Annotated in this window: 49 protein-coding genes, 1 pseudogene and 1 riboswitch; of the genes and pseudogenes, 20 read left to right on the top strand and 30 right to left on the bottom strand. The window is 35.2% G+C overall.

Features of this window, described 5'->3' with window-relative positions:
• Positions 1 to 632 (bottom strand): TonB-dependent receptor (locus PHO43_RS05470; protein WP_288011561.1); only part of this gene is annotated, 632 nt, incomplete at its 3' end.
• 99 nt (positions 633 to 731) lie between these two features.
• A riboswitch (cobalamin riboswitch) is annotated at positions 732 to 941 on the bottom strand.
• A gap of 38 nt (positions 942 to 979) precedes the next feature.
• Complete coding sequence (locus tag PHO43_RS05465; protein WP_045089532.1) at positions 980 to 1801, bottom strand: outer membrane protein assembly factor BamD; 822 nt, start codon at positions 1799 to 1801, stop codon at positions 980 to 982.
• Between the two features lie 116 nt (positions 1802 to 1917).
• Between PHO43_RS05465 and PHO43_RS05460 the strand changes: the two genes are divergently transcribed.
• The 12 genes from PHO43_RS05460 to PHO43_RS05405 all read left to right on the top strand — a co-directional run bounded on the left by PHO43_RS05460 (position 1918) and on the right by PHO43_RS05405 (position 13085).
• Complete coding sequence (locus PHO43_RS05460) at positions 1918 to 3345, top strand: CCA tRNA nucleotidyltransferase (protein WP_288009009.1); 1428 nt, start codon at positions 1918 to 1920, stop codon at positions 3343 to 3345.
• 61 nt (positions 3346 to 3406) lie between these two features.
• A complete protein-coding gene (locus tag PHO43_RS05455) occupies positions 3407 to 4423 on the top strand; it encodes a TerC family protein (protein ID WP_045089534.1) in 1017 nt (338 codons plus the stop codon).
• A 115-nt stretch (positions 4424 to 4538) separates the two neighbouring features.
• Positions 4539 to 5417 carry a cell division protein FtsX gene (locus tag PHO43_RS05450; RefSeq protein ID WP_045089535.1) on the top strand — a complete coding sequence of 293 codons (879 nt, stop codon included), beginning with the start codon at positions 4539 to 4541 and terminating at the stop codon, positions 5415 to 5417.
• A 16-nt stretch (positions 5418 to 5433) separates the two neighbouring features.
• Entirely contained in the window at positions 5434 to 5691 is a 258-nt protein-coding gene (locus tag PHO43_RS05445) for a DUF3098 domain-containing protein (RefSeq protein WP_053826322.1), read from the top strand.
• Between the two features lie 31 nt (positions 5692 to 5722).
• A complete protein-coding gene (locus tag PHO43_RS05440; RefSeq protein WP_288011559.1) occupies positions 5723 to 6523 on the top strand; it encodes an undecaprenyl-diphosphate phosphatase in 801 nt (266 codons plus the stop codon).
• A gap of 11 nt (positions 6524 to 6534) precedes the next feature.
• Positions 6535 to 7227, top strand: coding sequence for a tRNA pseudouridine(55) synthase TruB (truB, locus tag PHO43_RS05435; RefSeq protein ID WP_045089538.1), 693 nt, complete (start codon positions 6535 to 6537; stop codon positions 7225 to 7227).
• A 24-nt stretch (positions 7228 to 7251) separates the two neighbouring features.
• On the top strand, positions 7252 to 8304 hold the full coding sequence (gene queA / locus PHO43_RS05430) for a tRNA preQ1(34) S-adenosylmethionine ribosyltransferase-isomerase QueA (RefSeq protein ID WP_045089539.1): 1053 nt from the start codon (positions 7252 to 7254) through the stop codon (positions 8302 to 8304).
• Between the two features lie 8 nt (positions 8305 to 8312).
• The gene (folK, locus tag PHO43_RS05425) at positions 8313 to 8813 is read left to right on the top strand and encodes a 2-amino-4-hydroxy-6-hydroxymethyldihydropteridine diphosphokinase (RefSeq protein WP_288011557.1); all 501 of its coding nucleotides are present in this window, start codon (positions 8313 to 8315) and stop codon (positions 8811 to 8813) included.
• A gap of 124 nt (positions 8814 to 8937) precedes the next feature.
• Entirely contained in the window at positions 8938 to 9807 is an 870-nt protein-coding gene (locus PHO43_RS05420; protein WP_053826320.1) for a patatin-like phospholipase family protein, read from the top strand.
• Positions 9803 to 11503, top strand: a complete 1701-nt coding sequence (locus tag PHO43_RS05415; RefSeq protein ID WP_502867179.1) for an alpha-amylase family protein — start codon at positions 9803 to 9805, stop codon at positions 11501 to 11503. The genes PHO43_RS05420 and PHO43_RS05415 overlap by 5 nt, the downstream gene beginning before the upstream one ends.
• A gap of 113 nt (positions 11504 to 11616) precedes the next feature.
• Positions 11617 to 12552 (top strand): ribose-phosphate pyrophosphokinase, encoded by a 936-nt coding sequence (locus PHO43_RS05410; RefSeq protein ID WP_045089543.1) that lies wholly within the window; start codon positions 11617 to 11619, stop codon positions 12550 to 12552.
• A 125-nt stretch (positions 12553 to 12677) separates the two neighbouring features.
• Positions 12678 to 13085 (top strand): DUF4332 domain-containing protein, encoded by a 408-nt coding sequence (locus tag PHO43_RS05405; RefSeq protein ID WP_288011553.1) that lies wholly within the window; start codon positions 12678 to 12680, stop codon positions 13083 to 13085.
• An 89-nt stretch (positions 13086 to 13174) separates the two neighbouring features.
• Here PHO43_RS05405 and PHO43_RS05400 read toward each other — a convergent pair whose 3' ends face one another.
• A complete protein-coding gene (locus PHO43_RS05400; protein WP_053826406.1) occupies positions 13175 to 13669 on the bottom strand; it encodes a low molecular weight protein-tyrosine-phosphatase in 495 nt (164 codons plus the stop codon).
• Between the two features lie 149 nt (positions 13670 to 13818).
• Between PHO43_RS05400 and PHO43_RS05395 the strand changes: the two genes are divergently transcribed.
• Positions 13819 to 14304 (top strand): YbaN family protein, encoded by a 486-nt coding sequence (locus PHO43_RS05395; RefSeq protein ID WP_052673140.1) that lies wholly within the window; start codon positions 13819 to 13821, stop codon positions 14302 to 14304.
• Between the two features lie 31 nt (positions 14305 to 14335).
• Here PHO43_RS05395 and PHO43_RS05390 read toward each other — a convergent pair whose 3' ends face one another.
• From PHO43_RS05390 to PHO43_RS05340, 11 genes are all read right to left on the bottom strand, one after another.
• Complete coding sequence (locus tag PHO43_RS05390; protein WP_053826318.1) at positions 14336 to 15553, bottom strand: HD domain-containing protein; 1218 nt, start codon at positions 15551 to 15553, stop codon at positions 14336 to 14338.
• 7 nt (positions 15554 to 15560) lie between these two features.
• On the bottom strand, positions 15561 to 15998 hold the full coding sequence (locus PHO43_RS05385) for a DUF4395 domain-containing protein (protein WP_288011549.1): 438 nt from the start codon (positions 15996 to 15998) through the stop codon (positions 15561 to 15563).
• Between the two features lie 86 nt (positions 15999 to 16084).
• A complete protein-coding gene (gene pyrF, locus PHO43_RS05380) occupies positions 16085 to 16909 on the bottom strand; it encodes an orotidine-5'-phosphate decarboxylase (protein ID WP_045089548.1) in 825 nt (274 codons plus the stop codon).
• Positions 16910 to 16963: 54 nt separating this feature from the next.
• Complete coding sequence (gene prfA / locus PHO43_RS05375) at positions 16964 to 18049, bottom strand: peptide chain release factor 1 (protein ID WP_053826316.1); 1086 nt, start codon at positions 18047 to 18049, stop codon at positions 16964 to 16966.
• A 1-nt stretch (position 18050) separates the two neighbouring features.
• Positions 18051 to 19226: an AIR synthase related protein gene (locus tag PHO43_RS05370; RefSeq protein ID WP_045089550.1), complete on the bottom strand. Its 1176-nt coding sequence runs from the start codon at positions 19224 to 19226 to the stop codon at positions 18051 to 18053.
• Between the two features lie 238 nt (positions 19227 to 19464).
• Positions 19465 to 20739: a tetratricopeptide repeat protein gene (locus tag PHO43_RS05365; protein WP_082057432.1), complete on the bottom strand. Its 1275-nt coding sequence runs from the start codon at positions 20737 to 20739 to the stop codon at positions 19465 to 19467.
• 117 nt (positions 20740 to 20856) lie between these two features.
• Positions 20857 to 23460, bottom strand: coding sequence for a DNA gyrase subunit A (gyrA, locus tag PHO43_RS05360; RefSeq protein ID WP_502867178.1), 2604 nt, complete (start codon positions 23458 to 23460; stop codon positions 20857 to 20859).
• Positions 23461 to 23641: 181 nt separating this feature from the next.
• Positions 23642 to 26947, bottom strand: coding sequence for a preprotein translocase subunit SecA (gene secA, locus PHO43_RS05355; protein ID WP_288011545.1), 3306 nt, complete (start codon positions 26945 to 26947; stop codon positions 23642 to 23644).
• A 51-nt stretch (positions 26948 to 26998) separates the two neighbouring features.
• The gene (locus tag PHO43_RS05350; protein WP_045089554.1) at positions 26999 to 28582 is read right to left on the bottom strand and encodes an alkaline phosphatase family protein; all 1584 of its coding nucleotides are present in this window, start codon (positions 28580 to 28582) and stop codon (positions 26999 to 27001) included.
• 29 nt (positions 28583 to 28611) lie between these two features.
• Positions 28612 to 29871 (bottom strand): lipoprotein N-acyltransferase Lnb domain-containing protein, encoded by a 1260-nt coding sequence (locus PHO43_RS05345; protein WP_045089555.1) that lies wholly within the window; start codon positions 29869 to 29871, stop codon positions 28612 to 28614.
• Positions 29872 to 30041: 170 nt separating this feature from the next.
• Positions 30042 to 30299, bottom strand: a complete 258-nt coding sequence (locus tag PHO43_RS05340; protein WP_045089556.1) for a type B 50S ribosomal protein L31 — start codon at positions 30297 to 30299, stop codon at positions 30042 to 30044.
• A 143-nt stretch (positions 30300 to 30442) separates the two neighbouring features.
• Here PHO43_RS05340 and PHO43_RS05335 point away from each other — a divergent pair, with 143 nt between their 5' ends.
• Entirely contained in the window at positions 30443 to 31672 is a 1230-nt protein-coding gene (locus tag PHO43_RS05335; RefSeq protein ID WP_045089557.1) for a CinA family nicotinamide mononucleotide deamidase-related protein, read from the top strand.
• Positions 31673 to 31703: 31 nt separating this feature from the next.
• Here PHO43_RS05335 and serS read toward each other — a convergent pair whose 3' ends face one another.
• From serS to tilS, 3 genes are all read right to left on the bottom strand, one after another.
• Positions 31704 to 32975, bottom strand: coding sequence for a serine--tRNA ligase (serS, locus tag PHO43_RS05330; protein WP_288011543.1), 1272 nt, complete (start codon positions 32973 to 32975; stop codon positions 31704 to 31706).
• A gap of 131 nt (positions 32976 to 33106) precedes the next feature.
• Positions 33107 to 33244 carry a hypothetical protein gene (locus tag PHO43_RS05325; RefSeq protein WP_288011541.1) on the bottom strand — a complete coding sequence of 46 codons (138 nt, stop codon included), beginning with the start codon at positions 33242 to 33244 and terminating at the stop codon, positions 33107 to 33109.
• A gap of 85 nt (positions 33245 to 33329) precedes the next feature.
• Complete coding sequence (tilS, locus tag PHO43_RS05320) at positions 33330 to 34646, bottom strand: tRNA lysidine(34) synthetase TilS (RefSeq protein ID WP_045089559.1); 1317 nt, start codon at positions 34644 to 34646, stop codon at positions 33330 to 33332.
• Between the two features lie 143 nt (positions 34647 to 34789).
• Between tilS and pheS the strand changes: the two genes are divergently transcribed.
• The 3 genes from pheS to PHO43_RS05305 all read left to right on the top strand — a co-directional run bounded on the left by pheS (position 34790) and on the right by PHO43_RS05305 (position 37848).
• Positions 34790 to 35809: a phenylalanine--tRNA ligase subunit alpha gene (pheS, locus tag PHO43_RS05315; protein ID WP_288008985.1), complete on the top strand. Its 1020-nt coding sequence runs from the start codon at positions 34790 to 34792 to the stop codon at positions 35807 to 35809.
• A gap of 76 nt (positions 35810 to 35885) precedes the next feature.
• Complete coding sequence (locus tag PHO43_RS05310; RefSeq protein WP_288011539.1) at positions 35886 to 36965, top strand: DUF4831 family protein; 1080 nt, start codon at positions 35886 to 35888, stop codon at positions 36963 to 36965.
• Between the two features lie 19 nt (positions 36966 to 36984).
• The gene (locus tag PHO43_RS05305) at positions 36985 to 37848 is read left to right on the top strand and encodes a DUF3298 and DUF4163 domain-containing protein (RefSeq protein WP_288011537.1); all 864 of its coding nucleotides are present in this window, start codon (positions 36985 to 36987) and stop codon (positions 37846 to 37848) included.
• 83 nt (positions 37849 to 37931) lie between these two features.
• Here the strand turns inward: PHO43_RS05305 and PHO43_RS05300 are convergent, their stop codons facing one another.
• The gene (locus PHO43_RS05300; protein ID WP_045089562.1) at positions 37932 to 38501 is read right to left on the bottom strand and encodes a YceI family protein; all 570 of its coding nucleotides are present in this window, start codon (positions 38499 to 38501) and stop codon (positions 37932 to 37934) included.
• Positions 38502 to 38707: 206 nt separating this feature from the next.
• Between PHO43_RS05300 and sufB the strand changes: the two genes are divergently transcribed.
• The gene (gene sufB, locus PHO43_RS05295) at positions 38708 to 40159 is read left to right on the top strand and encodes a Fe-S cluster assembly protein SufB (protein WP_053826310.1); all 1452 of its coding nucleotides are present in this window, start codon (positions 38708 to 38710) and stop codon (positions 40157 to 40159) included.
• Positions 40160 to 40217: 58 nt separating this feature from the next.
• Here sufB and ung read toward each other — a convergent pair whose 3' ends face one another.
• The 7 genes from ung to PHO43_RS05260 form a co-directional block, all read right to left on the bottom strand.
• Complete coding sequence (ung, locus tag PHO43_RS05290; protein ID WP_288008981.1) at positions 40218 to 40880, bottom strand: uracil-DNA glycosylase; 663 nt, start codon at positions 40878 to 40880, stop codon at positions 40218 to 40220.
• 14 nt (positions 40881 to 40894) lie between these two features.
• Entirely contained in the window at positions 40895 to 41932 is a 1038-nt protein-coding gene (gene asnA, locus PHO43_RS05285; RefSeq protein WP_045090879.1) for an aspartate--ammonia ligase, read from the bottom strand.
• 148 nt (positions 41933 to 42080) lie between these two features.
• Positions 42081 to 42992, bottom strand: a complete 912-nt coding sequence (locus PHO43_RS05280; RefSeq protein WP_288011535.1) for a dihydroorotate dehydrogenase — start codon at positions 42990 to 42992, stop codon at positions 42081 to 42083.
• On the bottom strand, positions 42980 to 43753 hold the full coding sequence (locus PHO43_RS05275) for a dihydroorotate dehydrogenase electron transfer subunit (protein WP_045089566.1): 774 nt from the start codon (positions 43751 to 43753) through the stop codon (positions 42980 to 42982). Before PHO43_RS05275 ends, PHO43_RS05280 begins: the two co-directional genes overlap by 13 nt.
• Before the next feature lie 296 nt (positions 43754 to 44049).
• Positions 44050 to 44583 carry an SAM-dependent methyltransferase gene (locus tag PHO43_RS05270; RefSeq protein ID WP_045089567.1) on the bottom strand — a complete coding sequence of 178 codons (534 nt, stop codon included), beginning with the start codon at positions 44581 to 44583 and terminating at the stop codon, positions 44050 to 44052.
• A 120-nt stretch (positions 44584 to 44703) separates the two neighbouring features.
• A complete protein-coding gene (locus PHO43_RS05265) occupies positions 44704 to 46044 on the bottom strand; it encodes an APC family permease (RefSeq protein ID WP_288011533.1) in 1341 nt (446 codons plus the stop codon).
• A gap of 141 nt (positions 46045 to 46185) precedes the next feature.
• Entirely contained in the window at positions 46186 to 46635 is a 450-nt protein-coding gene (locus PHO43_RS05260; RefSeq protein ID WP_074010706.1) for a helix-turn-helix domain-containing protein, read from the bottom strand.
• A gap of 861 nt (positions 46636 to 47496) precedes the next feature.
• Here PHO43_RS05260 and PHO43_RS05255 point away from each other — a divergent pair.
• Positions 47497 to 47988, top strand: a complete 492-nt coding sequence (locus tag PHO43_RS05255) for a glutathione peroxidase (RefSeq protein WP_045090880.1) — start codon at positions 47497 to 47499, stop codon at positions 47986 to 47988.
• Here PHO43_RS05255 and holA read toward each other — a convergent pair whose 3' ends face one another.
• On the bottom strand, positions 47989 to 49020 hold the full coding sequence (gene holA, locus PHO43_RS05250; protein WP_288011530.1) for a DNA polymerase III subunit delta: 1032 nt from the start codon (positions 49018 to 49020) through the stop codon (positions 47989 to 47991). It lies immediately after the preceding gene.
• A gap of 68 nt (positions 49021 to 49088) precedes the next feature.
• Positions 49089 to 49865, bottom strand: coding sequence for an AMP nucleosidase (locus PHO43_RS05245; protein ID WP_045089571.1), 777 nt, complete (start codon positions 49863 to 49865; stop codon positions 49089 to 49091).
• A 53-nt stretch (positions 49866 to 49918) separates the two neighbouring features.
• Between PHO43_RS05245 and PHO43_RS05240 the strand changes: the two genes are divergently transcribed.
• Positions 49919 to 50371 carry a type I restriction enzyme HsdR N-terminal domain-containing protein gene (locus PHO43_RS05240; RefSeq protein WP_288008972.1) on the top strand — a complete coding sequence of 151 codons (453 nt, stop codon included), beginning with the start codon at positions 49919 to 49921 and terminating at the stop codon, positions 50369 to 50371.
• Between the two features lie 68 nt (positions 50372 to 50439).
• Here PHO43_RS05240 and panB read toward each other — a convergent pair whose 3' ends face one another.
• From panB to PHO43_RS05225, 3 genes and pseudogenes are all read right to left on the bottom strand, one after another.
• On the bottom strand, positions 50440 to 51273 hold the full coding sequence (gene panB / locus PHO43_RS05235; RefSeq protein ID WP_288008971.1) for a 3-methyl-2-oxobutanoate hydroxymethyltransferase: 834 nt from the start codon (positions 51271 to 51273) through the stop codon (positions 50440 to 50442).
• Between the two features lie 123 nt (positions 51274 to 51396).
• A complete protein-coding gene (locus PHO43_RS05230) occupies positions 51397 to 52956 on the bottom strand; it encodes an OmpP1/FadL family transporter (protein WP_288008969.1) in 1560 nt (519 codons plus the stop codon).
• Between the two features lie 21 nt (positions 52957 to 52977).
• Positions 52978 to 53459, bottom strand: a pseudogene (locus PHO43_RS05225) (hypothetical protein); the annotation flags it as partial.

Below are 53459 nucleotides of genomic sequence, written 5' to 3'. Positions count from 1 at the left end.
CCTTTTGCCAATGTTAATTCACTGCTGAAGGTAGCTGCAATTTTATCTGAAAATTTAATGCTGCTATTCATTGCCGGGTTAAATAGACCGAAGGAGCCACCTTTTACTGAAAGACTACCATTTAATTTTTCTTTGTTTTTGAATTCCGGCGTTTTACTATTTATATTTATTCCCGAGGCTGATGCAAAAGCTTTAGCTGGTAGGAAGATATTGTCGTTTTGACCATTATTAAGTGTTACACTTTCTATATTATCTAGTGAAAAACGACCAATATCTATTTGCCCTGACTGTAAATCTGTTACTTCCAATCCATTGTAACTTATGCCTGTATGACTTGCTCCGAGTCCACGGACAGAGATAGTCTTCAATCCCCCTATTCCACCATAATCTTTCACAGTTACACCTGAAAAATGCTTTATTGCATCGGAAAGCTGTAAAGCATTCAGAGCTTGTAATCTATCATTGGATAGTATCTGAAATGGAGTAGTTGAGCGTATTTCTCTGTCTGCAGTTTTCTCTGTAATTACTATTTCAGGCAAATAGAGCGAGTCAGCAATATTCTGTGCAAATAAATTGTTGATTGACACAATTGCTGTAAATACAAATTGAAATGTCAGTTTTAGTAATTTCATCTATACCGAATTAATTTCGGTAAAGCATAATGAAAATGAATCACGTAATAAATAGAGTTTTCGTGTCGTTTTCATGCTTTATTCCCCGAAAGCCATGTAACTATTTTTAAATTATGGGCAGGTCTTCTGACTTACTCCGGTGTCTGAACGCCTTCCCGAACAGTATGTTCAGTGGCAAAAGGTGATATGTTCAGCACGTAAGCGGAGCTTACAGCAGCGGGTCTGTTCAGGATTTACACCTGATTCCCTTTTCATTACCGGTTTCGAAGCCATTTTGAAACAGGTAACACCAATAATTCGGAGGCAAAGTTAGTAATTTTATGACAGTTTACAAGAAAAGCCGATTTTTATTTTTTTTTGCTTTCCAGGTAGCGTATTAATACCTCACTTTTTTCTTTTTCAAGTTTTAGTTGCTCGATGCTTAACAGTAGATTTGATAATTCAAAAGATTGTGAAATTCCTTGCTTGGCATCATTTGGTAATGTAGTTGTTATGGTTCTATTTCCGATAAAGTTAACGGTAATTGGTTTATCCCGATTTGTATATATAAACTGTGCCAGGCCATTCTCGTCGTTTCCACTGTATCTAACTATTTCGTATGATTTATCTAATGTGTTAAAACGGTAGTTAAGTCCATCGGAAGTTACAACTCCTGTTTCTGCAAAGGTGTTATCGATAGATATTGCTCTAATTTGATTATGTTTAATAGTAGTTCCGGAAAGAATGCTTTCGATAAATAATAATCCCTTTTCACTTACACCAGATCGAAGGCCATTTCGGTTTAATGAAGCATTATGAGGATAAATCTTTGGATAATATTCTCCAAATTCCTGGTAGCGATCGTCACGTATAAAATCGAACATGGTCAGCATTTCGTTTAACTGCTTATAGTTTTCGCTTAGCATAGAATCGCAAAACTGAATATTCCTTTTATTCTCGGCCATACGTACTTCCTGCATTAAAGAAAACCCTGAATTTATCTCATCAAAAGATTTAGGAAATAGGATTTTTATGCTGTCTATCTTCAACTTAGCCAATTGATAATTACCCTCTTTATATGCTGTCTCAGCTTCTGAAAGATAATCTTTAGCACTTCTGTTACTTCCAAAACATGAAGGTAACATAACGGCTAATAGCATTAAAATTATGGTCTGAACAGAGTATCGCATTATTTATAACATTATACAATTACACAAACTTACGAAATTTATTTATCATAAAAAGCTGTTTTAAGGCTCAATTATTGTAATTTTGCAATTCGTAACAGTAAAATAATTTGTGAATTATGGATATATCTCAAGAAGAGATACGATCGAATTTAAATAAAGATATTTTTAGGTTAATATCACAGACCGCTGATGAAATGAACTTAGAGTGTTATCTCATTGGAGGATATGTTAGAGACTTTTTTCTTTACCGCCGTTCAAATGATATAGATGTTGTGACTGTAGGTAAGGGTATAGAGCTTGCTGAAGCTGTTGCAAAAAGATTGGGTAGAAACACACGAATCAATGTTTTTAAAACTTTTGGTACCGCACAGATTAAATATAAAAATTACGATATAGAGTTTGTAGGTGCAAGAAAAGAATCTTATAGATTTGATTCTCGCAAACCTGTTGTGGAGGATGGTACATTAGAAGATGATCAGAAAAGAAGAGATTTCACCATTAATGCAATGGCATTTTGCCTCAATAAAGAGAGATATGGTGAACTGATTGATCCATTCAATGGGATGCAGGATCTTAAAGATTTAATTATTAGAACTCCACTGGATCCGGATATAACTTTCAGTGATGATCCTTTGAGAATGATGAGAGCGATACGCTTTGCTTCTCAACTTGGATTTGACTTGTATCCCGATACTTTTGATGCTCTGGCACGCAATAAGGAGCGAATTAAGATAGTTTCGAGGGAGCGTATAGCTGATGAGCTTAACAAAATAATTATGTCTCCTAAGCCATCCATAGGGTTTAAATTGTTGGAAATTACCGGACTTCTTGAAATAATCTTTCCTGAGTTAACTGCTTTGAAAGGGGCTGAAACAAAAGATGGAGTAGGGCATAAAGATAATTTTTATCATACTCTTATTGTATTGGATAATATCTCCAAAGAAACTGATAATATCTGGTTGAGATGGTCAGCTCTTCTTCATGATATAGCAAAACCTGTTACTAAAAGATGGGACCCAAAATTGGGATGGACATTCTATAATCACAACTACATTGGTGAGAAAATGATACCTAAAATATTCCGAAGGATGAAACTTCCTCAGAATGAAAAAATGAAGTATGTGCAAAAAATGGTATCACTACATATGCGACCAATGCAGCTGGTGGAAGAGGAGGTTACCGATTCTGCAGTTCGCAGGCTTCTTTTTGATGCAGGTGATGATATTGAAGATCTGATGACTCTCTGTGAAGCAGATATAACTTCTAAGAATCCTGTAAAAGTAAGACGTTTCATTAATAACTTCGCTATTGTAAGAAGAAAACTTAAGGAAATAGAAGAGAAAGATCGTGTTCGGAATTTTCAACCACCGATTGATGGAAATGAAATTATGGAAATATTCGATCTTCCCCAGGGAAGAGAGGTGGGAATACTTAAAGCAGCTATTAAAGAGGCCATACTTGATGGTATTATTCCTAACGAACATGATGCCGCATATAAATTTATGCTTGAGAAAGCTAAGGAAATGAATCTAAAGACAAGATGAACTTTTCGTTCTTGGCTGTGTTAGATTTCTGTTTTTAATTTCAATAACTTAATATTTTATAATGGAAACTAGTTCCGTTTTTTGGATAGGATTCTTAATCCTAATTGTAGTACTATTAATTCTTGATATGTTTGTTTTTCATAAGAAAGGAGAAATAGTAAGTGTTAAAAAAGCTCTTTGGCTTAGTCTTTTCTGGATTTCTTTAGCATTGATATTCAATGTGATAGTCTATTTTATAATGGGAAAAGAGCTCGCTTTTGAATTCCTGACTGCATATGTGATTGAGAAATCATTGAGTGTAGATAATCTTTTTGTGTTTATCCTTATATTCTCATCATTTAAAATAGATCCAAAGTATCAACATGATGTTCTTTTCTGGGGTATACTTGGAGCTCTTGTGTTCAGAGCTATTTTTATTTTTGCTGGTATTGCCCTGATTGAGAGATTTGCATGGATAATGTATGTTTTTGGAGGTTTTCTTGTAATTACGGGGATTAAGATGGTACTCGATAATTTTAAGGAAAATAAACAGGAGGAGAATGAATCAGCAAAAGATTTAAATCAGAATTTCTTTGTCAGATTAATTAGAAAATATTTTCCAACTACAGATGATATGTCGGATGGAAAGTTTTTCAAAAAAATAAATGGCAGACACTTTGCAACTCCTCTTTTTATGTCATTAATAGTAATTGAACTTACTGACCTGGTTTTTGCTGTAGATTCAATTCCTGCAGTGCTGGCCATTTCTACTAATATGTTTATAGTGTATACATCTAATATATTTGCTATACTGGGACTAAGATCTCTTTACTTTGCTCTCAGGGGAGTAATGGACTATTTCCATTATTTGAAATATGCACTTAGCATAATCTTGGTTTTTATTGGAAGTAAAATGATGATTAACCATTTTGCACATACGCAAAACAGTGAATTTTATATTCCAACCTTAACTTCTTTATTTATCATAATTGCTTTGATAACTGTTTCTATAATAGCATCTGTAATAAGAAGTAAAAAGATGGAGAAAAAGGTGATTGCAGAGCCTATAATAAATACATCAGAGAGAAAAGAGATTTAGGAAAGAGGGAATTTAAGTTTTTTTCCTATAATTATTCACATTTAGCCTGTTTTTATGCAATAAATTTTATTACTTTGCAGATTGTTTGGAAATAGGCTTAGTTCACTTCAACTGTATGTCCGTAAAGAAAAAAGTATCCACCGCCAGGTTTTTAAATGCAAAGATTACATCTACTATCAGCATCTCATTGGTTTTGGTGTTGTTAGGATTAACAATTTTGATACTCTTCATGGGTAACGGTATGTCGAAGTATATCAAGGAGAATATGAGTTTTAGTGTTATGCTTTCTCCCGATATATCTGACACTGAAATTGCAAATATCAGAAAGGATTTGGATTCCAGACCATTTGTGAAATCCTCAAGGTTTATCAGCAAAATAGAAGCCAAGGAGCAGCTTATTAAAGACTTGGGAGAAGATCCTGAAGAGCTTTTAGGTTTTAATCCGGCTCAAGATTGTATCGAGATTTTTTTAAACTCCGATTATGCTAATAATGATAGTATTGCGGTAATAAGTAAACTAATCAGGAGTGATAATAATGTAACAGATTTACTATATCAGCAGGAAGCAATTGATCTGATAAATAATAACCTTTCGAAGGTAATGACTGTTTTGCTTATACTTGCTGTGGTGTTGATGTTTATATCATTCACTCTTATAAGAAATACAATAAGACTAAGTATATATTCTAAAAGGTTTATAATTAACACAATGAAGCTTGTTGGTGCTACTGGTGGTTTTATAAGAAGACCTTTTATTAGAAACAATATTTTTACTGGTGTGATTTCAGGTATATTGGCAAATGGGATAATATTTCTGATGCTTACTTATTTCAGCAGAGAATATGTTGAAATTAAGCCGCTGATTTCTACTACAGACATGATTATGATTTTTGCAATTGTGATCTTACTGGGGGTAGCAATTTCAACAGCTGCTACAGCATTTGCAGTTAACAGGTATGTTAAAATGAAATCGGATCAACTTTACTATGTATAAAAATTAATATTAAGATATGTCTCAAAAAAACATCGCTTTAAGCAAAACAAACTTGATAATTTGTAGTATTGCAGTTATTATTATCATCTTGGGGTTTTTATTAATGACAGGACCTTCAACTACATTTGAAAGTGGATTTGAACAGGATATATTCAGTGCCAGACGTATAAAACTTGCACCTATAGTTTGTTTAATCGGGTTTGTTTTAATGGTTTTTGGTATATTATACCCATCTAAAGAGAAAGAGATAAAAGAAGTAAAAGTAGAAAAATAGTGAAAAGGAATACTTTTAATAAAAATATAATATGAGTGTTCCTGAGGCTATTATACTTGGTATATTACAAGGACTGACAGAATATCTTCCTGTTAGCAGTAGTGGACATCTTACTATTGGATCAGCGCTTTTTGGGATTCACCCAGAAGATAATTTAGTGTTTACAGTGATGGTGCATGTTGCAACTGTGCTGAGTACTTTAGTTATCTTATGGAAAGAGATTGCATGGATTGTTAAGGGTTTGTTTAAATTTGAAATGAATGCCGAAACAAAGTACTCAATCAATATCCTAATTTCTATGATTCCAATAGCTATTATTGGGTTCTTTTTCAAGGATAGTGTAGAGTCAATCTTCAGTTCAGGCGTTCTGATTGTAGGTATTATGTTACTTATAACTGCAGCATTACTTACAATGACTCATTACTATAAACCAAGACAGAAAGAAAATATAAATCATAAGGATGCTTTCATTATTGGTTTGTCTCAAGCAGTAGCTGTAATACCGGGCTTATCTCGTTCAGGCACTACTATAGCAACAGGACTATTATTGGGAAATAAAAAAGCCAATTTAGCACAGTTCTCTTTTTTAATGGTTATTCCATCTATATTAGGAGAGGCTATGCTTGATATATTAAAGTTTAGTCAGGGAGTTGATGTCACTGGTACTATCTCTAATGTTGCTTTAATTTCAGGATTTATCGCCGCTTTTGTTTCTGGATGTATTGCCTGTAAGTGGATGATAAACATTGTTAGAAGAGGTAAATTAATTTATTTTGCAATATATTGTTCAATAGTTGGTTTAGCAACAATACTATTCACTTTATTAGCTTAAATATAATTTAAATGGATTTTATCGAAGGAGAGATATTGCATATCGATAAACCATTACATTGGACATCGTTCCGTGTAGTGAGTGTTGTTAGAGCAAAACTTTGTCGAAGATTGAAAATCAAGAAGCTTAAAGTGGGCCATGCGGGTACCTTAGATCCTTTGGCAACTGGAGTAATGACAATTTGTACTGGTAAAAAAACAAAATCTATTGAAGAGCTTCAATTGCAGACTAAAGAATATGTTGCAGATATAATGCTGGGTGCTACAACTCCATCATTTGACAAAGAAACAGAAATTAATGAGGTATTCCCCACAGAGCACATAACCAGAGAGTTGATAGAGGACAAATTAAAGCTTTTTGTGGGAGAAATTGATCAGGTGCCACCTGTTTATTCTGCTGTAATGGTAGATGGAAAAAGAGCTTATGAATATGCGCGAAAAAATGAAAATATTGAACTAAAACCAAAAAAATTGGTTATAGATAGTATTGAATTGATTTCTTGCAATATCCCGAACATAACAATTAGAGTGGTATGTAGCAAAGGTACATATATCAGAGCGCTTGCCAGAGATATTGGTGAAGCTTTGGGTTCGGGTGCACACTTAACAGGTTTGGTTCGTACAAGAGTAGGGGATATTACTCTTGCTGATTGCTTGAAAATGGATGAGATTGATCGGTTTATAGAAGATCACATAATAATATAATTGATACAGGAATTTTTTTAACGTATGAAACTTTCGCAATTTAAATTTAATTTGCCGGAAGAACTTATCGCGAAATACCCTTCACATCATCGCGATGAGTCACGGCTACTTGTTGTTCACAAAAAATCAAATGAACTGGAACATAAGGTGTTTAAAGATGTTTTGGATTATTTCAATCCAAAAGATTTTTTCATTTTTAATAACACTAAAGTATTTCCGGCTAAACTATTTGGTAATAAAGAGAAAACCGGTGCAAAGATTGAAGTTTTCCTGCTGAGAGAGCTAAACCCGGAACAGCATCTTTGGGATGTTCTTGTTAATCCAGCCAGAAAAATAAGAATAGGGAATAAGCTTTACTTTGGTGATAATGAGGAGTTAGTTGCTGAAGTTATTGACAATACAACATCCAGGGGACGTACATTACGCTTTCTGTATGACGGACCATATGATGAGTTTAAGAAACAGTTGTTTCAGATAGGTGAGACTCCAATACCGGAATATATGGAACGTGGAGCTGAGCCTGAAGATTTTGAAAGATATCAGAATATATTCGCAGAAAAAGAAGGAGCAGTTGTTGCTCCGGCAGCCGGGTTGCATTTTAGTCGTGAATTAATGAAAAGGATGCAGCTGAAAGATATAGAGTATGGTTTCCTTACTCTTCACAATGGCTTAGGCGCTTACCGTATGATTGATGTAGAAGACTTGTCTAAACATAAGATGGAGTCGGAGCAGATCATAATTACTGAAGAACTGTGTGAAAGAGTAAATAAAGCTTATGATGAAGGGCATAATATTTGTGCTGTTGGGACTTCAGTATTACGAACTATTGAAACTACCGTTAGTACTGATGGTCATCTGAAGCCAAGAGAGGGATGGACTAATAAGTTTATTTTCCCCCCATATGATTTTACTCTTACTAAGAGTCTTATAACTAATTTTCATTTGCCATATTCTACATTATTGATGATGACATGCGCATTCGGTGGATATGAAAAGATAATGGAAGTATACGATATTGCTGTAAAAGAAAAATATCGCTTTGGAGCATATGGTGATGCAATGCTTATAATTGACTAACTCTTTTCATGGAGGATAAAGAAAATAGGATTTTCTCTGTTTTTCTTTCTCTTGGATCAAATCTGGGTAACAAAGAAAGAAACATTGAATTTGCATACAAAAAAATAGAAGAGCAGATAGGAGATATAAAATCTTCTTCTGCTTTTTTTTATTCTTCACCTGTTGGTTTTATTTCGGAGAATAATTTTGTAAATTCTGTCTGCGAAGTGACATCATATTTAGATGTTGATTCTATATTCGCAACTTCTCAAAGGATTGAGAAAGAGATGGGTAGAGTGGGCAAGAGTCTTCATGGTGTTCACTCTGACAGAATCATCGATATTGATATATTGCTGATCAATGATTTGATTATAAATAGACCAGATCTTATTATTCCTCATCCAAGACTTCATGAGCGTAGCTTTGTCATAATTCCCTTAAGTGAAATTGCAGGTGATGTTTTACATCCGGTTCTTAAAAAAACAATCAGAGAGCTAAAAGAGGAGTTTTATAGAAAGTTTCAAATATAAAACTTTAAAAAGACATTAATCAAAGCAATTAAAAAGAATATAGATTCAAGAAGTAATAAATGAGATATATATAAAAAAAATGTCATATTTGTATTATTGAATCGGATAAATAAAAAAAATTGATATGGCACTCTTCGGAAAAAGTTATGACCATTATCTGGGCTATGCACTAAGCGGAGGTGGTGCTAAAGGTTTTGCACATTTAGGAGCACTTAAAGTATTGGATAAGTGTGGTCTTAAACCTGATGTAATAGCAGGTACAAGTGCCGGCTCTCTTGCTGGTGTATTTTACGCTGACGGTTATCACCCTGAAGAAATTGAGGAGCTATTTAGGAAGAGAGAATTTAAGGAGTTTATTGAGCTATCAATACCAAAAGCAGGACTACTTAAAAGTACAGGGTTGCATAGTTTTCTAAAAAAGAATCTTAGAGCAAAGAGTTTTGAGGAGCTGAAAATTCCATTCTACGCTATAGCAACAGATTGGAACAGAGCATGTACTGTAGCATTCTCAAATGGTGATGACTTGGTTGATGCAGTAGTTGCATCATGCTCAGTACCAGTAATTTTTAATCCACAGTACATTCATGGGAAACCATATGTAGACGGTGGTTTGTTAAAAAACTTTCCAGTATCTGTTATCAGGAAAAAGTGTAAATATGTAATAGGTTTGAATGTATCACTGATGATACCTCCTCCTGAAAAAAATAATATAAGAACTGTAATGGAAAGAACATTTAACCTGATGGCAAACTCTAACACTATCTTTGATAAAACATATTGTGATATATTGATTGAAGTCAAAGGTATTGAAAAGTATCACATGTTCGACTTAAATAACACGGATACTATCTCTAAGATTGGCTTTCATCATGCAGCAATTAAAATGAGTGAAATGGAATCATGGGATATTGTTGAAAAATGCCACAAACATTATGAGAGAATAAAGCAAATACAGGCTAAAATAGATAGTATCAGAAAAAAAATACATTATTGACGTGAAAAAAAAATACTTCATATATCAGTTGCTTCCAAGACTGTTTGGTAACAGCTCTTCTGCAAATGTTTTTAATGGAACTATTGAAGAAAATGGGTGTGGTAAATTCAATAATATTACGATAGACATTCTAAAGAAAATTAAAGATAACGGATATACTCATGTATGGTATATAGGGATACTTGCACACGCTTCAACAACTGATTACAGTGTATATGGTATACCAAAGGAGTTTCCTGAAATTATTAAAGGGAAAGCAGGTTCTCCATACGCAATTCGCGATTATTATGATGTAGACCCTGATTTAGCTGTTAATGTTCAAGAAAGAATGGCTGAATTCGAACAGTTAATTAAACGAACACATGAGATTGGACTGAAGGTTATAATTGACAATGTACCTAATCATGTGGCCAGAAATTATAAGTCGGTTAGCAAACCTTTAAATATATCAGATTTTGGGGAAAATGATGACGTAACTAAGGCATTCTCTCCCCAAAACAATTTTTATTATCTTCCGGGGCAGCATTTAGAGATAGTGCATCGTCATGGTAATATAAAAGAAAATAAATATGTTGAGTTTCCAGCAAAAGTAACAGGAAATGATAGTTTCACAAACAGACCATCACAAAATGACTGGTTTGATACTGTGAAGCTTAATTATGGTGTTGATTATTTAAATAATAATGAAGAGTGGTTTGACCCAATTCCAGATACCTGGTATAAGATGAAAGATATACTAATGTTTTGGGCTGATAAAGGAGTCGACGGCTTCAGATGTGATATGGCAGAAATGGTACCAGTTGCTTTCTGGAGATGGTCTATCCCCCAAATAAAAGCTAAGCACCCAGGTATAATTTTTATAGCAGAAATATATAATCCCTCGATGTACAGGGTATTTATTGATAAAAACTGTTTCGATTTCTTATATGATAAAGTAGGGCTATATGATGTACTTCGAGATGTATCATGTGGCTATAGACCTTCGTCAGATATCTCATTTACATTAAATAATGTTGGTGATATTCAAAAGAATATGCTTAATTTTATGGAGAATCATGATGAGCAGCGTATAGCTTCGGATTATTTTCTGAAAAATGGAACAAAGGGTAAAGCAGCTATGATTGTAACTTCATGCATAAATACTAACCCTGTAATGGTTTATGCAGGTCAGGAATTAGGTGAAAAGGGGATGGATGAAGAAGGGTTTAGTGGAAGAAATGGAAGAACAAGCATTTTTGATTATTGGTCTTTGAGCACTTTGAGGCGCTGGAACAACAACGGTTTGTGGAATGATAACTTATTAACTCAGGAAGAGAAAGATCTTGCCACATTTTATAAGAACTTGATTAATTTATGTAATGATGAAGATGCAATCTCTGGAGGACTTTTTTATGATTTAATGCCGGCTAATTACGAGAATAATGAATTTGACTCTACTCGTTTATTTGCATTTCTGAGAGGATATGAAAAAGATATTCTTTTAGTAGTAGCAAATTTCGATAGTTCAGAAAAAAAGTGTACAGTTGAAATCCCAATGCATGCATTTTCATTTATGCATTTTAATAATAAAAGCGAAGGCTTATTGATCCCTTTATTAAATAAAAGTAGCGAGGATATATCATTTAGAAACGATAAATCTTCAATACTGAAAATTGCTGCTCACTCAGGTGAGATTTACAGGATATCTTTCATGTAAAAAATTATTTATTGCAGTCGATATTTTGTACTTTTGCAAATGTTTTAGACACGTTTATCGATATAATATTAACATAAAACCCCAACTTGTTGGTTTTCACAAAATTACAAAGAATGCAGGATAGACCTTTTAAAATTTTTTCGGGTAACAAGTCACGTTACTTTGCCGAAAAGGTGTGTAATAGTTTAAATTGTCCCTTAGGAAATATGATTATTGAACATTTCGCTGATGGTGAATTTGCCGTTTCATATGAAGAGTCAATTAGAGGAAAACAGGTGTTTCTAATCCAATCTACATTTCCTAACTCTGACAATCTAATGGAATTATTACTGATGATTGATGCAGCAAAAAGAGCATCTGCAAAATCAATTGTTGCAGTAATTCCTTATTTTGGATGGGCTAGACAAGACAGAAAAGATAAGCCAAGAGTAAGCATCGGGGCAAAGCTTATTGCAGATATGCTTTCTGCTGCCGGAATCAATAGATTAATTACCATGGACTTGCATGCTGATCAGATTCAAGGATTTTTTAATGTTCCTGTCGATCATCTTTATGCTTCGGCTGTATTTTTAGAACACATTAAACAATTGGATTTGAGCAATATGGTAATCGCTACACCAGATGTGGGAGGAACAAAACGTGCTAGTGCTTACTCCAAATTCCTGGGATGTCCAATGGTGATTTGCTACAAACTGCGTAAGAAAGCAAATGAAATTTCTGATATGCAGATTATTGGTGATGTAGAAGGTATGGATGTGCTATTGATTGATGATATTGTTGATACAGCCGGCACAATCACTAAAGCATCTGACCTGATAATGGAACAAGGAGCAAATTCTGTAAGAGCAATTGCAAGTCATGCTGTAATGTCTGACCCGGCATCAACAAGGGTAGATAGCTCAGCATTAACAGAAATTATTTTTACTGATAGCATTCCATACTCTAAGAAATCTGAAAAAGTAAAAATACTTTCAGTAGCTGATATGTTTGCGGATGCTATTATGAGAGTATGCAACAATGAATCAATAAGTTCACTTTACGTAGTTTAAAATCATGTATTTTTTCTATATCTAAAGCAATAAATTCTTATTTAATTTTTTTTATAGAGTAATTTATTTATATTTGAAAATATATTAAATACTTAACCAAATACTTACAATTAAAAAAGAATACTATGGCTTATAAGATTGAAGAAATAGAAGGTATAGGGACTGTTTATGGTACTAAACTTAGAGCAGCAGGTGTAATTACGGTTGATGATTTACTAGAAAAATGCGCTAGCAAATCAGGGAGAGTTGCATTGGCTAAAGAAACCGGAATTGATGAAAAAGATATTTTAACGTGGACAAACCATGCTGACTTATTCAGAATTGATGGTATCGGACCTCAATTTTCAGAATTACTTGAAGAAGCTGGTGTCGATACAATTAAAGAACTTCGTAATCGCAATGCTGAGAACCTTTATGCAAAAATTAAGGAAGTGAATGAAGCAAAAAAACTAGTAGGACGTCTGCCTTCTTTAGGTCAAATTGAAGAAATGATTACCACAGCAGGTAAACTTGATCCGAAAGTAACTTACTAAAAAGTTTAGGTTAACAAAAAACGGTTGAATTTTTTAATTCAACCGTTTTTTTGTTATATCTTATCGAAATAAAAGTATGGATAAATTTATTATGAATTAATTATTTTATGCATCAGACCTTCACATGCATCCTCCAATAAATCAAGCACTAGTTCGAATCCAGTAGCTCCACCATAGTATGGATCTGGGATTTCATCGTGATTTTTATATTGAATTAAAAAGTCTGTCATTTTCTTTATTTTATCTTCTTGCAGTTTATTACTTGCCAATGACTTTACATTGTTGTAGTTATTATCGTCCATTACAATTATATAGTCAAAGTTATCGAAATCAGATTTTCTGAATTTCCTTGCAAGGCTACTAATATCATATCCTCTTCTTTCCCCGTGGGCACGCATACGCTCATCAGGCAAATCCCCCTCATGCCATCCGGAGGTACCTGCAGAATCAACTTCTATGATGTCATGAAGTCCATTTTTATTTACTAATGTTTGCATAATACCCTCAGCGGCTGGTGAGCGACAAATATTACCGAGACAAACAAAAAGTAAACGGGTTTTCTTATTTTTTAGTGTTGAATCCATAAGCTTTAATGGAGTTTTTATAACCTTAACAATTATACAAAGATAATAGTTATCTACGAAGCTCCCAAATTTAATTAAAGCTATTGACATCAGAATTGTAAGAATTGAATAAATAGCTATCTTTGTATCATAAACTTCACAGTTTCAAGATGAATAAAAATAAAATCGAAAATAAATCTAACTCTATTGAAGTAAGTGTTGCAATTTCTGAGAAAAAGTTAGAATCACAGATAAAAAAGAGTCGCATTATTAGAAGCCTTTATATAATTGGAGGAACCTTATCACTTGCTCTTGCTATTATTGGCATAATTGTTCCGGGACTTCCAACAACTCCTTTTGCTTTACTGTCTGCTTATTTGTATGCAAAGAGTTCAGACAGACTTTACAACTGGCTTTTAAATAATAAGATATTAGGTTCACGTATAAGGAACTATCACAAAAGGAAAGGTGTAACCAGAAAAGGTAAAATAGGTATTATAATATTTATGACCTCAATGGTTATGTTTTCATCTTTTATTGTCATTAAAGATATTACATTAAGAATGGTCATTTTGTCATTAGGTCTGGTAGGTGCTGTTGTAGTATGGTTTTTTGTACCTACAGCTCAGGATAAACCAAAAGATCAATCAGAATAGTGTTTAATACATATATATTCTGCATCTATACTTAGTCCCTTAAATAAGCAAAATAGTGCTTTACTACTTTTTTTGAAAGTAGTTCTATATTCAACATATCCGAAGCTTTTGATATATCCTTTATTGTTCCATCTTTGTATAGTATATCAATACTATCATCTTTCTCATTATACATATCTGTTGTTATGATATCTGAACTAATAAAGTATGATGCTTCATGGGGAGACAGAGAGTATCTTTTTACAAATTTATCCAAAAACAAATCTATTCTATTTTCATCTACTGCATTCTCTGTTATCTCTATCTTAAACAACTTACGATTGATCATTCCATTACTTAGAATTGATAGAACAGTATCCTTGTGATTGGTCCATACTTTCAAAGCTGACCATATATCATTATCATCAAGCTCTATAAATCTACGTAATCCTTCTCCATTATTCTCAAAATCTTCTAAATAGGTTTTTTTTGACAGAAAATATGAAAGTGCAGGTGAGGCAAAAAGTTTTTCACCATCAATTGAAAGTTCCTGTGCTCTTTTTAGCGTATTAATTAGCATTTTCTCAGCTGCCATAGCTGTCTTATGTAAATATACCTGCCAGTACATCAGACGTCGTGACATTAGAAAATTTTCTATTGAGTTAATTCCTTTGGATTCAACTACAATTTTATCGTCTTTAATGTCAAGCATCTTTATTATTCGTGCTGAGCCAATATTACCCTCTACGACACCAGTGAAAAAACTATCTCTTCGCAGATAATCCAGTCTGTCAACATCAAGTTGACCACTTACCAGCTGATGAAGAAATCTCTTCGGATAATTATCTGTGAAGATATCTATGGCAGTTTTTAGCTTACCATCTAATTCTCTGTTCATTTGCTCCATCATGAGGTAAGAAATTGTTTCATGATGAATATCTGTAACCAGGGCATGTTCAAGTACATGAGAAAATGGTCCGTGTCCAATATCATGCATTAATATTGCAGCTAACGAGCTATCCCACTCATCTGCTGTTATTTCATGTCCTTTTTCCTTAAGTGTTTTCAAGGCTTCATCCATTAAAAACATTGCGCCTATTGAATGGTGAAACCTGGTATGCTGAGCACCCGGGTAAACAAATGCAGCAAGTCCTAATTGTTTTATTCGGTTAAGTCTTTGTAGATAAGGATGCTGAATTATATTGTAAATAAAATCATCGGGGATATTTATAAATCCAAATACAGGATCATTTATAATTTTTCGTTTCATTATTTTTTTATACACCTCTGGTTTTTATAAATGGTGCAACTAACCAATTAAATACATAGCAACCGATGCAGATATTTAAGAAAGCCTCAAGTGCGGCACAAAATATTAATATACCCCCTACAACATATGCTCCTGTTATTAAACCCATATATAGTAGTACTGCTATTGTTACAGTAAATAAGAATCCAATTGCAGCTGCAAACTTCTTAGGAGGTGCAAAAATAGGTTTGGGTGTTAAATTGAATGTTCTTGAAATACCTTTTGCATTTAAAGCTAACAGTGAAGGTATTGTTGTAAATGCACGTAATGCAAAATCAATAATTAAAAAATAAGCAAGTATTCTCCACTCTGTAAGCAACAGTAATATGGTAATTAAAACAACCTGACCGGCTACGATACGAACTATCTTTTCATTTACATGATTTTCTGATATACTTTTTTTCATAAATAATAATTTTTATTTGAAATACTATTTATATAACTGAATATAACAGAAAAAAGTTGTATCGTAATATTAAAAAGTATTATCTATTAAAGATATATTTCTAATAAAGCTTTCATCTCCAATTGTATCTTTCTGGCTTCTTTACCTGCAGAAAGAGCAAAATCTTCACTATTATCTGCATAAATTATTCCTCTTGAAGAGTTTACCAAAAGGCCACAGCTCTTATTCATCCCATATTGACAAACTTCCTCTAACGAACCTCCCTGAGCACCAACACCCGGAACTAAAAGAAAATGATCAGGAACTATTTTTCTAACATCTTCAAATAATTTACCCTGGGTTGCACCAACAACATACATCATTTGATCTTCTGTTGCCCATTCTTTTGAAACTTTTAGTACTTTCTCAAAAAGTCGTTCACCATTTTCATCTTTTGTAAACTGGAAGTCATGCGATCCACGATTACTTGTAAGAGCCAATAAAATCACCCATTTGTCTCTATAACCTAAGAATGGTTTTACACTGTCTTCACCCATATAAGGAGCCACTGTTACAGCATCCAGATCCATTTCATTAAAAAATGTAGCCGCATACATCTCACTAGTATTTCCTATATCTCCTCGTTTAGCATCAGCTATTATGAACATTTCAGGGTATCTTTGACGAATATATGCAACTGTTTTACTGAATGCTAACCAACCATTAATACCCTCGCTCTCATAAAATGCGAGGTTAGGTTTAAAAGCTACGCAATAGGGAGCTGTAGCATCAATTATTGCCCTGTTGAAAGTGTATATTGGATCTTCATTTTCAAGCAGATATTGTGGTATTTTAGTTAAGTCGGTATCCAGACCAACACACAGAAATGATTGTTTCTTTTTTATCTGATTAAAAATATCTTGTTTAGTCATTTTATTTCTTTTTTGTAGATAGCCCTTAATAATAGTATAAATAGTGGATTAAAATTATAGATCTGCCTCTTTCATTCTTTCGGCATTTTCACTTACCATCAGGTTATCAATAACATCCTGAATATCTCCATCCATGAAAGCTGATAGGTTGTATATGGTATAGTTAATACGGTGATCAGTAATTCGGCCTTGTGGATAATTATAGGTACGTATTTTTGCCGATCGGTCACCTGTTGATACCATTGTTTTTCTTCGAGATGCAATATCTCCCTGGCGTTTAGTAAGTTCCAAATCATATAATTTAGTACGAAGCATTTGCATCGCTAACTCTCTGTTTTGGAGCTGTGAACGGGCCTGCTGACATACAACAACAATACCGGAAGGCTTATGAGTTAGCTGAACTTTTGTTTCCACTTTATTTACATTCTGACCTCCGGCACCACTTGATCGGGCTGTATGGAAATCGATATCTGCGGGGTTCAGTTCAATATCAAACTCTTCTGCCTCAGGTAGTACAGCAACAGTTGCAGCAGAAGTGTGAACTCTTCCCTGGGTTTCAGTTTGCGGTACACGCTGAACTCTGTGAACTCCAGATTCATATTTTAAGGTTCCATATACATCTGCACCTGTAACTTTGAAAATAATTTCCTTGTAACCACCCGAGGTTCCTTCTGTAAAGCTTGTTACTTCGGTTTTCCATCCTTTTGATTCACAGTATTTTGTATACATTTTATATAAGTCACCTGCAAAAATTGAGGCTTCATCACCACCTGTACCGGCACGAATTTCCATTATAACATTCTTGGAATCTTCAGGATCTGACGGAATTAACAGAATCTTTATCTGTTCTTCAAGTTTCGGCAGCTTCTCATTATTTAATAATAATTCCTCATTCGCAAGTTGTCTTAAATCTGAATCTGACTCATTTTCTAGTATACTTTTAGCTTCAGCAATACTGTCTAAAGCATTCTTATACTCATTTCTGACATCAACAATCTTTTGCAGATCACTATATTCTTTATTAAGCTTTACATATCGATCCATATCCGAAATAACTTCCGGATCTGTTATTAAAGTACCTACTTCCTTGAATCTTGATACTAAGTGTTCTAATTTATCTAGTAATGATTTGTCCGACATGTTATGAATAAATAAATTTACCGTGTTCACTTTCTATGATCAGTTCTCTGGTATCAGACTCAGCAACATAGCCTACAATTTGAGCGTCAATGTTAAATGAATGAGAAATATCTATAACCTCTTTAGCATACTGTTCAGGTAAATAAATCTCCATTCTGTGGCCCATATTAAATACTTTATACATCTCTTCCCACTCAGTCTTAGATTGCTCCTGAATTAAATTAAAAAGCAGTGGAGTAGGGAACATATTGTTTTTTACCACTTTGAGTCCTTCACCTAGGAAATGCATAATTTTAGTTTGTGCTCCACCTGAACAGTGGATCATACCATGTATGCAACCTCTTAACTCATTCAATATGAGTGATATAATAGGGGAGTAGGTACGAGTAGGGGATAAAACCAGTTTACCTGCATCTAAACCAAGACTCTCAATTTTATCTGTTAAATTCATTTTACCTGAATAGACCAGATCTTCAGGTATAGAATTGTCATAACTCTCCGGATACTTAGTAGCAAGATAGTTGGCAAACACATCGTGACGGGCAGATGTTAATCCGTTACTGCCCATACCTCCATTATATTCTTTTTCATACGTAGACTGTCCGGTTGATGATAATCCTACAATAACATCACCTGATTGAATATTTGCATTATCAATCACATTTGAGCGCTTCATTCTGCATGTAACGGTACTGTCAACAATAATTGTACGAACAATATCTCCAACATCTGCTGTTTCACCACCAGTTGGATACAGTCTTACTCCTAATTCCGACAACTCTTCACAAAGCTCATTTGTTCCGTTTATAATGGCTGAGATAACCTCTCCGGGAATCAAATTTTTATTTCTTCCAATTGTTGATGATACCAGTATGTTATCTGTGGCACCAACACATAAAAGATCATCAACGTTCATTATTAAAGCATCCTGAGCAATACCTTTCCATACAGACATATCACCAGTTTCACGCCAGTAAAGGTAAGCGAGTGAAGATTTTGTCCCTGCACCGTCAGCATGCATTATATTGCAATATTCAGGATCATTCGCGAGATAATCAGGAATAATTTTACAGAATGCTTTAGGATATAATCCCTTGTCAATATTCTTAATAGCATTATGCACATCTTCCTTCGATGCTGAAACACCGCGTCGGTTATATCGTTGATTATTTGCCATTGGTTTTTTTATTCTCTAAATTTTGAAATACAAAAGTACTAAAAATGTATGAGACGAACATTCAATTAATTGTTGAAGTAATTCCAGATACTAATTTTTACTTGGATAAATATTGTATAGTAAATTAATATAATACCTATTATGTTTAATAGAAGGTTTTAATTCAAAATCCAATTATAAAGAAAAGTGGCACCGCTTTTAAACGATGCCACTCTATTATTTCATGAGAAAAAATGAATTAGTTGAGATTAAGTTCTTTTTCAACTGCTTCCATCTCTTTCGATTTATCAATTCCCATATTACTTAGATTGTAGTAAACATTTCTAAGTTTCAGTAATGCAGATTGCTTTTCAGATTCGTTAGCATTTCTTGATTTAAGCAATTCTGCATATTTTTCTAGTGGAACTAATGATGCTTGATATAATTTAACAGCTTTTTCATCATTAGCAACTTGCTGCTGTCTGTCAGTAATTTGAATTGAAGCTTCCTTTATGTTTTGTGCTTGCAGAATATAGTTTACAGCTAAAGCTTCAAGAGCTCTTTCGCAGTTCGGATCCTGTGATAGCGCTTTATTGTATTCAGCTTCAGCACCTTCATAATCACCTCTTTCTGCTAATAATGCACCCTTCACGCTATTTAAATCACATGCATTAGAAGGGTCATTTGCTATAGCTTGTTCAAGGTATTCTATAGCCTTGTCTGTTTGTCCATCGCGAATGAACACATTTACCAAGTTAGGAATAAAATATTTACTTTTTGGAAATTTTTCTGCACCTGCATAAAGTGTTTCTAAATATTTAGCAGAATCACCCAGATTAATATACTCACTTGCCATAAGTTCATATAAATCACTTTCCTGGTATGAACTATTTTCAATGAATGGCTCTGAAGTAGCACGTTTAAGCATTGCTAACGCTCTTTCATGCTGTTCAGCCTGAATAGCTGTGATGATAGCATAATATTTAATGGTTTGATATGTGCTGTCCAATGAGAAAGTTGATTCTGGCTTTTCAAACAATGGTAATGTTGGGATATTCCAGTATACTTCAAAGAAATCAGCTGCCTTAGAATAATTACCTTGATCGTTATAGTAGACTCCACCATTAATATAAAAAGGATGATTAGCCTGCAAAATAGATGCTATATCTCCTCTTACTCTGTTTCTTACTCTTCCTTTTTCATCAGGAAGCTGAGCTAATGAATCTGCTTTCAGATAAGGAGCATATGACTCCATAAGTCCATCATACATCACTTTATCATTTGCATCCTGACCAAGCATTGCTTTAGTTCTTTCGTTGTCAAATACTTTATTACCTATATCCCCCATGATTTTCCAGGTTTCAGGATCATTAGCTGTTTCAGGATTCTGTGCAGCCTGTTGAATTAGAGTTCTTGCTTCGTTAAAATCGTCGCGACCTAATGATCTCTTTGAATCTCTAAGTGCAGATTTTTGTGCGAGTAATGAGCCCGCAGAAATAAAGGTAATAATTGTAAGGAATAGGATTTTTCTCATTACATTCATATTTTTTGTGTTTGAAATAAAATTATTTTCTTATTTGTTTACTTGTTGAATTTGACTGATAAAAATCAAAAAGTTTAATTTGAATCATTTTACTGATTAAAAAACTCATTATTCAAGGTCATTATCAAGATCCTGATCATCTAAAGGTTCCTGGTCATCATCCACTTCCACATCTACGTCCTGATACTGAACATCAAATGTTTCTATTTCTTCCTTTTTATCGAGTTCCACTATTTCATCATCGGTATCTTCTGAGTCCACCTTACATACTGATGCTATCTGATCGTTTCTTTTCTCCAAATTTATCAGACGAACACCCTGAGTAGCGCGTCCCATGATGCGAATATCGGAAATATTCATACGTATTGTTATACCCGACTTGTTAATAATCATTAAATCGTTGTCTTCTGTAACACTTTTGATTGCAACAAGTTTTCCCGTCTTTTCAGTAATATTCAATGTTTTAACACCTTTACCTCCCCTACGGGTTATTCGATATATCGGTTCTCCGTCTTCATCATTTAGCTTAGTCCTTTTACCATAACCCTGTTCAGAAACAACCAGTATAGAATTTTCTGATTGAGGACTCATGCAAATCATTCCAATTACAATATCCTCACCATCGTCGTCAAGAGTCATACCTTTAACACCGGTAGCAGTTCTTCCCATTGGTCTAACATCATTCTCATCAAAACGGATAGCACGACCATTTCTATTTGCAAGTATAATATGCTGATTACCATTAGTTAATCTTACCGAAATTACTTGGTCTCCTTCTTTAATGGTAATTGCATTAACTCCATTCTGACGCGGTCTCGAATAAGCTTCAAGCTGAGTTTTCTTAATAATACCTTGTTCTGTACAGAATATCAAATAGTTCGAATTGATATATTCTTCATCAGTAAGATTATCTACTCTCACAAAAGCTGTTACAGAGTCATCAGGGTCAATATTAAGAAGATTCTGAATTGCACGACCTTTAGAATTTTTAGTTCCTTCAGGAATTTCGTATACATGTAACCAATAACATTTACCCTTTTTGGTAAACAGAAGCATATAATTATGCATTGTAGCCGGGTAAATATATTCAACAAAGTCCTCTTCTCGGGTATCTGTGCCTTTAGCCCCTACTCCTCCTCGGTTTTGAGTATGAAATTCAGCAAGTGGTGTACGTTTAATATATCCCAGGTGTGAAATAGTAATGATCATTTCATCATCAGAATAAAAATCCTCCATGCTCATCTCCTCTGCAGAGAAAATTATTTCAGAACGACGCTCATCGCCATATTTCTCACGGATTTCAATCAGTTCATCTTTAATAACCTGCATCAGAACATCCTCATTATTAAGGATTTCATTTAAACGGGCTATCAGTTTTTGTATCTCTTCATATTCAGAACGTAGTTTATCCTGTTCTAAGCCAGTCAACTGTCTTAACCTCATTTCAACAATTGCACGAGCTTGAATTTCAGAAAGTTCAAACCTCTCCATCAAACTTTGAATTGCTGTTTGAGGACTAGAAGAACTACGAATAATTGATATTACTTCATCAATATTATCTGAAGCAATAATTAATCCTTCTAATATATGAGCTCTCTCTTCTGCTTTACGTAATTCAAATTGAGTGCGACGTGTGACAACATCATGACGATGATCAACAAAATATGAGATCAACTGCTTAAGATTCAACAGTTCAGGTTTGCCATTTACCAGAGCAATATTATTTACACTAAATGAAGATTCAAGAGCAGTAAACTTATATAGTTTGTTTAATACTACATTTGCATTACCATCACGTTTGATGTCAACAACAATTCGCATTCCACGCCTGTCAGACTCGTCATTAACATTAGAAATTCCTTCAATCTTTTTATCTGCAACAAGGTCAGCTATATTCTTAATTAGTGCTGCTTTGTTTACCAGATATGGAATTTCTGTAATAACTATTTTATCATGTGTCTTACCAGATTCAATATCTGCTTTACCGCGCATGACAACACGTCCTCTACCAGTCTCAAATGCATCTTCAACACCCTTATACCCATAAATATAGGCACCGGTAGGGAAATCAGGGGCTTTGATATATTTCATCAAACCCTTTATGTCTATATCTCTGTTGTCTATATATGCAATAATACCGTTAATACACTCTGTAAGGTTGTGAGGGGCCATATTAGTAGCCATACCAACAGCAATACCTGAAGATCCGTTGATCAGCAAATTAGGTATTCTGGATGGTAATACTGTGGGTTCTGACAAAGTATCATCAAAGTTGAGCTGAAAATCAACTGTATCTTTGTCAATATCACGCAACATCTCTTCAGCAAGCCTATTTAATCTTGCTTCAGTATATCGCATAGCAGCAGGACTATCTCCGTCAACACTACCCATGTTACCCTGTCCGTCTATCAGTGTATAACGCATATTCCACTCCTGGGCCAGACGCACCATAGCGAAATATACAGATGAGTCACCATGAGGGTGATATTTACCCAATACTTCACCCACAATTCTTGCTGATTTTTTATGCGGCTTATCAGGAGTATTTCCAAGTCCTGACATTCCAAATAGTATTCGTCTGTGTACCGGTTTAAAACCATCTCTTACATCCGGCAATGCACGAGACACAATCACTGACATCGAGTAATCGATGTACGATGATTTCATTTCATCTTCGATATTAATCTTGATGATTCTATCTTCCTGATCAATCATATTTGAATGTGATTTTTCGTTCTAGAAAAAAACTTTATGTAGTTATATTTCATCTGAATAACTAATTTCAGATACCTTTTTTTTAACCAGACTAAAGTACTACTTTTCTTTGATTTTAACAAAAAAAACAGGGGTTATTTTAACCCCTGTCACGCTATTTTAGTACTTTACAGATAATTTATTTACCGTGGCAATTTTTATATTTCTTTCCACTACCACATGGACATAACTCATTTCTTCCAACCTTTTTCTCAACCCTTACTGGTTCAAGTTTTTGCTTTTGACGTTGAGAATCACCCTCTCCACTATTCTGGTTGCTAGAGCTGGTTATAGCTTCCATTTCATCTTTTTGAGTACGATATTTACTGTAATCAGTTTTTGTTTCCGGTGCTGCTTTTCTTACACTACCCGGATCTTGTACAGGAATTTGTCCACGCATCAATACGGATACCGATTTTGAGTTTATATTGTTAATCATTGTTCCAAATAGGTTGAATGATTCAAGCTTATAAATCAAAAGAGGATCTTTCTGCTCATAACTAGCTGTTTGAACTGAGTGACGCAATTCATCCATTTCTCTAAGATGCTCTTTCCAGTTTTCATCAATTGTATGCAGCAATATCGATTTTTCAAATGCTCTCACCAGAGCCTTTGAGCCAGTTTCATATGCTTCTTTCAGATTACATGCAATGTTATATACTTTCTTTCCGTCAGTAATTGGAATAAGTATATTTTCATACATTGCACCTTGATTTTCATACACCTGTTTAATAACCGGTTGTGCAATCTCGGCAAGTCGCTCTGTCTTACGTTTAAATGTTTCAAATGCTCTCTCTTTAACAGCTTCCACCATTTCAGCAGTGCGCATTTTTTTCATATCCTCCTCTTTAAAAGGAATCTCGAGAGCCATTACACGAAGAAGTTCCAGCTTCATGTTTTCGTAGTCATCTTCATACATTTCAACTATATTCTTCGATGTATCAGAAATCATGTTAGCAACATCATTATCGATTCTTTCACCCATCAAAGCATGTCTTCTACGTTTGTAAACTACTTCACGTTGTGAGTTCATCACGTCATCATATTCAAGAAGACGTTTACGAATTCCGAAGTTATTCTCTTCAACCTTTTTTTGTGCACGCTCTACCGACTTGCTCAACATGCTGTGTTCCAGAACATCACCTTCCTCAAAACCCATTCTATCCATTAGGCCTGCAATTTTTTCTGTTGCAAACAGGCGCATAAGATCATCTTCAAGTGATACAAAAAATACAGAAGATCCAGGGTCTCCCTGACGTCCGGCACGACCTCTTAACTGTCTGTCAACTCGTCGAGATTCATGTCGCTCAGTACCAATAATAGCAAGACCTCCCGCTTCTTTCACTTCAGGAGTCAGCTTAATGTCAGTACCACGACCAGCCATATTGGTTGCAATAGTTACAACGCCGCTTTGACCTGCATTTGCCACAATTTCTGCTTCACGCTGATGTAGTTTTGCATTAAGTACGTTATGTTTAATCTTACGAAGAGTAAGCATACGACTTAACAGCTCAGAAATCTCAACTGAGGTTGTACCCACAAGTACGGGGCGACCATTATTGATCAGCTTTTCAATTTCTTCTATAACAGCATTATATTTCTCTCTTTTAGTTTTATAAATCCTGTCGTTCTGGTCATCCCTAATAATCGGTTTATTTGTTGGGATTACTACCACATCCAGTTTATAAATATCCCAAAATTCCCCTGCTTCTGTCTCAGCAGTACCAGTCATACCTGCCAGTTTGCTGTACATCCTGAAGAAGTTCTGTAAAGTGATTGTTGCAAATGTTTGAGTAGCAGCTTCCACCTTTACACGCTCTTTGGCTTCAATTGCCTGATGGAGTCCATCTGAATATCGACGGCCTTCCATAACACGACCAGTTTGCTCATCTACAATCTTAACCTTATTATCTATTACCACGTACTCATCATCCTTTTCAAAAAGTGTATAAGCCTTCAATAACTGATTGATGGTGTGAACACGTTCTGATTTGATTGCATAGTTCTGTAATAACTCATCTTTTTTCGCAGCTTTCTCATCATCAGACATATTTGCATTCTCCAGTTCAGAAAGCTGAGATGCAATATCCGGAAGTATAAAAAACTGTGGGTCATCAGATTTACCTGTCAGCAAATCAATTCCCTTATCGGTTAATTCGATACTATGAAGCTTTTCATCAATTATAAAGTAAAGCGGGTCAGTTACAATATGCATATTGCGATTCTGCTCCTGCATATAATAAGCTTCTGTTTTTAGCATGGCCGCTTTAACACCCTGCTCACTAAGATATTTAATTAGAGGTTTATATTTTGGCATACCTTTATATGATCTATACAAAAGTAGTGCTCCCTCTTCCTGCTCTTTAGGATCACTTGAAGCCATTTTTGACTTTGCTTCAGCAAGTAATTGAGTAGTCAGTTCTCTTTGTGCCTTTACAATCATCTCAACACGTGGTCGAAACTCATCAAAAAGCTGATCATCACCTTTTGGTACCGGGCCAGATATAATTAATGGAGTACGGGCGTCATCAATTAAAACTGAGTCAACCTCGTCAACAATTGCGTAATTATGCTTTCTCTGTACAAGATCTTTCGGAGAAACAGCCATATTATCTCTCAGGTAATCAAAGCCAAACTCATTATTTGTACCGAAAGTAATATCTGCTTCGTATGCTTTACGGCGTGCATCGGAGTTTGGCTCATGTTTATCTATACAGTCAACCGACAGCCCATGGAACATATACATTGGTCCCATCCACTCAGAGTCACGTTTGGCCAAATAATCATTCACAGTTACAACATGTACACCTTCATGAGTAAGTGCATTCAGGAAGACAGGAAGTGTGGCAACTAATGTTTTACCCTCACCTGTTGCCATCTCAGCAATTTTACCTCTATGTAAAACAACTCCACCGAAAAGCTGTACATCATAATGGATCATTTCCCAGGTAATTTCATTACCACCGGCTATCCATCTGTTCTGATAAATTGCCTTATCACCCTCAATTCTTACAAAATCGTGACTGGCAGCCAGATTTCTGTCAAATTCAGTAGCAGTAACAACAATTTCATTATTTTGTGTAAACCTTCTTGCTGTATCTTTCATTATTGAAAATGCTATAGGAAGTATTTCATCCAGCACTTTCTCATATTTCTCATTAATCTCTTTTTCTATCTTATCTATTTGATTCCATATTGGTTCACGCTTGTCAAGTTCAACTTCCTCTAAACCTGCTTTAAGCTGTTCAATCTGCTGTTTCTCTTCAGCAACATAATCACGTATCTGTTTTTCCAGATCTTTCGTTCTGTTTCTAAGTTCATCATTAGAAAGCTTCTCAATCTCAGGGTATACCTCTTTTATTCTTTTCACAACAGGATTGATTTCATTCAAATCTCGTTGTGCTTTATTACCAAAAATTTTTGATATTATTTTGTTAAATCCCATAGTAGTATATTGATTTTTATTTTTTATTACCTGTAGGTTAAAATAATAACCTTAAAAAAGTTCTTCCAGTATTTCACCCACAGATGCATTTGGCGAACGTATACGCAATCTGTATGCAACGCTTGGCGCTATATCTGTTACCTCAATTGTACGGTTTATTTTCTGGGGTTTTATATCCTTACCAAAAAATATAGCCGGTGCATTAATTGCATTATTTCTTACTCTTTCATGATCATCAGAACCTTGTTCTACAACCTGCCATCCAGGTTGGAGCTCCAGGAAAAGATCACCTGAGATTCCCTTATAATAACTGTTTCTATAATATTGAACATTTTGGTTATACGCACCATGCAGCATTTGGTAAGAAGTGATAACATCCTGAACACCTGCCGACTGTACAAGGAACTCTGCAGCTTTCTGCTGAAGTTCTATCAGGTCGATTTTCTTATCCTCAATAAGCTTTCTATCAAAAAAGAACTGTTTATTATAGTATTTCTTAATCCATTGCTCTCTGCCATACAGAGCCATCAGATACATATTTAATAATGCCTGACTCCTGTCCGGATAGAAAGTTCCACCTGAAGTAACCATTCCCTCAGGGATAATCTCATTTTCATCAAAATAGCCTGTAGATACAACAAATATAAGAGTGTTATTTAGTCCTACTAATTCATCAATTTTATCCAGTAATCTTGCTAACTCCTGGTCCAATCTATAATAAGTATCCTGAATCTCAATAGAGTAGTTTTTATCAAGAGCCCCGGAGAAGTTTCCTGCATAAAATGTAACAGCCAGGTAATCAGGATTCATTCTTGTTCCTAAAGAACTTGACTCCAATACTCTAATAGCCATATCATTAACCTCTTTGTTAACGTAGGGCGATTCCTTAAACTTCTTTACATTGTCTTTGATATTGTTTGCAAAGAAATGCTGAAAATTATACCTGTTTTTAGTATATGGGAATGCTTTATAATTTTCAATTGGAAGTGCAGGCTTCCAGGAAATACTATTTATTGTATAAGTAAGTGATTGCTGACTGCGGTTAAATTGCTCTACGACCGGCTGTCTTGTTTTATAAAATGTAGTTGTTGCCCATTTGGCATCTTCATTCTCAATCCAGTAGGCACCACTTGCTGCATGTCCTCCTGCAGCCATAGCCTGAGATGCATCTGGAGCAAAAGCAAAAATATCAGATTGTCCACCCGAAGCTATCTTAAGTTCATCTGCAATTGTTGAAACTTTTATTGATAATGGTGATAATTTTTCGGTCGTGAAATTTCCCAGGTAGTTATCATCATGAAAACTGGAAATTTCAATATTATTGGCAAGTAAAAATTTTTTTTCTGCAGTAATACCATGATAAGATGGATTTGCTCCCGTGAAAATCGATGTTATTGTTGAAGCCTTATCCAGATACGGGAAGTCATAATTCACATTCTTATATACTAACCCGTTGTTTAGTAGCCTGTTAAAACCTTTGTTGCCAAAAGTGCTCTTGAACATCTCAAGGTAATCTCCCCTAAGCTGATCAATAGTAATACCGACTACTAATTTTGGTACCTCACCTGTGGGATTTTGTGCAAATATCGCTGTAATAGAGAAAAAAGCGACAATTGAAGTTATTATTCTAAACATTTAGCAATTATTGACCTAATCTGAATTAATTATTGTCCCCAACCCGCCTTCATATATCTGCTGGAGGTAAAGCGACTGTTTACTCGTCTCTTTTTATTTAACAGCAGTGCATTTACTCCTGATCTTCCCCATAAACACAATGAAAATAGTATTGTTTCATAAGGTAGATGTTGTGGTAAAAACCACCAGGATAAAAGAAAAAGAGTTAAGACTACAAAGTTAATGAAATGATAGAAATAAACGATGTTCTTTGCCGGTTTAACCCAAAATAAAATAGCAGCAAAAAGGGCAAATATATTTAACCATGCAAAATTCCAGTTGGGATTGGTTGCAGGATGTTCTGAAAAATACATCAGAACAAATATAATAGTACCCGCTGCTCCTGCAATTCCAAAAAGTATGGTATCAAATATTCGCGGTATTCTGGTCTTGTTTAATTTGTATATTTGGTTTATACTCACAAAGATTGTAAGCAAGAGCAAAAATAAAGCTGCAACTAAAGGTGTAAAGAATGTTTTTTTGCCCGGATTATTACGTTCTGCATTATGTTCCAATAAAATTTCAGTATTGCCTACAAGATTATTGCTTGCAGAATCATTGCTCTGAAATAGTGCACCTTCAAATGAATCCATCAGGTATGAAGGGATAAACATCTTTTCTCTAACATTAATTATTCTATCTGCATCACTGCCAATCAGCAAATCTATACCAAATTCAAACCATGGATAATCTATAAGACACTCATGAACCAGGTCGCGATATGTTTGCTCTTTGCTTGTTTCTGGATAAATAATTTGTGATTTTGAGTATTTTTCAATCATATCCCTTGGTCGTGTAGCACAATTATCATAAAAATAATTGTATCTATAACCCCTGTTTTCAGGTAAAGAATTAATGTATAAAGCGTTGTAAAGTTGCTGTTTTTCAGCTGCTGAGAGATTCAAAATTTGCTTTGTTACTTTTTGGCCTTTGTATGAGTATTCAGCAATAAATTGATCATAAAAATCAACTCCCAATATATAATCTGTTTTACCCCTTATAAAATTATATATGAAGTTGGGCTGAGTAGGATCAAAGTAGCCATAGTTAAAGACTGCATCAACTCCGGTTGAATCGTCATGTATGTAAATTGCCGTGTGACCAAAAAGAGCATAAACTGCTCCATTCCATGGAGAGGCAGTCAGAAGACTTACTTCTGCATCTTCATGAAGTGTAATTTGTGATTTTGCCTGATTACTGATAAAAAAAAGTGTAATCAAAAGCATTATAGTGAAGTTTATTTTTTTCATTGTGCAGATCTATTATCCATTATACATTGATTTATCCACATATCTATGGCAAAACCAGTGCAGATGACAAAAATAGATAAATTTGCTTTAAATCACACATAAATACAAAAACAAATAGCGGTGGCCTTTTTAGACCACCGCTATTCAGTTTCGTAAAATTGTGACCGGTTTTATTTATTCTTATTACGATTACCGTAACGACTCATAAATTTATCAACACGTCCGGCTGTATCCACCAATTTTTGTTTTCCTGTGTAGAAAGGGTGAGAAGAACTTGTGATCTCAAGTTTTACTAGTGGATATGTAACTCCGTCAATTTCTATAGTTTCTTTTGCATTAACTGTTGAGCGAGAAATAAAAATCTCTTCATTCGACATATCTTTAAAAACTACGGGACGATAATTATCGGGATGAATCTCTTTTTTCATTTTTACCTTCTGTTTTTATGATTGGCAATTTTCGGATGGCAAAGATACAATAAACTGTTTTATAAAAAAAATAAACAGACTCCTTTTTTCTTTTTCTGAAATATAATAACTTATTTTGCGTTCATTATGATAGATAAATTCATATGAAGAGTGAAATTATTACTATTGGAGATGAGCTTCTTATAGGTCAGATTGTGGATACAAATGCTGCTTGGATGGCAAGAGAGTTAACTCAAAGCGGATTCGATATAGCAGCAATAACTTCTGTTGGTGATCAATCAGACAGTATTGTTAAAGCAATTGACAATGCATTTGAAAGAGCTGAAATCCTTCTACTTACCGGGGGCGTAGGACCAACAAACGACGATATAACCAAACATACTCTGTGTCAATATTTTCATACTGCATTAGAATTCAACGATGAAGTCTTGCAGAATATTGAAACTATTTTTTTAAGAAGAAATATTCCTCTGAATCATCTTACCAGAAAACAGGCCTATGTTCCTGCAAATTGCACTGTTATACAGAATAAGTTAGGTACAGCTCCTATATTATGGTTTGAAAAAGATGGAAAAGTTTTGATATCCATGCCGGGTGTTCCTTTTGAAATGGAAAATGCAATGTGTGATGAGATAATACCGCGACTTCAGGAAAGATTTCAGATCACAGAATATCTTAGCCGTTCTTGCATAGTAACCGGTATAAGTGAGTCCGCCCTGGCAACTCAACTTGCAGAATATGAACTGGAGCTGCCTAAAGGTTTTTCCCTAGCCTATCTGCCCTCACTTGGTTATATAAGGCTGCGATTATCTGTATGGGGAGAAGAACATAAAGTGGAGTTAAAGCTGCAGGCACGAAAATTAAAGAAATTACTGGGTTTAAATATTGTGTCAAAAGGAGCTAAAATGCCTGAAGAAATACTTGGAGGTAAACTAAGAAAAAAAAATCTTACCCTATCCACTGCAGAAAGTTGCACAGGTGGATTCATCTCACATAAAATTACAACCGTTCCCGGTTCATCGCAATATTTTGAGGGTAGTATTATTTCATATGACAGTCTCATAAAAGAAGAATTGCTTGATGTAGACAGGGATTTGATAGAAACTTATGGTGTTGTAAGTGGCGAAGTTGTTGAACAGATGGCTCGTACAGTGGCTAAAAAACTTCATACCGACTGCAGTATAGCTGTGTCCGGTATTATGGGGCCTGATGGTGGTACAAAAGAAAATCCCGTTGGCACAGTTTGGATTGCAACACAATACAATGATAAGATCATTTCTAATAAGTACAATGTGGGTCGCAGTCGCAGAGAAAACATCGAAAGAACAGCAAATACAGCAATGCTCCAGCTTCTGCAAATGTTGAAAAGCTAGAGCATCACAAGTAGTTTATTTATAAATCTATTTAGTCTATAATATCAAATCCGCAATAAGGTACCAGTACTTTAGGAATTCTAATACCTTCAGACGTTTGATTATTTTCCAGCAATGCCGCTAATATACGTGGCAGTGCCAGTGCGCTTCCATTTAGTGTGTGACAAAGTTGTGTTTTGCGGTTTTCATCACGATAACGACATTTCAGTCGGTTTGCCTGATAGCTTTCGAAGTTTGAAACAGAACTTACTTCAAGCCAGCGTTCCTGAGCTGCTGAATATACCTCGAAGTCGAATGTAAGTGCTGAAGTAAAACTCATATCACCACCGCATAAACGAAGTATACGCCATGGCAGTTCAAGTTTTTCAACCAGTGTCTGCACATAAGAAACCATTTCGTCCAGTCGCGCATATGAGTTTTCAGGTTTATCAATACAAACAATTTCAACCTTATCAAACTGATGCAGACGGTTAAGTCCACGTACATCTTTACCATAAGAACCGGCTTCTCTTCTGAAGCATGCTGAATATGCAGTGTTTTTTACTGGCAGATCCTTGTCTTCAAGGATTACATCTCTGTAAATGTTTGTAACAGGGACTTCAGCTGTAGGAATTAAGTAGAGGTCATCAAGTCCAACATGATACATTTGCCCCTCTTTATCAGGTAGCTGACCTGTACCGAATCCTGAATCACTATTTACAACATAGGGTGGTTGAACCTCCATAAACCCTGCATCACGTGCATTATCCAGGAAGAAATTGATTAAAGCCCTCTGTAGTCTTGCACCCTTTCCTTTATAAACAGGAAATCCTGCACCAGTAATCTTTACGCCAAGCTCAAAATCAATCAGATCATATTTCTTGGCCAGATCCCAGTGAGGTAAGGCATCTTTCTCTAATGATGGCATTACACCACCATTACGTTCAATCAGATTATCTTCAGCACTTTTACCCTCCGGAACTGATTCATGCGGCAGGTTAGGAATTGTAACTAGTAGCTCTTCTATCTTATCCTGTGCATCTTTCAAGATTGCTTCAAGCTCTTTAGAAGATTCTTTAAGAGTGGCTACTTTCTCTCTGGCCGAAGTAGCTTCATCTTTCTTGCCCTCTTTAATAAGCGATCCAATAGATTTTGATATCGAGTTTATTTCCGATAAAACTCCATCAAGTGAAGTTTGACTGTTCCTTCTAATAGCATCAAGCTCAATAATCTTCTCAACAATCTCTTTAGCGTCGAAGTTTTTTTTCTTAAGACGACTTATAACCTCCCCGGGATTTTCGTTTATTACTTTAAGTGTAAGCATACAATTTTAGCTGATTTCTCAATAATCAGATTTTTACTTTTAAAAATTTGCAATTATAATCCCACAAAGGTACAAAAATACCTCAATTTTAATAATCAGCAGGTATAAAATAATGTAGATTCAATTGGTTATCAGAATAGCTGAAAATGGAGGGATTCGCGTACCTCTCTATTTTTTTGTTTTTTCTGACGATAATAACGGGCTACATAATAGGCTACACCGGCAAGTGCTCCAAGCATTAAAAGGTCTTTAACTGTATTATTTTTCATATATAAATATTGTATTTAATTTTTGTTTACATGTGTATCTTAATAGATAGATGCAAGAGAAGCAAAAACGTTGCTTTAATTAACTTTATTTATCAACATATTCAATTATGAAAATGTTTTTACTTTCATCTGTAATTTTATATCTATTGTCAGAACGTTCATTTACAATCCAGACAATGTTTTCTCCCGAAAGAATTACCCATGCCTCTTTTTTGTCTTTCAAGCTAAATTTGCGGTCTGTAAAATAATCACTCAATTTCTTTTTCCCGTTCATGCCAAAGGGAATAAACCAATCACCCGCTTTCCATCTACGCATTATCAGAGGAAATTTAAGTTTATCCGCATCAGCATATAGAATATTTTTTTTCTTCTCTATTTTAACAGGTGTTTTCTCTTTTCTTAAATTAAAACGTACAGGAAAAGTGATCTCTTTTGATTCTTCTTCTATAAGGTAGTGTTCGTCTGAGATGATATCAGACGTTATTTTTTCCAATATAAAATCAGATCGGTCTTTTATTACTCTGTATCTATCTGACAAAAAAACTTTTCCAGGTGTTGAATCCATACTCTGAAATATATCTTCTATAGTTGAAGAAGTGAATCCCAAAGGTGACAGCAGCTCAAACAATACAGATTGAGGTGAAGCTGTTTTCTTTAGCATTGGAATGTTAATCTTATCATTAATGAAAACCACATCTATATATTCTCTAATAGATTCTGAATATATTTTTTCTGCTTCGGATATATTTTTTGAAGTTCTGATGATTGATTCTTTTACAGAAGGATTAACCACTTCAAGCTTAGGTATGACATTTAATCTCAGATAATTGCGTAAATATATATCTTGATCATTTGTACTGTCGGTTACATATGGTAATTCTCTCTCAATTATATAATCTTCAATTTCTGAGCGTGATACAGTAAGCAGTGGTCTAACAACATATCCATTCCTGGGAGAAATACCACTCAATCCTTTAATTCCAGTACCTCTTATCAAATTTAGCAGAACTGTCTCTACTGAATCATCCCTGTGATGAGCTACTGCAATAGCGTCGGCCTCATATTGTTTGCGTAAAATCTCGAACCACTCATAACGCAATTCACGTGCTGCCATCTCTATAGATATTTTTCTGTCTTCTGCGTAACCGGTTGTGTCAAAATCAATACTTGTAAAAGGTATATCAGTATTCTTACACCATTTACGTACAAAATCTGCATCTCTGTCAGATTCAGCTCCTCTTAAATGAAAATTACAGTGTGCAGCAATACACCTATATTCAAGCAGAACAAGTAAGTCCAGCAATACCATAGAATCCATACCCCCACTTAGCCCTACAATAACTTTGGCATTGTGTGGCAGCAGTTTCTCGCTTTGTATGAATTTCTGTACTCTGTCTATCATTTTTTGATCTAATTGTTAAAACAAATGTACTATAAAAAACTCATTTTGGCTCTCATATTAAATCTTTAGAGTCAAAAATCTGCATATATCGCAATAAAATCAGTAATTTTGCACAAGTATTAATTTATAATTAATAACAGAAAATGATAGATAAGATTGAAGCACTTCTCTCAGAAGTAGAGCAAATGTCAGCTACTAATACCGAAGAGCTGGAGGCGTTACGAATTAAGTTCCTAAGTAAAAAAGGGGTTATACCATCATTGATGGATGATTTCAGAAACGTTCCCTCAGAGCAGAAACGTGAAATTGGAGTGAAAATTAATGAATTAAAGCAGAAGACAACAGAAAAAATAAATCTGCTGAAAGATCAATTTGAAAATAAGGACTCAGGTTTTATGGATATTGATCTTACTCGCACTGCTTATCCCATTTCATTAGGGTCCAGACATCCTATTTCCATTGTAAAAGAGGAAATAAATGATATATTTAAAAGACTGGGATTTTCAATTTCGGAGGGACCTGAGGTTGAGGACGACTGGCATGTGTTTTCTTCTCTTAATTTTGCTGATGATCACCCGGCCCGCGATATGCAGGATACTTTTTTCATACAGAATGATCCTCAGATAGTTCTTCGCACACATACTTCATCTGTTCAAACCAGAGTAATGGAGCACACACAGCCTCCAATCAGGATAATTTGCCCGGGACGTGTATACAGAAACGAGGCTATTTCTTATAGAGCACACTGTTTTTTCCATCAGGTAGAAGCTCTATATATCGATAAAGATGTCTCTTTCGCAGATCTAAAACAGGCTCTTCTATTCTTTGCAAAGGAGATGTTTGGGGAGGATACAAAAATCAGATTGAGACCTTCATACTTTCCTTTCACAGAGCCAAGTGCCGAAATGGATATCTCATGCAATATCTGCGGAGGTAAAGGGTGTCCGTTCTGCAAGCATACCGGATGGGTAGAAATACTTGGTTGTGGTATGGTAGATCCTAACGTGCTTGAAAATTGTGGTATTAACAGTAAGGTTTACTCAGGATATGCTCTTGGAATGGGTATAGAACGTATTACCAATCTTAAATATCAGGTAAAAGATCTTAGAATGTTCTCAGAAAATGATGTACGCTTCATCGAACAGTTTAAGTCGGCAAATTAATTCATTTCTCATTGTCTGAAATATTAATTATATTTACATAAACGTAAGAACAAATAAACTTGAAAAACTATAAACAATGATGAGAGCAAAATATTTTATTCTTCCCCTGTTGCTTATTATATCATACTGTGCTTTTGCTCAGAAAACTACTAGAGTGAACGCTATAAAAGCAAATGATTATGGAGTAGTATATTCTTTGCCCAAAACATCATTTGTGGTTGAGTTTCTGGTAAAAAAGACAACATATCAGAAAGGAGATTTTTATCCGTATGCCCAGCGTTATCTGGCAGTAGATAATCCTGTTACCGAAAACAGAGTTGTTCATACTCTGGAGGGAATTGAAGTGATTAACAAAGGTATCCCTGACAAAACCAACTCTTTTATGGTTGAATTCAGATCAAGGACTATTGAACCTTTTGTTTATCTTAGGGAGGATGGACTGATTGCTGCTATAAATGCTGAACCTGAAGATGAAACAGTACCTAAGTTGATTATCCCTGCTAGTGAGACTGCTTCTGAAAATCCTCGTCGCTACTTCACACAGGAGACTTTAATGGCGGGTTCAACTGCAAAGCAGGCTGAACTTGTTGCCAGACAGATTTTTGATCTTCGTCGTAACAGAAATGATATTCTTTCGGGTGAAGCGGTTAATATGCCCCCCGATGGAAATGCATATAATGTTGTTATGCAAGAGATTAATCGTCAGGAAAAAGCTTTGACTGAGCTATTCTCCGGTAGTGTTACAACTGAATATTTTACTGTTACATATCAGATTATTCCTGAAACAGGAAATATTAATCGGGAGGTACTGGCTCGCTTTTCTGAGAAACTTGGTCCGCTTGATGCCGATAATCTCGCTGGCGAGCCTATCTATTTTTCACTTGTTCGCAAAACACCTGAGGTGACAATGCAGCTTTCTGATCGTGATCTGCAAAGACTGGAATCTAAACTGACACAGGGTGTTGTTTATAATATCCCGGGTAAAGGTGAATTAACTATTGAGTTTGGTAATAGAACATTAAAGTCAATAGAGGTGGATGTGGTTCAATTCGGTTCACAGGATGTACTTGTAAAGCAGATGTTCGATAATAACAAGCAACCTATAAAAGTTTACTTCTATCCCGAGTTAGGGGCTATTAAGCAGATTATCCAGTAACGATAAAAATATACTTTATATGAGAATTTGGAATTTAAAAACTGTTGTCTTTCTGGCTCTGTCATCAATAATATTGTTGTCTTCATGCAATAAAATGGGAAAAGGCAGATCAGCAGAGATATTGTATGACAGCATTGTTATCCATAAAGAGGTTCCATTATTGTCGGTAAATGATACTACTTTGCCTTATGCTGATGTAAATATTTCTTTTACTTATCCTGTTAGATTTCGTGATGCAGAAAGCACAGAAAGACTACAACAGATTTTTAAAGGTACATTCTTTGGAAATACTGATTTCGACTCCATGACACCTGACGCTGCTGTTGAGAAATATCTTGATGAGTATACCGAAAGATACCAGTCGCTCTCAAATATGTTTTATGAAGATAAGTCGCGGTTGGATGGCAAAACACCTGTTTGGTACTGGTATTATATGAACACAGGCAACAAAATACTTTTTCAAAACGACTCTCTTTTAAGCTATGCAGTTGAGTATAGTGATTATGAGGGTGGCGCTCATGGTTCATACCGTATAACATACACAAATATCAACCTGATCGATTTGGTAACTATATCTGAAGAGGATCTGTTTATTCCGGGTTATTATAATAAGCTAACAGAGAAGATTGTAGAGAGTTTGATGAAAGACTTTAATGCAGAAATTCCTGACTCACTTCTTATGAGAGGTTTTTTTACAATTGATGATATTGTTCCAAATGAGAACTTCTGGCTTAGCGAAAAAGGTATACATTACTCATATAATCAATATGAAATTGCTCCCTATGCAATGGGTGTAATTGATGTTACTGTTCCCTATTCTGAGCTCACAGATATTTTATTGCCTGAAAGTATTGTTTCAAAACTTTTTTTGAATAAAAAGTAGTCAAGAGAACATATAAACATTAAAAAATAAGGGCCGGAAAATATCCGGCCCTTATTTTTTATCTTTTCTCAAAATTAAGATAGTTACTCTTTCTTGAATTCAAGGTAAATAACTATGTGTACATCTTTTCCTATACCTGCAGCATCAGGGTCATATGCAACATTGTAATCAAGACGATTAATGGTGTTCTTGGCAGTAAAACCAATAACTTCAGAACCATTCTGACCTTTAACTGAACCACCGTAGTCCACGTCGAAAGTAACATCTTTTGTTACATCTTTTATCTGAAGTTTTCCGTTAAGTTTGTACTTATTATCTGAAACTTTCTCAATAGAGGTGCTTTCGAATGACATTGAAGGAAATTTTTCAACCTCAAAGAAATCTGCACTGCGTAAATGATCATCACGCATTTTAACACCGGTGTTTACACTTGCCACATCTACATTAAAGAAGATACGCGCTTGTTCTGCATTATCCATACTACCGATAATACCACCATCGAATTTCTCGAATTTACCACTAACAAAGGTGATCCCACTATGTTTTACTTTGAAATTTACCGAAGTATGGGCCGGGTCAACCTTATATTGAGACTGGGCTAGTAAGCTAAAGCCCGTTATTACTGCTACAAATAATAGTAATACTTTTTTCATATACATAATTTTTTTGATTTATATTTGCACTCATTTAACATTTAAAGATAGTTGTTTGTTCACTGATTATAAGTTATGAAAGATTATTTGCGAAAAAGCTATATCTTTGCATAAACAAAACTTATAATTGGTTGTTTGGGATTGTATGGAGAATATTATTGTTCGCCAATATAATATAAAGTGGTTTCTTTAAAACTATAATTAAAATGCAAGAACTAGATCAAGATCAAATATTAACTGAATTAACCACCCAGGACTATAAATATGGTTTCACCACAGATGTCGAAACCTATGTTATTGATAAAGGGCTGGATGAGGATGTTATTAGACATATTTCAGAGCAGAAGGAAGAACCAGAATGGTTACTTGAATTCAGATTAAAATCATATCGTCACTGGCTTACAATGGAGATGCCCGACTGGGCACACCTGAATATTCCTGAAATAGACTATCAGGACATGATTTATTATGCTGATCCTTCAAAAAAGAAAAATCCTAAGAGCTTGGATGAAGTGGATCCTGAACTTCTGAAAACGTTCGAGCGTCTGGGTATCCCGCTGGAAGAGCAAAAAATGCTTACTGGCGTTGCTGTGGATGCAGTAATGGATAGTGTATCTATAAAAACTACCTTTAAAGAGGTGCTGGCTGAAAAAGGAATTATTTTCTGTTCGTTCAGCGAAGCTGTAAAACATCATCCTGACCTGGTAAGAAAATATCTGGGTAGTGTGGTTCCTTATAAAGATAACTTTTTTGGTGCACTTAATTCTGCTGTATTCAGCGATGGTTCTTTTGTTTATATTCCCAAGGGTGTTCGCTGTCCGATGGAGTTGTCAACATATTTCCGTATAAATACTGCAAATACAGGGCAATTTGAACGTACACTTATTATTGCTGATGATGACTCATACGTTAGCTACCTTGAGGGCTGTACAGCTCCTATGAGGGATGAAAACCAGCTGCATGCGGCTATTGTGGAGATTATCGCACTTGATAATGCCGAGGTGAAATATTCAACTGTGCAGAACTGGTATCCGGGAGATAAAGACGGAAATGGTGGTGTATATAATTTCGTAACTAAGAGAGGTATCTGTAAGGGTGTAAATTCAAAGATTTCATGGACGCAGGTTGAAACAGGATCAGCAATTACTTGGAAATATCCTTCATGTATACTTGCAGGAGACAATTCAGTTGGAGAATTCTACTCTGTTGCAGTTACAAATAACTACCAGCAAGCTGATACCGGTACCAAAATGATTCATATCGGAAAAAATACACGAAGCAGAATCGTTTCTAAAGGTATTTCAGCAGGTCATAGTCAGAATAGTTATCGAGGACTGGTTAAGGTGACTAAGAAGGCTGAAAATGCTCGCAATCACTCGCAATGCGATAGTTTACTGCTTACTGATCACTGCGGTGCCCACACTTTCCCATATACGGATATTCAGCACCCAAGTGCTGTTCTTGAGCATGAGGCTACTACCTCAAAGATAAGTGAAGATCAGATTTTCTACTGCAACCAGAGAGGTTTGGGCGAAGAAGAGGCTATTGGCCTTATCGTTAACGGTTATGTAAAAGAGGTGGTTAATAAACTACCTATGGAGTTTGCCGTTGAAGCTCAAAAGTTATTGCAGATATCACTTGAAGGTAGTGTTGGATAATCAGGAGAGATAATTTCCTTTAATTTATAAACATACAGTTAAAACCCTATGGACTGGATTACCAGTTAATAGGGTTTTTTCCGTTTGCTATAAGATATTTGTTTGCTGTGCTGAAATGTCTGTTTCCGAAGAAACCTCTATGAGCAGAAAGCGGCGAAGGGTGTGGTGATGTTAATATTAGATGCCTATTCGCATCAATTGATGCCCCTTTTCGCTGTGCATATGATCCCCAAAGCATAAAAACCAAATGGTCCGATCCTCTGGATAATTTATTGATTACAGCATCTGTAAACACTTCCCAGCCTCTGTTCTGATGAGATCCTGCCTGATGTGCTCTTACAGTAAGAGTAGCATTAAGCAAAAGTACTCCCTGTTTTGCCCACCTCTCCAGATTGCCTGAATATGGAATCTCGATACCTAAATCATCACGTATCTCCTTGTAAATATTTATAAGTGAAGGGGGAATCTTTATCCCATCATTTACAGAAAAAGATAATCCATGAGCCTGACCCGGGGCATGATAGGGATCCTGACCAACAATTACCACTTTTACCTCATTAAATGGGCAAGAATCAAAGGCATTAAATATTAATTTAGCAGGAGGATAAACAGTAGTTGAACTATATTCCTTCCTGACAAATTCGGTTAATCGTTGAAAATAAGGTTTGTCAAATTCTTCTTTTAACTGTTCTCCCCAGCTTTTTTCAATTCTTACTTGCATGAACAAAAATGATTCTATATCAGGAACACGCCTCTTTTACGTGCCTCTTCTTTCATTTCCTGAGGCCAAATACTTGACTGTATTTCACCTATATGTGCCTTGCGAAGGTAATACATACATAAACGTGACTGACCAATACCACCTCCTATCGACAATGGAAGTTCATTGTTCATCAATCGTTTATGGAAGTAGAGTGAAAGTCGGTTTTCCTGTCCAAGTGATTTCAGCTGTCTCTCAAGCGATTCAGCATTTACCCTGATACCCATGGAAGAAAGTTCAACAGCTTTCTTTAAAACAGGATTCCAAACAAGAAGATCACCATTTAAACCTTTATAACCATCATCGTTAATTGTGCTCCAGTCATCATAATCAGCAGCACGTCCATCATGTGGCTTTCCGTTTGAAAGTGGTGCTCCAATACCTATAATAAATACAGCACCATACTCCTTTGTAATGGCATCTTCACGCTCTTTTTCATTCAATTTGGGATACTTTTGAAGCAACTCCTCTGAATGAATAAAGGTTATTTCTGAAGGTAGCTGTGGTGTAATAGATGGGAACAGTTCATAAACCAGATATTCAGTGCGAAGCATTGCTGCGTATATCCTTCTGACAACCTGCTTCAGGTATGCAATATTTCTGTCTTTTTCACCAATTACAAGCTCCCAGTCCCACTGATCAACATAAAGTGAGTGGATATTATCAAGTTCTTCATCCGCACGGATTGCGTTCATATCCGTATAAATCCCAAAACCTTCCTCTATTTCATAGTCGGCTAATGTTAGCCTTTTCCACTTAGCAAGTGAATGAACGATTTCTGCACTTTTATCATCCATATCTTTAATGGGAAAGCGAACAGGACGTTCAATTCCATTAAGATCATCGTTTATACCAGTTCCACTTTCTACAAAAAGAGGAGCAGTTACACGACGCAACCTTAATTCTGAGGAGAGGTTTACCTGAAAAAAATCTTTTATATTCTTTATGCCCAGTTCGGTCTGCTTTAGATTAAGAATCGGAGCATAGTCAATTGGGATGTGCAAATTTGGCATAGCCTGTATTGTCATATTGTTGAAAAATGTCTGATTTGATGAACAAAGATACAATATATTTTCATTTTGTCAAACAGATCACTAAACAATAATACAATTTGATAGTATTTTAGTTAATATTGAATCACTTATAACAAAGTTTGAAGTTTTATATGCGCATTTGACCAACAAGGTCTGCAACTGATGTAATTCGATGTCTGTCAAGATATTCTTCTATACCTTCTATTATTTTTACTGATGCTGTTGGATCTATAAAATTGTATGTACCTACCTGAATTGCTGTTGATCCTGCTAATATAAACTCAATTGCATCCTGCCAGTTGCTAATACCACCCATTCCAATAATAGGGATCTTTACAGCATTATATACTTCCCAAACCATTCTCACTGCTATTGGTCTAATGCATGGTCCTGATAAACCTCCGGTTATTGTTGACAGTTTTGGCTTTTTGCTCTCAATATCAATAGCCATTCCAAGAAAAGTATTCACAAGCGAAACAGAATCAGCTCCTGCACCTTCAACAGCCAGGGCAATTTCACTTATACTGGTTACATTAGGAGATAACTTAACAATCAAGGTTTTGGGAAATACGTCTCGAACTGCACGGGTAACCTTTGCAGCTGACTCACATGAGACCCCAAAAGACATTCCTCCCTCTTTTACATTTGGGCATGAAATGTTTAACTCAATTGCAGGCATTTTATCCAGATCTGCAAGTTTTTCCGCAGTGGTTACATAATCTTCAATTGTAGAACCTGAAACATTTACGATGATATTAGTGTCATAATCTTTAATTTCAGGATAAAGATGGTTTATGAAGTAGTCGACACCCTTGTTTTGAAGGCCAACCGCATTTAGCATTCCTGAAGGCGTTTCAGCCATTCTGGGATAATCATTACCCTGTCGTGGTTCAAGTGTTGTGCCTTTAACAAAAATCCCTCCCAGAGCTCCTAAATCAATAAAATCTTTGTACTCTGTTCCATATCCAAATGTACCCGATGCTGTTGTCACCGGATTTTTGAATTTCAGATCACCTATTTGTACTTCTAATCCAGCCATGTTAATTCTTTTATATTGAAAACGGGACCTTCTGTGCATGTGCAAATGTTGCCTCTAACTGTTTTTTCTATACAGCAGAGACAGGCTCCAAAGCCACAGGCCATGAGGTTTTCTAATGAAGCTTCGCACTCAATTCCTTTGCTGACGGCATATTTTGCTACGGCTACCATCATTGGTTTGGGTCCGCATGTATATATAAAATCAAATTTATTGTTTTGTAATATAGTGTGATCGGTAACAAACCCTATTTCACCAAATGAACCATCTTCGGTTGTACAGTAAACATTCCCATATTTCTCAAAATCAGTTATCTGCAAAATATCCGATGCAGTTCGTCCACCCAAAAGGAAATTGACATTGTAACCCTTTTCTGAAAGTTTTTTACCAAGAAAAAGCATTGGAGCAGTACCAACTCCTCCTCCTATAAGCAGTGTAGTGCATTTTTCTTCCGGAATTGTGAATGAATTACCCAAAGGAAATATAAGGTTCATTATATCACCAGTAGATGACTTGCAAATTTTTTCCGTACCTTCTCCAACTCGTTTAACCAATAACCACAACTCGTTATTAGCTAAATCGACATTGTTTATTGAAACTGGTCTTCTCAGGAATACATTTGGTGAGTTTTTGACAAGGATCTGCACAAACTGACCCGGAAACATCTCCGGCATTGGCTCATTGTTAGCCGGAACAACTTTTATCAGATGATTTTGGTCGTTTAGTGGTTCATTGGAGCAGACAATAAAATCGAGTACCTTCATCGTAAATTATATATTATTCATCACAAAAGTACATCTTAATTTTTAATTCAGCAATGTTGAGAATGTTTAGTAAATAGTATTAGTTAGTTACAAATCATGTCCGAACCGAGTACTAATCTAACCGTAAATAGTTATAAAGAAAGTACATACAAAGTATGATCTTAGTAACTGAAAAGTTCCTACCAACTCCTGAACATCCTCATGATTGTATAAGTTATTTAAGGAGCTGGTAAGAACCAGGTAAGAAGCAGGTAAGATTTAATCACCTGAATGATATGGAATATTTGTAAGTTTATCTATTTCTTTTCAGGGATGATCCATAGATAAACATTTCTGCCATCAATGGTTATGCTCTTATCCGGCTCCCAGTCACCCATATTGAAAGCGTGAGAAACAACACGGCTTCCGGGTTTCATTTCTGCCAGAATCTTGGGCTTCAGTTTGAGATTTACGTCAGGGAGCAGATAGAGAGTTAAAACATCTGCTTTGCTAAAATCGAAGTTAAACAGATCTCCTTCGTGGAATGTTACCTTATCTGTTACTTTTGCTTCAACTGCATTGGCATTTGCTTCTTCAATCCTTTCGGGATTTAGATCAACACCTATACCGGTTGCACCAAATTTTTTAGCGGCAGTTATAACTATGCGGCCATCTCCACAACCTAAATCATAAACAACTTCTCCCTTTTTTACATCAGCAAGCTCCAGCATGCCGTCTACTACTTCCTGGGGTGTTGGTACATAGGGAACATCCAATACGAGCTGTTGTGCATTTAACTGCATACCACCCAATACTAAAAAAGAAATAAACAGGTAATTGATTAGCTTCATACTTTTTTATTTTAGAGTTATAAGGGGTTATATACTTTATATTTTACTTGATAGTAGTTAAGCTGATTTTATTGATATATTTGATAAACAGATGTTTGATCTAATATGTTCTGTATGATGTTAGTTTTTTTGTTTTCTTATTCTGAAGAATAGAGAGAAAATCCAGCCGGAAAGCAGAATTGCAACACCAATTAATGAACCTATGCCTGTGTAGGTCAGACTTGAATATAGCATGTAGGCACAAAAAATGATGAAAATGGCTGGTGTAATTGGATATAGTGGAACCTTAAAGGGTCTTGTTGTGTGTGGATATTTCTTTCTTAGGATGAAAAGACTCATTCCGGTAAATAAAAAGAAAAACCAGAAAACGGGTGCGGTGAAGTCTACCATCGATTCAAAACCTCTTCGTGTGAATGCGCCTAATATTACCAGGGCAATTGATATTATTCCCTGTAGTATTAGAGAGTTTATGGGAGCAGACTTCTGACCGTTCCATTTCCCAAGGAATGAGAGTGTTTTGAAATCTTTGCCGAGTGCATAGTTAGCTCGTGCTCCTGTAAATATTGTTGTGTTTATAGAAGAGAGGGCTGAAAATATTACAAGCGTGCCAATTAGAATAACCCCTTTTTCGCCAATTGTTGCTCTCATCATATCAACACCTACTGCATCTGAAGAGGAGATGCCATCTAAGCCCAAAATTCGTAGAAATGCCATATTAATGAGCAGATATATAGATGTTATTATGACTATGCTGACGATCAGAACAAGCGCCATATTCTTGCTTCCGGTTTTTAACTCGGAAGATATGTAAGCAGCTTCATTCCATCCTCCAAATGTAAGTAAAACGAATATCAATGCTAAACTGACTGAGGCTGTTGGGGATATAGCTGATTGAGTTTGCAGTTCGTTTAAAGCAATTGTTTCTGCTGGTGTTCCAAACAGACCTGCGGAGACAATAATCAGTATGCCAATAACCTGTAACGATAAAAGAAATTTTTGTACTCCTGTTCCAAATTGAATTCCAAGAATATTGAATAGTGTAAGGATAAAAATAATGATAATGGAGTAATAGGTAGAGGAGTAAATGCCAAGGGAAAACAGTTGTGTAAGATAATCACCTGCTATATAGGCTAGAATTGCGATGGAACCGGTTTGTGTTATTGTTGCTCTGGACCATGCAAACAGGAATGAGAAATCTTTACCATATGCAAGCTTCAGAAAATGATAATCTCCTCCGGCATTTGGAAATGTACTGCTTAATTCGGAATAACATAATGCTCCAATCAGGGAGATTAATCCTCCTAAAACCCAAACCATTAAAAACCAAAAATCATCTGGGGAATTTGATGCTACTACAGAGGGGGTTCTGAAAATGCCTGCTCCTACAACAATTCCAATAATAAGGACAATAGCATCTATTAATCTTAAAGTAGGCTTTGGGGCTGAATTGGTATCAAACATAATGATTTTAGTTTTAATTGGTACTCAAGTAAAGACCCTAAAATCAAAGATATTAAATATAAAGCCAACTATTTCTCTTATTTCTTATTGTTTAACGTTTTTATACTATTCTTTTAAAAATGATAAAGAAAGAAAATATATTTAGTATGGATTAAATCTCTCGAAAGTGTTATCGTTATAATAAATAATTATCTGAGTAATTTTTTTTTCAGGCTTTGAAACAGATGCAACCTGTTTATTTTCTGTATGTTGAGTGCTGACTTCCTGGTTGTTTAAGCTCGTATCCTCGTGATTTTCTGCGCTTCTCTTACTTTCACCCGGAAATATTTCACGCTGATTGAATAAATCGGGCTCTTTACGAATTGATTCAGGATCTATTCCATTTTTATACATGTTGCCTGTACCATTAATTAGCCATTCAGGATTAATGTAATCTAAATCTCCCAGAATTTTAGTTACTACGTCGAGACTAGGGTTGTTTCTGCCATTTAATATATGAGAGATAACAGCTCTGTTAATACCTAACATGTCGGCAAATTTAGCCGGAGTAAGGTTCTCTTTTTCCATTATAAGTCTAATTCGATCTTTCATGTTGAATACTCAATTAAATTAACCCGATACATTAGCCTACTATTTACAACAAATGTTGAGTCACAAATGTAAAAAACTTTATTTACAAATGAAAACCATTGATGTATATATTTGTAAATTACATTTGGTGACCTTTGTGGATACATTTGTAATAATAGTGCTGAATCAAGTCAAATTACTATATAAAATAGATTAAACTAAAAGTTGCTATTTAAATTATATTGAACTGATATATAGATATTTAATCATATAAAATGTGGTTATTTTAACTTAATAAACAGAGGTATGATCTGTTTAGGTTACAAATATGATCCTTTAATCTACATTACATCTATATATCACTGATATTTAGTATTATTTGCATCATAAAACAATCCTGCAACAGTATGTTAAAACGATAAATATATAATTGTATTGACTCTACACAAACATAAATTCCACTAGCTAAAACATTTGTAACTTATGTCAAGTATACATATGTTACTATACTTTTTAAGCAAATGTAAATTATAAATGTAAATTATTTAAACAATTTTATATGGATATAGAAATATTAAACGCGGGATTATTTACATATCAATTAAAATACAATCGTTGAATTAATATTGTTTACTTGACCTTCCAGACCGTTAACTTCATTTCCTGGCCATAGATCAAAAAAAATAATTTCCTGGCTTAAATAATGAACAGATTTAAGTTTATACTGTTTAATCATAGTCAAGCAACTAAAACTAAAACATTTAATATATTATTCATATGAAACTTTCTATAAGACCTTGGCTTGTGCTGTTACTTACTTTCGTAGCTCTACAATGCGTAGGGCAAAACAAGCAGAATCAGAATAATAGTAAAAACAGTAATATGCAAACAACACAAACATTTCATGATTTCACTGTAAAGGATATTGATGGTAAAGAATTCGACCTTGCCTCTTTGAAAGGAAAGAAGGTATTAGTAGTGAATGTAGCTTCAAAATGTGGACTCACTCCTCAGTATGAAGATTTGCAGGCACTATATGATAAGTATAAAGATAGAAACTTTACTGTAATAGGTTTTCCTGCGAATAATTTTGCCGGACAAGAGCCTGGCACGAATGCTCAGATTAAGGAGTTTTGCACTTTAAATTATGGAGTAACTTTTCCAATGATGGATAAAATAAGCGTTAAAGGTAAAGACCAGGCTCCGGTGTATAATTGGCTTACACATAAATCTGAAAATGGTAAGATTGATCAGGAAGTAACCTGGAACTTTCAGAAGTTTATGATTGATGAAGAGGGTAATCTTGTTGATGTTGTGCAACCTAAAGAAAGCCCAATGAGTGAGAAAATCATTAAGTGGATTACCGGAGGATAATCAATGCATTATCTTATAAATAAGTACTTTCAGCAGCTCACCATGAGTTGCTGAAATGTTATCTATACCCTTAGAAGCAGCATCAACAGTTCTTAGCTCAGAGATGATATTCATTACCTTTGTCGCATTATAATTTCTAATCCCATCCATATAATCACGTGCGAAAAATGAGGATCTTATGTTTAATGCTGCCATAACAGAGACTTCATCTTTCTTTGGTAACCAAAAGCATTCAAGTAAATTACTGAAATAATTGAATAGCACTGCAACAGTGGCCATAATTGGGTTTTCCTTTGGATTTTTACTGAAATAGTCAACTATCCTGCTTGCCGATGCTATATCTTTCTTGGCGACCGCCTTCACCAGCTCGAAATTATTGTAATCCTTGCTTATGCCTACATTCCTCTCGATCATTTCGGCAGTAATTCGTCTGTGTGTAGACTCCGGAGGCAGTGATACCTCAAGTTTTTGGAGCTGCGGTATGAGCTTACTAATATCATTTCCTACAAAGTCAGAAAGCATTTGAGCCGACTTACCATCTATGCCTATATCTCTTGTTTTAAGATAAGTGGTAATAAAGCCCGGTATTTGGTTGTCATATAATTTTTTAGACTCAAACACTACTCCTACCTTGTCTATTTTTTTTATTATTGCCTTACGCTTATCTACGGTTCCATGCTTATAACTGATAACCAAAATTGTTGTTGGCATTGGATTATTAGCGTAGACTTCGAGCAACTCAAACTTATCCAGATTTTGTGCCTCTTTAATGATAATAAGCTGATATTCAGCCATCATCGGGAAGCGTCGGGCTGAAGCAATTATCTCGTTAACATCAGAATCCACACCATAAAATATCTGCATATTGAAGTCCTTTTCAGACTCAGTAAGCACGGTATCAGACAGCAGATCAGTCAGTTCATCAATAAAATATGACTCATCACCCATAAAAAGATATATGGGTTTAAAACGCCGGTTAACTATATCATTTTTAATTGCTTCGTAACTATTCTTTGATGATGGAGCTGCCATTTATATATTTAGTATAATTATGTATGGATTAATAATATGAAAAAATGATCTTTATAAGGGCTGATTAATCACCAATCAAACCTTAGATGTTTAATAGTGGAACTGTTATGAATTATAGATGAAAGAGACTTTATACCAATCTTAACATGCTCTTCCACAAACTTTTCTGTAACTAGTTTATCACTCTCCTCTGTTTTAACACCACTGGAAATCAGGGGTTGATCTGATACAAGAAGCAGAGCTCCGGTTGAAATATGATTTGCAAAACCACATGTAAATAGAGTAGCTGTCTCCATATCCACAGCTAAAACCCTGATTTGTCTCAGATAGCTTTTAAACTCATCATCATATTCCCATACACGCCTGTTGGTTGTATAAACTGTACCAGTCCAGTAATCTCTGCCAAAGTCTCTAATATTTGAAGATACCGCACGCATAAGGCTAAATGCCGGAAGAGATGGAACCTCGGGAGGGAAATAGTCATTTGATGTACCCTCACCTCTGATTCCAGCAATTGGTAATATATAATCACCAAGTTCACTGCTTGCTTTAAGTCCGCCACATTTGCCCAGAAACAGTACTGCAGTAGGTGCAACTGCACTTAACAAATCCATTATCGTGGCAGCATTAGCACTACCCATACCAAAATTGATAATAGTTATACCTTCTGCCGAAGCATTTGGCATATTAGCATTAGCACCTACTATTGGAACATTAAAATGTTCAGCAAATATTTCCACATATTTTTGAAAATTGGTAAGCAGGATATATTTTGTAAAATCTTTCAATGGTCTACTCGTATATCTTGGTAGCCAATTCTCCACAATTTCCTGTTTTGTTCTCATAAAAAAAGTCTATTTTTGTCTTCCGCAAATCCCATTTGAAGCAAAGATACAATATGTACTCATTAAACTTACCAACATACGAAGCAAAAATAAGAAAAAACAGTAACGGATTAGAAATATTTGATCCATTGCGTCGTAAGTATATTGCTCTTACCCCTGAAGAATGGGTGCGTCAGCATTTTATCAACTATCTGATTAATTATAAAAATTATCCTGCTTCTTTAATGGCTAATGAAGCAGGGATAAAGCTCAATTCTCTAACACGCAGATGCGATACTGTAGTATATAATAATCAGTTAGAGCCTTTAATGATAATCGAGTACAAAGAGTCAAAAGTACAAATCACACAAAATGTATTTGATCAGGTAGTAAGATATAACACAGTTCTGAAAGTTCCTTATATTGTAGTATCCAATGGTATTTCACACTACTGCTGCAGAATGAATTATGAAGATCAATCATTCGAATACCTTACAGATATACCTGAATATCAAAGTCTGCGATAATTTCCTATGAATTGAATAAATATTTCAATCGTTGTTCAATTGAATATAAACCACTATTCAACCGTATTTCAATAACTTTCGTCAACTGATGGGAAATCTGAAGATTTAACATCTTCGATATAACTCTGTACAGCTTCAATTATAACGTCATACAAGTTAGCATAACGTCTAAGAAATTTAGGTGAGAATCCTTTATTCAGACCAAGCATATCATGCATAACTAAAACCTGACCATCAACGAAAGGACCTGCACCTATACCTATGGTTGGTATATTTAATTCTTCGGTTACTTTTTTTGCCAATTCTGTCGGTATTTTCTCTAAAACAACACTACAACATCCGGTCTCTTCGAGCAGTTTAGCATCGCTAATAAGTTTATCAGCCTCTGCACTATCTTTCGCTCTAAGAGCATATGAACCATATTTATTAATAGATTGAGGCATTAGTCCTAAATGTCCCATAATGGGAATACCAGTAGCCAAAATAGCTCTTACAGAATCGATTATCTCTACTCCACCCTCAAGTTTAAGGCAGTCAGCTCCTGTCTCACGCATTATCCTTACAGCATTTGTAACAGCTTCCTGCGTACTTGCATGATAACTGCCGAAAGGCATATCTACAACCACCATAGCTTTTTCTACTCCGTTTGTAACAGATTTTCCGTGATGTATCATCTGATCAACAGTCATTGGCAGAGTAGTTGCATTCCCCACCATTACGTTAGAAGCAGAATCACCCACTAATATTACATCCATCCCGGCTTTATCAATTATTGAAGCCATTGAGTAGTCATATGCAGTAAGCATGGAAATTTTTTCACCATTTTGCTTCATTTCAAGAAGTCGGTGAGTAGTTACTTTCTTTCTATTTTCATTCGAGAGGTACCCCTTTTGCTGAGACATTTCTTATAAAAATTTTTGACTTAATTAAATTTGATATGCAAAGTTAATCCTTTTTGTCGAAATAAGATAAAAAGAAAGCCGGGAACTAATCCCGGCTAACTTATGATATATTCAATTTATTACTTAAAACTTATACCCAAGAGTAATCAAACCTCTGAATGAATTGTTTTTCAATTCAAATGGATTTGCGTCGATCACAAGCTCAGTTCTGTTATCTGTATATAGATTTGGGAATGGATACAAGTCATCCGTTTGAGTCTTGTATACTAAAGCAAAATCAAGAAAGAAACTCTGGTTGAATCTATAACCGATTCCTCCTGTGAAATAGTTAGCATCACCCTCCATCCTGTATACAGTGTTAGAATTTGGAATAAAGGCATCCCCACTCTCTTTAAACTCTGTTTCGTATGGATTTTGAATCCAGGCATAACCTAATCTGCCGTAGAACTTAGGTGTAAAACGATACTCTGTACCAACTTTTACGGTAGATGCATTCTTGAAATCAGTTGATATATAACCGTTATCAACCTCATACCAGTCTTCATCATCCATTGAATTTGAAGGTATCATCAACTTCATCTTACTATAGTCAACCATCTCATAATCAACACTAAGTATGAATCTATTCCCTAAGACAGCTGCAGCACTTGCTACAATCTTTCCCGGAGTTCTAAGATCATAATCATTAGAAAATCGTCTTGAGTTGGTTGTACCCTTTTCGTAATTGGGGTCAGAAACATATGCACCCATATTATCCTCTAATTCAGCCTCATAAGTTTCTGTCATTGCATAATATGTAGGCGTATGATATGAGATTCCAAATCGTAATTGATTAACTGGTCTGTAAATAGCTCCAATCTTGGCACTAACACCTGCACCATCAGTTGTCAGCCAGTTAGTCAACCTATAAGAACCATCTGTATAATCTTCCCAGAAGTCAGATGTCAGACGATAAGTTATATCTTTAATAGAAAGCGAAAGTCCAAGATTCAATACATTATTTATTGTCGTTCCTACTGTAAAATCATAATTATCGATATATCCACTCTCACGTGTTTTAATCTCGTTTCCTATTGCACCTGGGGTATTTAACGGAGTATAATAGTAACCCTGTGCATCCTGATGATCATCAATTAACCATGAGTTATAACCCAACACAGTTAACCAAGGCTGTGATTCGAAAGGATCTGGCAAATCATCTCCCATATATAAATTTGTTGGATTTATGCCCGTACTCCTGTCAGCTATATAATCGAGCATAGAATTACCCGGTACTCCTACAGCATCAACATTTTTATTAAATGATTTAAGTTTATTATAAGAAAATCCGAAGTTAATATGAGGCATAATATCATTTCTCAATGGAAAGTAACCTACAAAACCAAGGTTATCCATATTGAAATTACTCTTTTTTGCATCATAATTACCTACAGAAGAGCCTTCAATTGATAAGTTAACTGTTCCGACAACTTCTGAACTTCTGTATACAGCTATTCCGGCTGGGTTAATATTAACGCCGGTAAGATCACCTCCTAATGCCCCAAAAGCTCCACCCATAGCCATAGATCTGGCAGTTCCATAAAGATCTTCTCTGGAAAATCTCAATGCATCAACTTCACCTTGTGCAGACAATGGTAGAGACAATATAAGCATAGAAGCCAATATGTACGTGATTTTTTTCATATTTATAATATTATATTGAAATTATCTTCTTCCACCACTTGAGCGACTACTGCTGCTACTGCTTGAGCTACCACTTGAACTTCTACTACTGCTACCACCAAATGATCCACTGCTTGAAGAACTTCTGCTTGGAGTGGAGATTGTAGAACTTCTATTTGTGCTTGAACTCCTTTGTGGAGTTGAGTAGGTGCTTCTATTCGGAGTAGTATTACTGCTCCTTTGGTAAGTAGAACTATTTCTTGTTGGAGAGGTTGTAGAACTTCTCTGATATGTTGTGCTGCTGCCCGAGCGAGTAGGCTGAGTTGCTCTGTTTACAGAACTTGATCTAGTAGATGTTGCAGTACGATCAACTACACGTCCTGTTCTTGAATCAATTGCTCTGCCTGAGCTGTCAATAATTCTAGTTCTTGTAGTGTTGGTAGAACTTCTGCCTGATACAGCTGAACGAGTGCTTGAAGCTGTACTTCCTCCAGATAGAGCTGAGCGTGTTGCGGTTCTGCTTG

Origin of the sequence: Lascolabacillus sp. (genome assembly GCF_028696275.1) — a bacterium.
GTDB classification, from domain to species: Bacteria; Bacteroidota; Bacteroidia; order Bacteroidales; family Dysgonomonadaceae; genus Proteiniphilum; species Proteiniphilum massiliensis.
The sequence above is the reverse complement of the archived record's forward strand: the minus strand, read 5'-3'. Positions and strand labels throughout refer to the sequence as shown.

Excerpts from the sequence above, each read along its gene's own strand:
- PHO43_RS05445 (WP_053826322.1), top strand. The coding sequence starts at position 5,434 with ATGTCTCAAAAAAACATCGCTTTAAGCAAAACAAACTTGATAATTTGT.
- PHO43_RS05350 (WP_045089554.1), bottom strand. The coding sequence starts at position 28,582 with ATGTTTAGAATAATAACTTCAATTGTCGCTTTTTTCTCTATTACAGCG.
- PHO43_RS05450 (WP_045089535.1), top strand. The coding sequence starts at position 4,539 with ATGTCCGTAAAGAAAAAAGTATCCACCGCCAGGTTTTTAAATGCAAAG.
- ung (WP_288008981.1), bottom strand. The coding sequence starts at position 40,880 with ATGCAAGTAAGAATTGAAAAAAGCTGGGGAGAACAGTTAAAAGAAGAA.
- PHO43_RS05440 (WP_288011559.1), top strand. The coding sequence starts at position 5,723 with ATGAGTGTTCCTGAGGCTATTATACTTGGTATATTACAAGGACTGACA.
- PHO43_RS05405 (WP_288011553.1), top strand. The coding sequence starts at position 12,678 with ATGGCTTATAAGATTGAAGAAATAGAAGGTATAGGGACTGTTTATGGT.
- PHO43_RS05240 (WP_288008972.1), top strand. The coding sequence starts at position 49,919 with ATGTACTCATTAAACTTACCAACATACGAAGCAAAAATAAGAAAAAAC.
- prfA (WP_053826316.1), bottom strand. The coding sequence starts at position 18,049 with ATGTCGGACAAATCATTACTAGATAAATTAGAACACTTAGTATCAAGA.
- PHO43_RS05390 (WP_053826318.1), bottom strand. The coding sequence starts at position 15,553 with ATGAAACGAAAAATTATAAATGATCCTGTATTTGGATTTATAAATATC.
- PHO43_RS05260 (WP_074010706.1), bottom strand. The coding sequence starts at position 46,635 with ATGAAAGATCGAATTAGACTTATAATGGAAAAAGAGAACCTTACTCCG.
- serS (WP_288011543.1), bottom strand. The coding sequence starts at position 32,975 with ATGCTTACACTTAAAGTAATAAACGAAAATCCCGGGGAGGTTATAAGT.
- PHO43_RS05400 (WP_053826406.1), bottom strand. The coding sequence starts at position 13,669 with ATGGATTCAACACTAAAAAATAAGAAAACCCGTTTACTTTTTGTTTGT.
- pyrF (WP_045089548.1), bottom strand. The coding sequence starts at position 16,909 with ATGACTAAACAAGATATTTTTAATCAGATAAAAAAGAAACAATCATTT.
- PHO43_RS05310 (WP_288011539.1), top strand. The coding sequence starts at position 35,886 with ATGATGAGAGCAAAATATTTTATTCTTCCCCTGTTGCTTATTATATCA.
- PHO43_RS05265 (WP_288011533.1), bottom strand. The coding sequence starts at position 46,044 with ATGTTTGATACCAATTCAGCCCCAAAGCCTACTTTAAGATTAATAGAT.
- truB (WP_045089538.1), top strand. The coding sequence starts at position 6,535 with ATGGATTTTATCGAAGGAGAGATATTGCATATCGATAAACCATTACAT.
- PHO43_RS05255 (WP_045090880.1), top strand. The coding sequence starts at position 47,497 with ATGCAAACAACACAAACATTTCATGATTTCACTGTAAAGGATATTGAT.
- PHO43_RS05365 (WP_082057432.1), bottom strand. The coding sequence starts at position 20,739 with ATGAGAAAAATCCTATTCCTTACAATTATTACCTTTATTTCTGCGGGC.
- PHO43_RS05460 (WP_288009009.1), top strand. The coding sequence starts at position 1,918 with ATGGATATATCTCAAGAAGAGATACGATCGAATTTAAATAAAGATATT.
- tilS (WP_045089559.1), bottom strand. The coding sequence starts at position 34,646 with ATGATAGACAGAGTACAGAAATTCATACAAAGCGAGAAACTGCTGCCA.
- panB (WP_288008971.1), bottom strand. The coding sequence starts at position 51,273 with ATGTCTCAGCAAAAGGGGTACCTCTCGAATGAAAATAGAAAGAAAGTA.
- PHO43_RS05395 (WP_052673140.1), top strand. The coding sequence starts at position 13,819 with ATGAATAAAAATAAAATCGAAAATAAATCTAACTCTATTGAAGTAAGT.
- asnA (WP_045090879.1), bottom strand. The coding sequence starts at position 41,932 with ATGCCAAATTTGCACATCCCAATTGACTATGCTCCGATTCTTAATCTA.
- PHO43_RS05455 (WP_045089534.1), top strand. The coding sequence starts at position 3,407 with ATGGAAACTAGTTCCGTTTTTTGGATAGGATTCTTAATCCTAATTGTA.
- PHO43_RS05270 (WP_045089567.1), bottom strand. The coding sequence starts at position 44,583 with ATGAAGCTAATCAATTACCTGTTTATTTCTTTTTTAGTATTGGGTGGT.
- PHO43_RS05280 (WP_288011535.1), bottom strand. The coding sequence starts at position 42,992 with ATGGCTGGATTAGAAGTACAAATAGGTGATCTGAAATTCAAAAATCCG.
- PHO43_RS05410 (WP_045089543.1), top strand. The coding sequence starts at position 11,617 with ATGCAGGATAGACCTTTTAAAATTTTTTCGGGTAACAAGTCACGTTAC.
- queA (WP_045089539.1), top strand. The coding sequence starts at position 7,252 with ATGAAACTTTCGCAATTTAAATTTAATTTGCCGGAAGAACTTATCGCG.
- pheS (WP_288008985.1), top strand. The coding sequence starts at position 34,790 with ATGATAGATAAGATTGAAGCACTTCTCTCAGAAGTAGAGCAAATGTCA.
- folK (WP_288011557.1), top strand. The coding sequence starts at position 8,313 with ATGGAGGATAAAGAAAATAGGATTTTCTCTGTTTTTCTTTCTCTTGGA.
- PHO43_RS05345 (WP_045089555.1), bottom strand. The coding sequence starts at position 29,871 with ATGAAAAAAATAAACTTCACTATAATGCTTTTGATTACACTTTTTTTT.
- PHO43_RS05300 (WP_045089562.1), bottom strand. The coding sequence starts at position 38,501 with ATGAAAAAAGTATTACTATTATTTGTAGCAGTAATAACGGGCTTTAGC.
- PHO43_RS05370 (WP_045089550.1), bottom strand. The coding sequence starts at position 19,226 with ATGGCAAATAATCAACGATATAACCGACGCGGTGTTTCAGCATCGAAG.
- PHO43_RS05420 (WP_053826320.1), top strand. The coding sequence starts at position 8,938 with ATGGCACTCTTCGGAAAAAGTTATGACCATTATCTGGGCTATGCACTA.
- PHO43_RS05230 (WP_288008969.1), bottom strand. The coding sequence starts at position 52,956 with ATGAAAAAAATCACGTACATATTGGCTTCTATGCTTATATTGTCTCTA.
- secA (WP_288011545.1), bottom strand. The coding sequence starts at position 26,947 with ATGGGATTTAACAAAATAATATCAAAAATTTTTGGTAATAAAGCACAA.
- sufB (WP_053826310.1), top strand. The coding sequence starts at position 38,708 with ATGCAAGAACTAGATCAAGATCAAATATTAACTGAATTAACCACCCAG.
- holA (WP_288011530.1), bottom strand. The coding sequence starts at position 49,020 with ATGGCAGCTCCATCATCAAAGAATAGTTACGAAGCAATTAAAAATGAT.
- PHO43_RS05340 (WP_045089556.1), bottom strand. The coding sequence starts at position 30,299 with ATGAAAAAAGAGATTCATCCCGATAATTATCGTCCCGTAGTTTTTAAA.
- PHO43_RS05465 (WP_045089532.1), bottom strand. The coding sequence starts at position 1,801 with ATGCGATACTCTGTTCAGACCATAATTTTAATGCTATTAGCCGTTATG.
- PHO43_RS05385 (WP_288011549.1), bottom strand. The coding sequence starts at position 15,998 with ATGAAAAAAAGTATATCAGAAAATCATGTAAATGAAAAGATAGTTCGT.
- PHO43_RS05245 (WP_045089571.1), bottom strand. The coding sequence starts at position 49,865 with ATGAGAACAAAACAGGAAATTGTGGAGAATTGGCTACCAAGATATACG.
- PHO43_RS05335 (WP_045089557.1), top strand. The coding sequence starts at position 30,443 with ATGAAGAGTGAAATTATTACTATTGGAGATGAGCTTCTTATAGGTCAG.
- PHO43_RS05275 (WP_045089566.1), bottom strand. The coding sequence starts at position 43,753 with ATGAAGGTACTCGATTTTATTGTCTGCTCCAATGAACCACTAAACGAC.
- PHO43_RS05325 (WP_288011541.1), bottom strand. The coding sequence starts at position 33,244 with ATGAAAAATAATACAGTTAAAGACCTTTTAATGCTTGGAGCACTTGCC.
- PHO43_RS05305 (WP_288011537.1), top strand. The coding sequence starts at position 36,985 with ATGAGAATTTGGAATTTAAAAACTGTTGTCTTTCTGGCTCTGTCATCA.